Origin of the sequence: Ancylomarina subtilis (assembly GCF_004217115.1) — a bacterium.
Taxonomy (GTDB): Bacteria; Bacteroidota; Bacteroidia; order Bacteroidales; family Marinifilaceae; genus Ancylomarina; species Ancylomarina subtilis.
On record NZ_SHKN01000001.1, the window covers coordinates 1,941,567 to 1,999,237 of the forward strand.

At 36.4% G+C, this 57,671-nt stretch carries 52 protein-coding genes and 1 pseudogene (2 of these 53 cut by a window edge); 20 read left to right on the top strand and 33 right to left on the bottom strand.

Annotated features, from left to right (window positions below; genetic code table 11):
- A protein-coding gene (locus EV201_RS07800; protein ID WP_130307038.1) for a gamma carbonic anhydrase family protein crosses the window boundary here: on the top strand, positions 1–256 show its end. 257 nt of this gene lie to the left of the window's left edge; the window shows 256 of its 513 coding nt (coding positions 258–513); its start codon lies off the left edge, out of view; it ends in the stop codon at positions 254–256.
- A 45-nt stretch (positions 257–301) separates the two neighbouring features.
- On the opposite strand, the gene murI is transcribed toward EV201_RS07800, so the two are convergent.
- The 8 genes from murI to EV201_RS07840 all read right to left on the bottom strand — a co-directional run bounded on the left by murI (position 302) and on the right by EV201_RS07840 (position 8,327).
- Positions 302–1,153, bottom strand: coding sequence for a glutamate racemase (gene murI, locus EV201_RS07805; RefSeq protein ID WP_130307039.1), 852 nt, complete (start codon positions 1,151–1,153; stop codon positions 302–304).
- Between the two features lie 102 nt (positions 1,154–1,255).
- A complete protein-coding gene (locus EV201_RS07810; protein WP_130307040.1) occupies positions 1,256–1,771 on the bottom strand; it encodes an OmpH/Skp family outer membrane protein in 516 nt (171 codons plus the stop codon).
- A 64-nt stretch (positions 1,772–1,835) separates the two neighbouring features.
- The gene (locus EV201_RS07815; protein ID WP_130307041.1) at positions 1,836–2,369 is read right to left on the bottom strand and encodes an OmpH/Skp family outer membrane protein; all 534 of its coding nucleotides are present in this window, start codon (positions 2,367–2,369) and stop codon (positions 1,836–1,838) included.
- A 127-nt stretch (positions 2,370–2,496) separates the two neighbouring features.
- Positions 2,497–5,016 carry an outer membrane protein assembly factor BamA gene (gene bamA, locus EV201_RS07820; RefSeq protein ID WP_130307042.1) on the bottom strand — a complete coding sequence of 840 codons (2,520 nt, stop codon included), beginning with the start codon at positions 5,014–5,016 and terminating at the stop codon, positions 2,497–2,499.
- Between the two features lie 22 nt (positions 5,017–5,038).
- Positions 5,039–5,785: an isoprenyl transferase gene (locus EV201_RS07825; protein WP_130307043.1), complete on the bottom strand. Its 747-nt coding sequence runs from the start codon at positions 5,783–5,785 to the stop codon at positions 5,039–5,041.
- A gap of 3 nt (positions 5,786–5,788) precedes the next feature.
- On the bottom strand, positions 5,789–6,451 hold the full coding sequence (gene porG, locus EV201_RS07830) for a type IX secretion system protein PorG (RefSeq protein WP_130307044.1): 663 nt from the start codon (positions 6,449–6,451) through the stop codon (positions 5,789–5,791).
- A gap of 170 nt (positions 6,452–6,621) precedes the next feature.
- Complete coding sequence (locus tag EV201_RS07835) at positions 6,622–7,506, bottom strand: NAD kinase (protein WP_130307045.1); 885 nt, start codon at positions 7,504–7,506, stop codon at positions 6,622–6,624.
- 155 nt (positions 7,507–7,661) lie between these two features.
- Positions 7,662–8,327 (bottom strand): CBS domain-containing protein, encoded by a 666-nt coding sequence (locus EV201_RS07840; protein WP_130307046.1) that lies wholly within the window; start codon positions 8,325–8,327, stop codon positions 7,662–7,664.
- Positions 8,328–8,434: 107 nt separating this feature from the next.
- Here EV201_RS07840 and EV201_RS07845 point away from each other — a divergent pair, with 107 nt between their 5' ends.
- Positions 8,435–9,148, top strand: a complete 714-nt coding sequence (locus EV201_RS07845) for a pyridoxine 5'-phosphate synthase (RefSeq protein WP_130307047.1) — start codon at positions 8,435–8,437, stop codon at positions 9,146–9,148.
- 68 nt (positions 9,149–9,216) lie between these two features.
- A complete protein-coding gene (locus EV201_RS07850; protein ID WP_130307048.1) occupies positions 9,217–10,026 on the top strand; it encodes an alpha/beta fold hydrolase in 810 nt (269 codons plus the stop codon).
- 75 nt (positions 10,027–10,101) lie between these two features.
- Here the strand turns inward: EV201_RS07850 and EV201_RS07855 are convergent, their stop codons facing one another.
- From EV201_RS07855 to udk, 3 genes are all read right to left on the bottom strand, one after another.
- The gene (locus EV201_RS07855; protein WP_130307049.1) at positions 10,102–11,184 is read right to left on the bottom strand and encodes a hypothetical protein; all 1,083 of its coding nucleotides are present in this window, start codon (positions 11,182–11,184) and stop codon (positions 10,102–10,104) included.
- Between the two features lie 96 nt (positions 11,185–11,280).
- Entirely contained in the window at positions 11,281–12,003 is a 723-nt protein-coding gene (locus EV201_RS07860; RefSeq protein WP_130307050.1) for a 3'-5' exonuclease, read from the bottom strand.
- A gap of 92 nt (positions 12,004–12,095) precedes the next feature.
- Positions 12,096–12,713 (bottom strand): uridine kinase, encoded by a 618-nt coding sequence (gene udk / locus EV201_RS07865; RefSeq protein ID WP_130307051.1) that lies wholly within the window; start codon positions 12,711–12,713, stop codon positions 12,096–12,098.
- Between the two features lie 230 nt (positions 12,714–12,943).
- Here udk and EV201_RS07870 point away from each other — a divergent pair, with 230 nt between their 5' ends.
- The 8 genes from EV201_RS07870 (at position 12,944) to EV201_RS07905 (ending at position 19,278) form a co-directional block, all read left to right on the top strand.
- Positions 12,944–13,924 carry a type I phosphomannose isomerase catalytic subunit gene (locus EV201_RS07870; RefSeq protein WP_130307052.1) on the top strand — a complete coding sequence of 327 codons (981 nt, stop codon included), beginning with the start codon at positions 12,944–12,946 and terminating at the stop codon, positions 13,922–13,924.
- Between the two features lie 132 nt (positions 13,925–14,056).
- The gene (yihA, locus tag EV201_RS07875; protein ID WP_130307053.1) at positions 14,057–14,659 is read left to right on the top strand and encodes a ribosome biogenesis GTP-binding protein YihA/YsxC; all 603 of its coding nucleotides are present in this window, start codon (positions 14,057–14,059) and stop codon (positions 14,657–14,659) included.
- A 238-nt stretch (positions 14,660–14,897) separates the two neighbouring features.
- A complete protein-coding gene (locus EV201_RS07880) occupies positions 14,898–15,830 on the top strand; it encodes a ribose-phosphate pyrophosphokinase (protein WP_130307054.1) in 933 nt (310 codons plus the stop codon).
- Positions 15,831–15,949: 119 nt separating this feature from the next.
- Positions 15,950–16,528 (top strand): 50S ribosomal protein L25/general stress protein Ctc, encoded by a 579-nt coding sequence (locus EV201_RS07885; RefSeq protein ID WP_130307055.1) that lies wholly within the window; start codon positions 15,950–15,952, stop codon positions 16,526–16,528.
- A gap of 260 nt (positions 16,529–16,788) precedes the next feature.
- A complete protein-coding gene (gene pth, locus EV201_RS07890; protein ID WP_130307056.1) occupies positions 16,789–17,388 on the top strand; it encodes an aminoacyl-tRNA hydrolase in 600 nt (199 codons plus the stop codon).
- Positions 17,389–17,431: 43 nt separating this feature from the next.
- Positions 17,432–17,812, top strand: a complete 381-nt coding sequence (locus tag EV201_RS07895) for an RNA-binding S4 domain-containing protein (protein ID WP_130307057.1) — start codon at positions 17,432–17,434, stop codon at positions 17,810–17,812.
- A gap of 39 nt (positions 17,813–17,851) precedes the next feature.
- Positions 17,852–18,391, top strand: coding sequence for a DUF4924 family protein (locus EV201_RS07900; protein ID WP_130307058.1), 540 nt, complete (start codon positions 17,852–17,854; stop codon positions 18,389–18,391).
- Between the two features lie 23 nt (positions 18,392–18,414).
- The gene (locus EV201_RS07905) at positions 18,415–19,278 is read left to right on the top strand and encodes a DMT family transporter (RefSeq protein WP_130307059.1); all 864 of its coding nucleotides are present in this window, start codon (positions 18,415–18,417) and stop codon (positions 19,276–19,278) included.
- Between the two features lie 226 nt (positions 19,279–19,504).
- Here EV201_RS07905 and EV201_RS07910 read toward each other — a convergent pair whose 3' ends face one another.
- The 7 genes and pseudogenes from EV201_RS07910 to EV201_RS07940 form a co-directional block, all read right to left on the bottom strand.
- Complete coding sequence (locus tag EV201_RS07910; RefSeq protein WP_130307060.1) at positions 19,505–19,711, bottom strand: hypothetical protein; 207 nt, start codon at positions 19,709–19,711, stop codon at positions 19,505–19,507.
- Between the two features lie 280 nt (positions 19,712–19,991).
- Positions 19,992–21,416, bottom strand: coding sequence for a DUF4302 domain-containing protein (locus tag EV201_RS07915; RefSeq protein ID WP_130307061.1), 1,425 nt, complete (start codon positions 21,414–21,416; stop codon positions 19,992–19,994).
- An 11-nt stretch (positions 21,417–21,427) separates the two neighbouring features.
- Positions 21,428–21,790 carry a putative zinc-binding metallopeptidase gene (locus tag EV201_RS07920; RefSeq protein ID WP_130307062.1) on the bottom strand — a complete coding sequence of 121 codons (363 nt, stop codon included), beginning with the start codon at positions 21,788–21,790 and terminating at the stop codon, positions 21,428–21,430.
- Positions 21,784–22,878, bottom strand: a pseudogene (locus tag EV201_RS07925) (TonB-dependent receptor domain-containing protein); the annotation flags it as partial. The gene EV201_RS07920 and the pseudogene EV201_RS07925, both read right to left, overlap by 7 nt.
- A 42-nt stretch (positions 22,879–22,920) precedes the next feature.
- Complete coding sequence (locus EV201_RS07930; protein WP_165389617.1) at positions 22,921–25,248, bottom strand: SusC/RagA family TonB-linked outer membrane protein; 2,328 nt, start codon at positions 25,246–25,248, stop codon at positions 22,921–22,923.
- Between the two features lie 169 nt (positions 25,249–25,417).
- The gene (locus tag EV201_RS07935; RefSeq protein ID WP_130307065.1) at positions 25,418–26,593 is read right to left on the bottom strand and encodes a FecR family protein; all 1,176 of its coding nucleotides are present in this window, start codon (positions 26,591–26,593) and stop codon (positions 25,418–25,420) included.
- Between the two features lie 278 nt (positions 26,594–26,871).
- On the bottom strand, positions 26,872–27,453 hold the full coding sequence (locus tag EV201_RS07940; protein ID WP_165389618.1) for an RNA polymerase sigma factor: 582 nt from the start codon (positions 27,451–27,453) through the stop codon (positions 26,872–26,874).
- 463 nt (positions 27,454–27,916) lie between these two features.
- Here EV201_RS07940 and lnt point away from each other — a divergent pair, with 463 nt between their 5' ends.
- Positions 27,917–29,479 carry an apolipoprotein N-acyltransferase gene (lnt, locus tag EV201_RS07945; protein WP_130307067.1) on the top strand — a complete coding sequence of 521 codons (1,563 nt, stop codon included), beginning with the start codon at positions 27,917–27,919 and terminating at the stop codon, positions 29,477–29,479.
- A 107-nt stretch (positions 29,480–29,586) separates the two neighbouring features.
- Entirely contained in the window at positions 29,587–30,645 is a 1,059-nt protein-coding gene (locus EV201_RS07950; protein ID WP_130307068.1) for a hypothetical protein, read from the top strand.
- Between the two features lie 72 nt (positions 30,646–30,717).
- Here the strand turns inward: EV201_RS07950 and EV201_RS07955 are convergent, their stop codons facing one another.
- From EV201_RS07955 to EV201_RS07985, 7 genes are all read right to left on the bottom strand, one after another.
- Positions 30,718–32,118: an NAD(P)/FAD-dependent oxidoreductase gene (locus EV201_RS07955; protein ID WP_207224415.1), complete on the bottom strand. Its 1,401-nt coding sequence runs from the start codon at positions 32,116–32,118 to the stop codon at positions 30,718–30,720.
- A gap of 238 nt (positions 32,119–32,356) precedes the next feature.
- Positions 32,357–35,623, bottom strand: coding sequence for a S41 family peptidase (locus EV201_RS07960; RefSeq protein WP_130307070.1), 3,267 nt, complete (start codon positions 35,621–35,623; stop codon positions 32,357–32,359).
- A 268-nt stretch (positions 35,624–35,891) separates the two neighbouring features.
- On the bottom strand, positions 35,892–36,371 hold the full coding sequence (locus EV201_RS07965; protein WP_130307071.1) for a Spy/CpxP family protein refolding chaperone: 480 nt from the start codon (positions 36,369–36,371) through the stop codon (positions 35,892–35,894).
- A 22-nt stretch (positions 36,372–36,393) separates the two neighbouring features.
- The gene (locus EV201_RS07970; RefSeq protein ID WP_130307072.1) at positions 36,394–36,789 is read right to left on the bottom strand and encodes a hypothetical protein; all 396 of its coding nucleotides are present in this window, start codon (positions 36,787–36,789) and stop codon (positions 36,394–36,396) included.
- Between the two features lie 76 nt (positions 36,790–36,865).
- Positions 36,866–37,423 (bottom strand): RNA polymerase sigma factor, encoded by a 558-nt coding sequence (locus EV201_RS07975; protein ID WP_130307073.1) that lies wholly within the window; start codon positions 37,421–37,423, stop codon positions 36,866–36,868.
- Between the two features lie 194 nt (positions 37,424–37,617).
- On the bottom strand, positions 37,618–39,675 hold the full coding sequence (locus tag EV201_RS07980) for a transketolase family protein (protein ID WP_242610465.1): 2,058 nt from the start codon (positions 39,673–39,675) through the stop codon (positions 37,618–37,620).
- Between the two features lie 280 nt (positions 39,676–39,955).
- Positions 39,956–41,329, bottom strand: a complete 1,374-nt coding sequence (locus tag EV201_RS07985) for a vWA domain-containing protein (RefSeq protein WP_130307074.1) — start codon at positions 41,327–41,329, stop codon at positions 39,956–39,958.
- 221 nt (positions 41,330–41,550) lie between these two features.
- Here EV201_RS07985 and EV201_RS07990 point away from each other — a divergent pair, with 221 nt between their 5' ends.
- Positions 41,551–42,369: a hypothetical protein gene (locus tag EV201_RS07990; RefSeq protein WP_130307075.1), complete on the top strand. Its 819-nt coding sequence runs from the start codon at positions 41,551–41,553 to the stop codon at positions 42,367–42,369.
- Between the two features lie 33 nt (positions 42,370–42,402).
- Here EV201_RS07990 and EV201_RS07995 read toward each other — a convergent pair whose 3' ends face one another.
- Positions 42,403–43,440: a transglutaminase domain-containing protein gene (locus EV201_RS07995; RefSeq protein ID WP_165389619.1), complete on the bottom strand. Its 1,038-nt coding sequence runs from the start codon at positions 43,438–43,440 to the stop codon at positions 42,403–42,405.
- Positions 43,441–43,620: 180 nt separating this feature from the next.
- Between EV201_RS07995 and ychF the strand changes: the two genes are divergently transcribed.
- Together ychF and EV201_RS08005 are read left to right on the top strand one after the other, a co-directional pair.
- Entirely contained in the window at positions 43,621–44,721 is a 1,101-nt protein-coding gene (ychF, locus tag EV201_RS08000; protein WP_130307077.1) for a redox-regulated ATPase YchF, read from the top strand.
- Positions 44,722–44,983: 262 nt separating this feature from the next.
- Complete coding sequence (locus EV201_RS08005; protein WP_130307078.1) at positions 44,984–46,624, top strand: alkaline phosphatase family protein; 1,641 nt, start codon at positions 44,984–44,986, stop codon at positions 46,622–46,624.
- On the opposite strand, the gene EV201_RS08010 is transcribed toward EV201_RS08005, so the two are convergent.
- The 5 genes from EV201_RS08010 to mutY all read right to left on the bottom strand — a co-directional run bounded on the left by EV201_RS08010 (position 46,621) and on the right by mutY (position 50,869).
- Positions 46,621–47,259 carry a 4'-phosphopantetheinyl transferase family protein gene (locus tag EV201_RS08010; protein ID WP_130307079.1) on the bottom strand — a complete coding sequence of 213 codons (639 nt, stop codon included), beginning with the start codon at positions 47,257–47,259 and terminating at the stop codon, positions 46,621–46,623. The two genes, EV201_RS08005 and EV201_RS08010, sit on opposite strands and share 4 nt — an antisense overlap.
- Positions 47,260–47,294: 35 nt before the next feature.
- Positions 47,295–47,879, bottom strand: a complete 585-nt coding sequence (gene gldD / locus EV201_RS08015) for a gliding motility lipoprotein GldD (RefSeq protein WP_130307080.1) — start codon at positions 47,877–47,879, stop codon at positions 47,295–47,297.
- A 95-nt stretch (positions 47,880–47,974) separates the two neighbouring features.
- Complete coding sequence (gene gldE / locus EV201_RS08020; RefSeq protein WP_130307081.1) at positions 47,975–49,309, bottom strand: gliding motility-associated protein GldE; 1,335 nt, start codon at positions 49,307–49,309, stop codon at positions 47,975–47,977.
- Between the two features lie 24 nt (positions 49,310–49,333).
- Positions 49,334–49,747 carry a single-stranded DNA-binding protein gene (locus EV201_RS08025; RefSeq protein ID WP_130307082.1) on the bottom strand — a complete coding sequence of 138 codons (414 nt, stop codon included), beginning with the start codon at positions 49,745–49,747 and terminating at the stop codon, positions 49,334–49,336.
- 78 nt (positions 49,748–49,825) lie between these two features.
- The gene (gene mutY / locus EV201_RS08030) at positions 49,826–50,869 is read right to left on the bottom strand and encodes an A/G-specific adenine glycosylase (RefSeq protein WP_165389620.1); all 1,044 of its coding nucleotides are present in this window, start codon (positions 50,867–50,869) and stop codon (positions 49,826–49,828) included.
- 152 nt (positions 50,870–51,021) lie between these two features.
- Between mutY and EV201_RS08035 the strand changes: the two genes are divergently transcribed.
- From EV201_RS08035 to cydB, 4 genes are all read left to right on the top strand, one after another.
- The gene (locus EV201_RS08035; RefSeq protein WP_125030273.1) at positions 51,022–51,306 is read left to right on the top strand and encodes an HU family DNA-binding protein; all 285 of its coding nucleotides are present in this window, start codon (positions 51,022–51,024) and stop codon (positions 51,304–51,306) included.
- A gap of 245 nt (positions 51,307–51,551) precedes the next feature.
- Positions 51,552–53,102, top strand: coding sequence for an Rne/Rng family ribonuclease (locus tag EV201_RS08040; protein ID WP_130307084.1), 1,551 nt, complete (start codon positions 51,552–51,554; stop codon positions 53,100–53,102).
- A gap of 341 nt (positions 53,103–53,443) precedes the next feature.
- The gene (locus tag EV201_RS08045) at positions 53,444–54,823 is read left to right on the top strand and encodes a cytochrome ubiquinol oxidase subunit I (protein WP_130307085.1); all 1,380 of its coding nucleotides are present in this window, start codon (positions 53,444–53,446) and stop codon (positions 54,821–54,823) included.
- A 124-nt stretch (positions 54,824–54,947) separates the two neighbouring features.
- Positions 54,948–55,985, top strand: a complete 1,038-nt coding sequence (cydB, locus tag EV201_RS08050) for a cytochrome d ubiquinol oxidase subunit II (protein WP_130307086.1) — start codon at positions 54,948–54,950, stop codon at positions 55,983–55,985.
- A 134-nt stretch (positions 55,986–56,119) separates the two neighbouring features.
- Here cydB and EV201_RS08055 read toward each other — a convergent pair whose 3' ends face one another.
- Positions 56,120–57,067 carry a DUF4249 domain-containing protein gene (locus EV201_RS08055; RefSeq protein ID WP_165389621.1) on the bottom strand — a complete coding sequence of 316 codons (948 nt, stop codon included), beginning with the start codon at positions 57,065–57,067 and terminating at the stop codon, positions 56,120–56,122.
- A 24-nt stretch (positions 57,068–57,091) separates the two neighbouring features.
- Positions 57,092–57,671, bottom strand: partial view of a TonB-dependent receptor gene (locus EV201_RS08060; RefSeq protein ID WP_207224416.1) — the 3' portion only. Its footprint extends 1,835 nt past the window's final position; the window shows 580 of its 2,415 coding nt (coding positions 1,836–2,415); its start codon lies off the right edge, out of view; it ends in the stop codon at positions 57,092–57,094.

A 57,671-nucleotide genomic window follows, 5' to 3' on the forward strand; every position in this document is an offset into this window, starting at 1 on the left:
TGTTGTTCATGGCTGTACAATCAAGGATAATGTTCTAATTGGGATGGGCGCCGTTGTCTTAGATGATGCTGTCATTGAATCAAACTCAATCATTGCTGCCGGTTCAGTGGTAACCAAAGGAACACATGTGGAATCAGGGAGTGTCTATGCAGGTTCTCCTGCCAAGAAAATAAAAGAAATGAGCCCTGATTTACTTGAAGGGGAAATCAATCGTATTGCCAACTCATACGCAATGTATGCAAGTTGGTACGAATAAATAAATCAATTAGTAGTGGTGAATATTAATCTCTAATCACCACTGCTAATTCATAGCAATGTGTTGTGCTTTTAATTTACGATTAAGAAAAACACTGGCTTTCTCTTCGAAATCTGAAATAGACTCTGTCGTGTAGAATTTCAACTCTCCCTTCTTTGAGCAGACTTTATCAATTTCTGGGTGACGCTCCAAGTAATCAATCAAACGATTTGCAACGATTTGCCCTTGTGATATAAGCTGTATGTTATCTGGGAGAAAGTTTCTAATTTCAGTCTTAAGGATAGGATAATGTGTACAAGCCAAAATAAGCGTATCAATCTGTCTATCTTTAGCTAAAAGAGAATCGATATGTTTTTTTATAAAATATCGCCCCCCCTCATTCTCAAACTCCCTATTTTCAACCAAAGGGACCCAAGTCGGACAAGCTTCCTGCGTGACAATAAAATCAGGATACAATTTAGCCATCTCCATCAGATAAGATTCAGAGCGCACAGTTCCGACTGTTCCTAATACGCCTACATGCTTTGATTGGCTTAAAGCACCTAAGGCCTCAACACTGGGGCGAATAACGCCTAATACTCTTCTATTGGGTGCTAATCGGGGTAAGTCTCTCTGCTGAATGGTTCGCAAAGCTTTTGCAGAAGCAGTATTACAAGCCAAGATAACCAACTGACAGCCCATCGAAAATAACTTCTCAACTGCCTGAAGCGTATATTCGTAGATTACATCAAACGAACGCGTTCCATAGGGTGCTCTGGCATTATCTCCCAAATAAATAAAATCATATTCCGGCATATTATTTATCAACTCATCAAGAACTGTTAATCCCCCATAACCTGAATCAAAAACACCAATCGAACATTTAGAATTGGAAGCTGGACACGAACTATTTTTCATTGAAGCTCAAATAAATATTACCTAATAATACGCAAAAAGGTAGACCTTATCACTAAGCCTACCTTTTGAAATTTCATCATTTGCCTAAGCAAATTAATCGATCTACTGAATACCAAGCTTAGCTTTAACTAATGGCATAATGTCAATACTTGTTGCAGAATTGAATAATACAACACCTGTACTAAGATCCAACACATAAGTAAATCCGTTTTCTTCACCAACTTCCTTAATAGCTTGAGAAGCCTTGTCAAAAATTGGTTTCAACAACTCTTGTCTTGTAGTTTGAATTTTATTTTGTGCAAATTGATCAAAAGTTTGCATACGGTTCTGCAAATCCTGAATAGCTTTTTCTCTATCAGCACGAATTGCATCAGACAATGTTTCTCTTTCAGCAACATATGCCTCTACTAATTTTTGATATTCGGCCTGCATAGCCTTAATCTGTGTATCGAACTCCTTAGCCTTAGTTTCAATTTGCTTTTGCGCGGCATCCTTCTCTGGCATAATAGCTAAAAGCTTAGAAGAATCGATATGACCTAACTTAAGAGTCTGAGCAAAAGTATTAGCGCTAGTCAAAAGCACTACTGCTAACAAAGTAACTTTTAAAATTCTTTTCATTTGGTTTCTTTTTTAGATATGACGATGAATCAGATTTATAGATACTGAATTCAAACTCATAGTTTTATTGTTTATTTACTCTTATTCCTAATTTATAAAGAACCTTATCACTAAGATCAAATTTATTATTACTATAAATGATTGTTGGTCCATTAGCTTTATCAATAATCATTCCATAATTTCCAGCCTTGGCAATTTCTTTTATCGTATCGTAAATATCATCCTGAATAGGTCGAACTAAATCTTGTCTCTTTTTATAAAGCAAACCTTCTTGCCCAAAATACTTATTCTGCAATTTCTGCGCCAAAGCCTCCCGCTCAAGAATCTCTTTTTCCTTTTTTGTCTTCAGCTCTGGAGATAAAAACACCTGATCTTTACGTAATTTTGCATGCAAGCTCTTTATTTCAAGATAAACAGCCTCAATCTCAGATTGCCACTTTGCCGAACTTTCATTCAATTGATCTTGTGCCGACTTATAATCAGGCATGTGATCCAGAATATATGCTGTATCAACAAATCCATATCTCTGTTGTTGCGCTTTTAAACTTGAGCTCCCAAGTAAGAAAAAACTAAAAACACATATCAAATACTTCATCATAAACTTATTGAATTGAATGATCTTATGTATAGCTATTAAACTTCTGTTTTTTTGAAAGTACCGAATTTACTAATTATAAATTTAAAAGAAATACGAAAATCAAAATATTCTTATTATTTAAAATATGTTAAAACTGCTGACCAATTACGAAGTGAAACTGACTTCCATTCTCTCCAGGTCGAGCAGCCTCATCAAATCCATAAGCCCAATCGATTCCCAAAAGGCCAAACATTGGCAAGAAAATTCTCATACCTATACCTGCTGAACGCTTAACATTGAAAGGCTGAAAATCTTCAAATTCATACCAGGCGTTACCGGCCTCAGCAAAAGCTAAAGCGTAAATCGTAGCCGATTGACTTAAAGATAAAGGATAACGAACCTCTGCCGTAAATTTAGAATAAATATTACCTCCCAATCGTTGTCCGTTTGCTGCAATTGGAGTTAGTGTACCATTACCATACCCCCTAAGTCCAATATTATCACTCCCATACATCGAGTAACCTGACATACCATCACCACCAACTTCAAATCCTTCGAATGGTGAACGTTTATCTTTATTGAAATACCCTAAATAACCAAACTCAGCACCTGTGTATAAAACAAGTTTATCCGTTTTATTCAAAATAGGTGAGAACATTTTACCCTTAAAGACCCATTTATGATACTCAATCCATTTATGCTTCGTCTGCATATCCCTATCGCTATTCGTCAATCGAGAATAATTCACCCCATCAAATAAAGAATAAGGCGGAGTAATTTTCATACTTAGAGAAAATGTCGACCCACTTCGGGTATATAATGGATTATCAATAGAACTTCTCGATAGTGTAGTTGTAAAACTGAAGTTATTCGAAGTTCCATTAGAAATTAAATAATACTGCCAATTTTTCAATCGATAATTTTGATAACTCACTTCATTATACAAGGAGAAATAATCATCAGGCCATTTCAATCGTCTTGCCAAACCAACACTCATACCCAAAACCTCTTGTTGCTGATCGCTATTGGGTTGATTATAGTATTGTCCATATGAACGGCTATAGCCAGATTGCTTTGAATAGTAGAATGAAGTACTTAAAGATGTTGGTTTCTTACCTCCCAACCAAGGCTCAACAAATGAAATACTATAAGAACTATAATACGACCCATTAGTTTGAGCACGAATACTTAACGTTTGACCATCGCCCGTTGGCAGTGGGCTCCAGGCCTCCTTATTAAACATATTACGCATGGAGAAATTTGAAAACTTCAAACCAACAGTACCGATAATCATACCAGCTCCCCAACCTCCGGAAAGTTCAATTTGGTCGTTCGCTTTTTCTTCCAACTCATAAGTAATATCAACCTTACCACTTTCAGGTTTAGGCTTAATATCCGGATTTATTGCCTCAGGATCGAAATGCCCCAATTGAGCCAACTCTCGAACTGAACGAATAATATCTTTCTTACTGAATAACTCTCCTGGATAGGTATACAATTCGCGACGTGCAACGTGTTCGTGAGTTTTCGTATTCCCTTTGATGTTTACTCTATCAATATAGGCTTGTTTTCCCTCAACAATTCGCATTTCAATATTGATTGAATCCGTACCAACAACTGTTTCGACAGGATTAACATTGAAGAACAAATATCCATTATCCAAATAAAGATTACTTACAGCATCATCCTCAGTTGTCAAACGCTTATCAAGCAAGGTTTTATTATAAGTATCACCCTTTTTCAATTTCAAAACCTGATCAAGGATAAATGAATTATAAACGGTATTCCCTACCCAAGTTACATCATTGAAATAATAACGATTCCCTTCTTTATATTTTAAGTAAATATCAACACGATCATCAGCAACCTTTACGACACTATCCGAGATAATTAAAGCATCACGAAATCCTTTTTCATTAAATTTCTCAATCAAGGTGATTTTATCTTCATCCCACTTCTCCTCAATATATTTGGATGATTTCAAGAAATTTTTGAATCTCTTTTCCTTTGTGTTTTTAATGAACTTTTTGATTTTATTCGTCGTGAAGGCATTATTACCCTCAACAAAAATATTTCTAACTTTAATCTTATTACTTCTATCAACAATAATATCCAGAATTACACTATTTTCCTCATCAGTGGCATCACGCTGAACAATATTTACATTAGTATTGTAATAACCTTTTTCCTTAAAATAATCCTTAACAACAATCTCTGTATTATTAATCAAGAAATCAGTTACCTGAATTCCCTTCATCAACTTCAACTTTTCCTTAAGCTTTGTTGTTTCACTTTTTGATAGCCCACCATAATTTACACTATACAAGCGAGGACGCTCCTGAAGATGAATATTCAGAAATATCTTTTTTCCAATAAGTTTGGTCGCTGTAATATTGATATCAGAGAATAAACCTTGCTTGTATAGCTTTTGAATCCCTTTTGTGATTTGTTCACCCGGAACATCAATTTGTTCACCAGCTTTCAATCCTGCTATTCGAATCAAAACATCACTTTCGAGATGCTTAATACCGGAAACAGTGACACCACCAATTTCATATTTTTTAGGGGAAGCATAATCCACCGTTGGGTTATAAATAGTATCGGCTTCTTGTGCTAAAGTACTCAAACTTATAAGAAGAGAAAAGAGGAAAGTTAATCGCTTAATCATTATCTAATTGAATAGTTAATTCTTACTTATTATTTACTTGCTCACTAATTTTACCAAAACGTCTTTCTCTATTTTGATAGTCCAAAATGGCTTTACACAACTCCTCTTTATTGAAGTCGGGCCAAAACAATTCTGCAAAATAGAATTCAGAGTAGGCAATTTGCCACAACAAAAAATTACTAATTCGATACTCACCACTGGTACGAATTACCAATTCAGGATCAGGGATTCCTTTTGTTGTCAGATAATTTTCAAATAAAGATGCGTCGATCTCTTCAATTGAAAGTTCACCATTTTTCGTCTTAAGAGCTATTTGCTTTACTGCATCAACAATTTCCCATCGTGCACTATAGCTTAATGCCAAAACCAAAGTTAAGCCTGTATTAACTCCAGTCTTCTCAATTGTTCCTTCTAACTTTGACCTGACATCATCAGGTAAAGTTCCGAGATCGCCAATTGCTTTTAATCTTACATTGTTTTTCATGAGAGTTGGGGTCTCATGCTCAATGGCATCAACAAGCAACGACATTAAACTTAAAACCTCATCTTGGGGTCGATTCCAATTCTCGGTAGAAAAAGCATAAAGTGTGAGATAAGATATACCAAGTTCAGCGGCCCCCTCTACTGTTTGTCGAACAGCTTCAACGCCATTCTGATGACCAACAATTCGATGCTCGCCTCTCGCCTTTGCCCATCTTCCATTACCATCCATAATAATGGCGATATGCTTGGGTAATCTATCCTTTATAATCTTATCTGTAATCAACATATATTATTTTACTATTCTATCGTATGCATGACATTCCAAATCATTAAAGAGTTGCAATGTTAAGGTTACACCTAAAAATGATATCCAATCATCATTGTGAAACTTATTGGCAATATTCAATTTATTTGGATCACTCAATCCATCCAAATCATCGGTAAAACTTTTCTTGAACGCCCACTCAACAGCAGCAGTCCAGCGTTTCCCAATTAGATATTTACAACCTACTCCCATAGGAATAGCGAATGATGAAGTCGTACTACTAGATGATATATACGACAGGCCACTTGTAATATAGGGCGAAAAACGTTTAGCCCGACTTGACAATGGCACTAAGAACGGTTGAAAATTGAACTCCACTTGAAGAGAAAAATCAACCAACTCTGTTTCAAAAGAGGCTGCTCTCGATTGTTGATACTTATTATCAAAATCCAAATCATTGCCTTTTAAACTACCAAAACTTAAACTCGTTCTCAAAGCATACCTTGGTCCCATATTATAACGGTACATAAAACCAATCGATGGTGTACTTGAATAAAGCTGCTTATTGGGGTTAATATCTCCCAGATAATAGTTGGCCCCTACAATAATACCTGCATCAGATGAATTCTGAGCGTAGATTGAATGGCCAACAAAAAAGAATAATATCCCTAAAATAAATCTGTTCATGAAAACCTGTTTATATAACTTAATTCTTCTTATTCGAACATAAGATGCGCTAAGTATTGAATATTATTCAATCATAAGCTACAAAAGTAGCATATAATCTGAAAAAACCTCGGGTCTTAACAAAAATTAACCGCGACTTACAAATATTTTCATCACCCCCTAAATACTAGCTAATTGCGCTTATCAACTCCCCACATTAACTTGTTTCGAAGTGTACTATAAAAAGAATGTGTTTTTAATTTTAAGACCTTAATTTTAAAATCTGCTTTACTTATTTTTAATTCATTTAAGGCTTCAAAACTAACCGATCGTGAATCTAAAGAAGCCAGATAACTATCACTTCTCCCTTCAACTTTCAGCGTTATTTCCTGATGGTTTGGCACAACAATAGGGCGAACAGTTAGATTATGGGGAGAAATAGGAGAAATAACAAAATTTTGTGTATTGGGGATCACAATGGGACCTCCTACACTAAGCGAATAAGCTGTAGAACCTGTTGGTGTCGCAATTATCAATCCGTCTGCCCAATATGAATTCAAATATTCATCATCAATATAAGTATGAATCGTGATCATGGATGCTGAATCCTTCTTGTGAACTGTAAATTCATTCAAAGCATAATTAAAATCTTTGAATAAGCCATTATCCCCTACCTGAACCTTAAGCAGTGTTCTTTCCTCTATCGTATAATTACCTTCAAAAATGTCGGCGATTGCAGCCGGTATTTCATCACGGGCAATATCAGCCATAAACCCCAAACGTCCACTATTTACACCCACAATTGGAATCCCGGAATCTTGTACCAAACTTACGGCATTAAGAAATGTCCCGTCTCCTCCAATACTAAAGAAAAAATCAACTCTTTTGTCCAAATCGACATGCTGAGTAAAAAACTCATCCACATCAGGAGTAAAATTCAATTCCTCAACAATTGAATCGTAAAAAGGACGGTAGATACAAAGTTCGATCTTGTGAGAATTGAACTCGTCTAAAATTAATTTAAAGCTATCTAGAAAATCTTCACTAAACTGCTTCCCAAACAGGGCTACCTTCATGTTGTTTTATAATAAGTGAGTGTTTGATATAAGTGGATATAACTAAGGCTCAACATCCAATTTCAAATAAACAATAACGTATATTGCTATTTATTCACAAATATAAGGGAATAGAGCAGCCAAACAAGAGCAAGAGCCTTTTGAATGACACAAAATTACGTATTCAGAAATTTCATAAAGGCATTATAACGATCGAAAAGCAACTCTTGCATATCATCATCTCTTAAATAGGATGATTTGATGGTATAATCGTAACGATGGAAGGTCTGGATAATAGATGTCAGGTTTGTTTTATTAATCTTCAGCGTCAGCTCTATTTTTCGGGAAGTATCAGATGACTTCACATAGAGACTCAAAATTTTGGCATCATTCCCTTCTACAATCTGAGCGATCTCGCTCAAAGAATAATCAATCGAATTTAATTCCAAAACAATAACACCCCCGGGTTCGCTAACAGCAAAAATTTTATCGACATACTGCATCAAATCACCTAAAGTAATCAAACCCAAATAGGTGCCGTCATCCAAAAGAACAGGAATCACCGTCAGTTTTAAATGCGACACCTTATCGATGACATCATAAATATGCTGATTCTGAGTAACAAATGGACTGAATAAGGATAACTTTTGTTTTCCTATAGGAGCTTCAACCTGATTTAAATCGTAGATATCATTATCAGATAAAAGGCCGATAAATTCATCGCCTCTCACTATGGGCAGGTGAGAAACCTTAAATATTTCCATCCAATTAAGAGCCTGAAGACCCGTATCAGATTCGCGCAAAACCGGAACAACATCAGAAATTAAATCTTTTGCAATCATATTAGGTTTTTTTTCAAGGAAATACTTCTAATTTTGCTTTTCAACAAAACAAACAATAGTATAAATTTTGAGTTTCATTTCTGACAACTCAATCATTCTTACATAAAATGACTAGACTTAGTGTAAATATAAACAAAATTGCAACATTAAGAAACGCCAGAGGCGGCAATACGCCGAATGTTTGCAAAATGGCAACAGACTGTGAAAGATTTGGTGCTGAAGGCATCACGGTACACCCTCGACCAGATGAACGTCACATCCGCTATCAGGATGTATTGGATCTTAAAAAGATTGTTACGACTGAATTCAATATTGAAGGCTACCCAAACAAAGAATTTATTGATTTAGTGCTAAGTGTGGTTCCTGAACAAGTTACTCTTGTTCCTGATCCGCCGGAAGCATTGACTTCAAACGCTGGCTGGGATACGGTTACCCATAAAGATTTTTTAATTGAAGTAATTTCGAAATTCAAAGCTGCTGGCATCAGAACCTCTATTTTTGTTGATACAGATCTTAAAAATGTAGAAGGAGCCAAAGCTACCGGAACCGATCGTATTGAACTGTACACCGAACCTTTTGCAACAGATTATCCTAAAAATCCCGAGGAATCTGTTCGAGCTTTTGCAATTGCTGCAGAAAAAGCACACGAATTAGGATTAGGCATTAACGCAGGGCACGATTTAAGTCTTGAAAACTTAAAGTTTTTCAACGAAAACGTACCGAATTTAGCTGAAGTTTCAATCGGACATGCATTGGTTGCTGACGCTTTATATTTTGGAATGGAGAACACCATTCAAATGTACAAGCGCCAACTAAAATAAAACAGACTTGTTTGATGCGGCATTGTGATAATTCCGCATCAAACATTTTATCTCATCTATTAATTCCCATGAAACTCAATTATAAGAAACTTGGTGAAGGTCCTGCCCTAATAATCGTACATGGTTTGTATGGCAGCCTGGATAATTGGCTAAGCATCGCCAAAGAATTGTCTCAACATTTCGAAGTGTTTTTAATTGATCAACGAAATCATGGCAATTCGCCTCACTCCGACTCTCACAGCTATACCGATCTCAAAAACGATCTTCTGGAATTTATGGATGATCAGAATATTGAAAAGGCTGTGCTACTTGGTCATTCGATGGGGGGTAAAACTGTGATGTTTTTTGCCATCGACCATCCCGAAAGGGTTAGCAACCTGGTTGTCGTTGATATTGCGCCCAAAAACTACAGCAAAATATCGGATTACACGCCTCAAACTATTAACCACGAACACATTGTTTCTGTCATTCTCAATCTTGATTTAAGTTTATTTAAATCAAGAACTGAAATCAATCATGAACTTGCCAATCACATCAAGAGTGAAAAGGTTAGACAGTTTCTTTTGAAAAACCTCAAACGAAAGGACGATAAAAGTTTTGGTTGGAAATTGAATATCGAAACAATTAGCCAATACCTGCCGCAAATAATGGATGGGATTGATGAAAGTTCGTTTATGAAAGGAAAAGGAATTACCGGCTTTCCGGTTCTGTTCATTCGTGGAGAAGAATCGAATTATATATGCGATGATGATCACAAAAAGATTCGCACAATATTTCCCTACGCTGAAATCACCAGCATTCCTAAAGCTGGCCATTGGGTACATGCCGAGCAGCCCGATTTGTTAATTAAAACAGTGAACTATTTTATTTTGGAGTAGTTCATCGAAAAACATAAAAGAGCCGGATAGAATTAAATTCTACCCGGCTCTTTAGATTTTAGGTCCGGAACCTGATTAAGACCAGATTATAGGATAAGAATAAACAGTCTTAGCTTGAATATTATAATCTTCATGTTTCGATGTAGATGGGTTAATTCCATCTTCATATTTAACACCATTAATTCTTACCTTGTATTGCTTATCAGCTTCTAACTCATCAAGAGATTCAAATTCTGAATCAACATTCTTATCAATTTGAATTTCCATCACATCGTTAGCCTGAGCGGAAAGAGAACGACTTCTAAATAGGATTTTTCCGTTTAGGTCAAGTATTTCAACGTAGTAATAAATATTACTTTCATCAAGAGCGGTCCATTTTACAACATGAGTCCCTTGATTATAGTCTTGCTCATTTTTTAGTGAACCAATCGTTTTATCATCGTTCACATCAGTTAATTTAATCTCTAAACCATTATCCAACTTTAAATAAAACTTGGCATCATCGTTTTCAGGAAATGTTTCCGATGTTAAACTATTAATACCGACTTTGTCCAACACAAACACAGGCTCTGTACCTTCAACAACTTTTGTCAATTCAAGCTTCTGGCCTGATTTCAACAACAATTTAGCTTTCTCAATGCTTTTCCCTGCAACTCTACATTGCAGATATCTGCTCACATCACCACTCGTATTTATTGAGTTTACAACAAATGCATCAGCAGTAATATCATTGACAACCGGAATGTTAGTCGTGCAAGTTAATTTACGTCTGTTATCAGCACTCAAAACTAAATTTTGAGCATTGGTTCCTTTTTGTAAAAACCAATCAATAGCTTCCCCATTACCAAATGTGTTATCTTTTATAACAAGTTTTTTCTCGTCAAGACTCCAGGTTCCCACTTCCTCTTCCTCACGTCCACCATACTCTTGCTTAATCAGATCTCCATCTCTTTCGAACCAATAAACAATTAAATCATCATCCTGACTGTAATCATCTGAAACAAAATCATTAGCGAACCAATATTTATCTGTCAAATCATTTTTTTCGAAATTAATCTCAACATCTCCTCCTCCACTACTTCCCCCACAGGAAGTCATAACTATTGAAAGTGCAGAAACGGCAAGAATGCCAATACCTTTAAATCCTATTTTTTTCATCGTTCTATTCTAAAATTTTAGCTTTTAAACTAAGACTGATTTCAATTCTATTATTTTAAACACGAAACTAAGCAAAATATTGCACAGATTATGATTCTAAATTAAAACCCTTTCGAAATTTATTTGAGGTATTAAATCTTCACCTTTGTACCGAAGAATCAGCTGAGCCGTTGCCAAAATATCTTTCTCACAATAAATAGCAATCCGTTCCAAGTCGTTCTCTTCCCAATACACCTTACCTACCATCGATCCATCAATATCATCCTTTGGAGTGGGAATATTGAAAATTTCACACAATAGAGCCAATGAGGTATAATGCTTATAATCACCAAATTTCCACAACTCCATTGTGTCCAAAAATTTGATTTCCCAAGGTTTTTTCCCCGCTATATTTAAGGCTTTAGGTAGTTTCAATCCATTTATCAACATGCGACGTGCGATATAGGGAAAATCGAATTCTTTACCATTGTGCGCACACAAATTGCGAGAAGGTTTGGTACAAAATCGATCGAGCATTTGTCCAAATTCAGCTAGCAGCTCTTTTTCATCATGACCGTAATAGGATTTGACCTTAAAAAACTTCTCTGTCCCTTTTCTTACGATTACGCCAGTCGAAATACAAACGATTTTCCCAAACTCAGAATAAATCCCGGCTCTGTCATAAACATCAGAAGCGGATTCCTCTTCGTTTCTAAAATAATTCGATTTCTTCTCCCATAAGTCTTGCAACTTAGGGCTGATCTTATCAAAATTAGCCTCTCCTGACACCGTTTCGATATCAATAAAAAGTAAATCTTCTAATTTAACACCATCAAGCATAAGCAATAATTTATCATAAATGAAAATTAAATCTATAAAAAAAGGAGATCATTACAAAATCTCCTCCCTAAACGATATCTTTTGAGATCTTATTAAATACTCACTTTCAGATTCTTTTGGATAAACTGAGTCAAAATATCAATCGCCACATGATTATTACCACCCTGAGGAACAATGATATCTGCATAACGTTTGGTTGGCTCAATAAATTGCAAATGCATCGGCTTAAGCGTATCCTCATATCGGTTTAAAACCACATCAACTGAACGACCACGCTCAACAATATCACGCTTAATCACTCGATTCAATCTGTCATCAGCATCGCAGTCGACAAAAACTTTGATATCCATCAGGTCGCGCAGCTCGGGTTGAGTTAAAGCCAAAATACCCTCAATGATAACCACTTCGGTTGGCTCAACACGAACGGTTTCTTCAGAACGTGTGCAAGTTAGATAGGAATAAATAGGTTGATCGATTGCCTTACCATCTTTCAATTGCTTTAAGTGTGCTTGCAACAATTCAAATTCAATTGAGTTTGGATGGTCAAAATTAATTTTCTGACGCTCTTCCAATGGTAGGTGACTACTGTCACGGTAATAGGAATCTTGAGGTAACACAGCAACCTCGCCCTTAGGTAAACGATCAATTATCTTTCTCACAACGGTCGTTTTACCCGAACCTGTGCCTCCAGCTATTCCAATTATTAACATGCGAAATGGTATTTAAATCAAATATTATAAATTTGCACTAATTTTGCAGTGCAAAGATACAAATTTTATGCTGAGTTTTTAATTCAAGCCTGGTTGCTAATGGATACAATTCCATCAGATATCAAATTCATTTGACAGATTGAAGTAACTAAAATTACCAGCAAGTTAAATATATCATCGTATTAGATCAGACACGTTTAGTCTAAGCCAAATATTCCAAAATAGTCTTTATGAACTTATATCCTTTAAAATTCACACCTATTCCAAAAGAAAAAATTTGGGGTGGGAATCGCTTAAATTCAATTCTAAATAAAGAATTCAACCCTGATAATCAAACAGGTGAAAGTTGGGAAATTTCAGGTTTGGAAGATGATATTTCTGTTGTGAAAAATGGCTTCCTTGAGGGAAACGATTTGGAGGAACTGATAGAAGTTTATATGGGAGAATTGGTAGGCGATAAAGTTTATGACCAATTCGGTATCGAGTTTCCACTCTTGATTAAATTTATTGATGCCAGCGAGAATTTATCCGTACAAGTTCACCCTGACAATGACTTTGCAATTGAAAAGCATAAGGCTTATGGGAAAACTGAGATGTGGTATATTATTGAAGCTGAAAAAAATGCAGAGCTTTTCATTGGTTTCAATCAAACCATGAATAAAAACCTGTTCCTTGATGCCATTCAAAATGGAAATTTGCCTGAGTTGATCAATACTGAAAAAGTTGAATCAGATACCTGCTATTTAATTCCTGCCGGCAGAATTCATGCCATTGGCAAAGGCGTTCTTTTAGCAGAAATCCAACAAACATCGGATATTAACTATCGAATTTACGATTGGGACAGACGTGATGCAGACGGAAATACCAGAGAACTTCATCTCGATTTTGCCAAAGAAGCCCTGGACTACAATTATGAGAAAAAACACAAAACAGACTTTGAGCATAAGATGAATGCAACATCCGAGCTTGTGAAATGTCCTTTTTTCTCAACAAACATCCTGGAATTCAACAAAACGATTGAGAAAGATTACTTCCATCTTGATTCATTTGTTATTTATATTTGTTTAGATGGCGAGTGTGAGATTCAATATGATGATGAAGAAACGGTTTCATTGACAAAAGGAGAAACCGTTTTGATTCCAGCCAGTTTAAAAAATCTGACTTTAGCACCTAAACAAGACACCAAACTTATCGAAGTCTTTATTCAGTAATCTAAATTCAGTTTACACAGTAAAAAACAGGCTCTCTTCATCAAAATATAAAGGTCAATCAATATAATGACACTCAATATTTCGATTAAGCAAGTTTCTGATTAACTTTGCCCAGCAAAAAAAATATAAAACATGAAGGTCAATACAGCCGAATTTATAATCTCGAATAGCGAAGTAAAAAAATGCCCCAAAGCGAATATGCCGGAGTATGCTTTTATTGGACGTTCGAATGTTGGGAAATCATCCCTGATTAACATGCTAACGAATCACAAGAGTTTAGCTAAAATTTCAGGAAAACCAGGAAAAACCCAACTGATCAACCATTTCTTGATTAATAAAGAATGGTACTTGGTCGACCTTCCCGGATATGGTTATGCCAAAGTTTCAAAAAACTTACGCAGTGGTTTCAGTAAAATCATCTATAGCTATATCGAAAGCCGTGAAAATTTAGTTAACCTATTTGTTTTGGTTGATTCACGTCACGATGCACAACAAATCGACCTTAACTTTATGGAATGGTTGAATGTAAACGGTATTGCTTTTTCCATCATTTTCACGAAAGCCGATAAGCTTACAAAAAAGAAACTGGCTGATAACATTGAAGCATACAAAAAACAAATGCTGGTAAGATGGGAAGAAATGCCTCCTTATATTATCAGTTCCTCTTCATCCGGAATGGGACAAGAAGAGATTTTAAATTTTATCGAAGAAACCAATAAGATTGTCAGCTTCTAAAAAATACAAGCAAAGAAGATTTCCCTCCGAAATCTTCTTTTTTCATTATAAGCCCCAATCAATTAACTCGTTCAAATACAAGAGTACAAATACAACATTTGCACTCCATTTTTTATTAAAAACTAGTTTATATTCTTAAATTTGCACCATCATTATTTTAGTGCAGTTATAAAGAATTTAATCAATTCAATAAACAGTGTACTAGAGTCACTTACAACATCAGTAAAACAGCCAACTTATGAATGCCCCAATTAAAATTTTTGCAGGTTCAAAGAGTGAAAAATTAGCAGCCGAAATTGCTAAAGCAGCCGGATTAGAAGTCGGTAACTCAAGTATCATCAACTTTAGTGATGGTGAATTTGAAGTTGCTTTCGAAGAGACCGTTCGTGGATCACATGTATTTATCGTTCAGTCTACTGTTCCTCCTGCTGACAACTTAATGGAACTTTTAATGATGATTGATGCTGCCAAAAGAGCATCTGCTTATAAAGTTTGTGCCGTAATGCCATATTTCGGGTTTGCTCGTCAGGACAGAAAAGATCGTCCCAGAGTAGCTATCGGGGCAAAACTAGTAGCCAACCTATTAATGGCTGCAGGCGTAGACCGTGTTATGACAATGGACTTACATGCTGATCAAATTCAAGGATTCTTTGACATCCCGGTTGATCACCTTTATGGTTCATCGGTATTATTACCTCACATTAAGGAATTAAATCTTGAGAATCTTGTCATTGCTTCTCCGGATATGGGAGGTAGTAAACGAGCAAATGCCTATGCCAAGTATTTAAATGCTGGCCTTGCCATTTGTCACAAAAGAAGAGAAAAAGCGAATGTAGTTGGTGAAATGACTGCTATTGGTGATGTAGATGGCAAAAATGTTGTTATTGTGGACGACATGATTGATACTGCAGGAACCATTGCAAAAGCTGCCGACATGCTAAAAGAAAAAGGAGCGCTAAGCGTTAGAGCTATTGCTTCACACGCTGTTCTTTCTGGTCCGGCAAACGAAAGAATCGATGCATCTTCGCTTGTAGAGGTTATTTTCACCGATTCTATCCAATTGGATGGTGTTTCTTCTAAGATTAAAACACTAACAATTGCTGATATTTTCGCAAAAACAATCCTTAATGTTTATAATAACGAGTCAATTAGCTCGAACTTTATTATTTAATTGATATATTTGCGGCGAATTTTGGTAAAACTATTTATAATCGTGTGATGGGATATGACTTGAGCCTACTTACCAAAGGCGATGAAATTTGTATTGAGTAACACAGCAAAAAAAGTAAAATGAAAACTTTAGAATTAAAAGGTTCATTAAGAACAGATCTAGGAAAAAAAGCAACTAAAGCTTTGCGTAGAGCAGAATTAGTTCCTTGCGAACTTTACGGTGGTGAAGAAAACATTCACTTTTCTGTACAAGAAAAAGATCTTAAAAAATTGCTTTTCACTCCTGAGGTGTATATTGTAAAATTCGATGTTGAAGGAAAAGTATTTACTTCAGTAATGAGAGAAGTTCAGTACCACCCAGTAACTGATAAGCCACTTCACGTTGATTTCTTCCAGGTAACTGAAGATAAAGCATTCGAAGTTGAAGTACCTATCAAAGTTGAAGGTTTCGCAGTTGGTGTACAGTCAGGTGGTAAGCTTGCAGTAAACCTTAGAAAACTTAAGGTAAAAGCATTGATGAAAGATCTTCCTGAAGCTCTTCCAATTAATGTTACTGAGTTGGGATTAGGAAAAAGTATCCAGGTTGGTGCTTTAAACTATGAAAATTTAGAATTATTGAACGCTAAAAATGCTGTTGTTGTTCAGGTAAAACTTACCAGAGCTGCTCGTGCTGCTGCAATGGCTGCACAAGGCAAATAAGCATTGTCAAAAGCATACTGATAGAAATATCGGTGAAAATACAAGCTCCCAAGCCATTGCGCTTGGGAGTTTTATTTTTGGAACCAACTTATATTTACGTTCACAATAAAATGGAACGAACTTATAACTCTAGCATAATAGATAAAAACTATTGATTAAATTGGCCTTTATTCTCCTTACAAATTACGAGTAACATGTTTAAATGTATTAAAAATTTATTCTTGGGAAATAAAGCCAATGACTCTGAAAAAAACGCTAATATGAAGTACTTAATTGTCGGACTCGGAAATATTGGACCTGAATATTATCACACCCGTCACAATGTTGGTTTTAGAATTTTAGATGCTTTGGCTGAAATGGCCAAAATTGAGTTTAAAGATGGCCGATATGGAGCCATTGCAGAATATAAATTCAAGGGGCGTCAGTATATTCTGGTGAAACCAAGCACCTACATGAATTTAAGTGGTAAGGCTGTAAACTATTGGCTACAAAAAGAAAATATTCCTGTTGAGAACATGATGATTTTGGTTGACGATTTGGCGCTTCCATTCGGAACTCTTCGCTTACGTCCCAAGGGAAGTGATGCGGGACATAATGGATTGAAACACATCAACGAAACCTTAGGCCATCAAAACTATACCCGATTACGTTTTGGTATTGGATCTGATTTCAGCAAAGGCAAACAAATTGATTACGTCCTTGGCAAATGGTCAGAAGAAGAGCTTGAAAAACTACCCGAGCTTTATAAAATCTGTATCAACATGATTAAGGGAATAAGCACGATAGGTGTGCAACGCACCATGACGGCTTACAACACAAAAAAAGAGCCTAAAAAAGCGAACAACGAGTCTGCCCAATAAGGCTTAAAATTAGACCTAATTATCTCAGAATTGAAAGTACACTATGAACGATAAGGTAAGAATTGACAAATGGCTATGGGCTGTTCGTATTTTCAAAACGCGAAGCATGGCGGCCGAAGCTTGTAAAAAAGGGAAAGTTACTATTGAGGGGGTTACCATTAAACCATCCCGTGAGGTGAAACAAGGCGAAGTGATCAATTTAAGAGTTCCTCCTATTACCCGATCATATAAAGTTCTTGCAATTTCGGGCAAGCGAATGTCTGCAAAACTAGCCGTCGATTTTGTGAAAGATGTAACAGCTCAGGATCAACTCAATTTGCTGGATGCAACTAAAAACTTTGGCTTCGAAAAAAGGGACCGAAGTATTGGCAGACCCACCAAGCATGACAGACGAATGATTGACAAGCTTAAAGGAAATGAATAAACGAATATTCGAAACGATTTAATAAAAGAAATTCCAAAGATGATTATAGCACAAGAAAAAAGAAAGACCAATTTAGCTGAATATATTCTTTACATGTGGCAAATTGAGGACTTGATTAGAGCTTATAAATTTGACATTAACTTGATTTCAGAAGCCGTTCTTAAACATTTCAATCAACCTGAAGAAAAACAAACTGAGATTAGGGACTGGTATGAAAACCTAATCGAGATGATGAAAATTGAAAAGATCGAAGAAAAAGGTCACCTTCAAATCATCAAGAACAATATAAACGAGCTATTCGATTTCCACTTGCACTTACTTAATAACAAAAAGGATACGACCTATATTGCTTTGTTTCAAAAGTCGGCTGGTCATATTGCCGAATTCAGAAGCAAATCGCAAGCAACGGATGAGAATAATGATATCGAACTGTGCCTGACAGCCCTTTATGGTATTCTATTGCTGCGCCTTCAGAAAAAGGAAGTTTCAAAAGATACGCTTGCGGCGGTGAGTTCTTTTAGCGAAATGATAGCGACACTAACAGCTAAATACAAGGCTTTCGAAGAGGATAAAGACTAAATAACTGAGAATAGAGACAAAACATGCTACAAGACAAATACAAAAACTGGCTTTTACTCCTATTGGTTTCTTTTATTTGGGGCAGCCCCTATATTCTGAGAGAAATCGCACTTAAAAGTTTCACGCACAGTCAGGTTGCTGCATTTCAGGTTTTCTTATCCTTCGTTTTGTTTCTGCCACTCATATTTAAAAATTTCAATAAACTCAATAAAGAAAATATAGGGCCCTTATTGCTTTCCGGCATAGCCGGAAACATAGGCCCTTCATTCTTCTTTGCCAAGGCTCAAACCCTCATCAATTCATCAACAGCCGGCATGCTCAATGCCATGCTGCCAAGTATCACTCTTATTCTTGCAATTTTACTTTTCAAGAGCAAGTCGAATCGCAATATGCTTTTAGGAATCAGTCTGGGTTTAATAGGATCTTGCATCATAGCCCTTACGGGAGATTCCTTTGGCAGCACACAGATAATGGGCGTATTTTATGTGTTTATGGCGATTCTTTCGGTTGCAGTTAGTATCAATTTAATCAGTTTTGCTTTGCTTAAACTAAACGGTATTGAAATTGCATCACTGGCCTTTCTATTTGTAGGTCCAATGGCTGGTATTTTCCTTTTAACTACCGATTTGCAAACGGCTGTTCATTCTGATAATTTCACACAAAGTGCAGCGATGCTTGCTTTATTAGCTGTTTTAACCTTTTTTGGCGTCATCTTCTATAACCAATTGATAAAACGATCGTCACATGTTTTTGCTGCATCCATAGCCTATCTCATTCCTGTTGTCGCTTTATTTTGGGGCATTACTATTGGAGGTGATCAAATTACCATCAGTCAAATTCTAGCTATTTGCCTCATACTTGTGGGCGTTAATCTGACACATCGATAAACCCTTCAACTTTTTCTACAAAAAAACTTTATTGCCCTGTACACAAATAGAATACCCAGGATAATTAGAATAGGTGTTTTTAAGTATTCAAATCCGGAGTAAACCAAAGGAGAGCCAACATCGATAAATAAAAAGAAATCTCTGAATAAGTCTTGAGTTTCATGATTGCTGTGTATTAAATCAAAACATGGGCTTTCTAATACATTAGATAAGGCAACTCCTTGCTCTAACGCTTCCCCTTTCTTAATGATTTTCTATTTGCTATTACAAGTAAAAGAGCCGTGACACCACCAACAATTATGGATCTTATAATTTCTGATTTTAAAGCCCCTCTTGTATCATTAAAAATCATATCCGATAAGTATTCTACACCGAAATATGAAACACTTAGAAATACTCCAAAAAACAAAAATGCTATAATTATTTTTTTCATAGGATTAAATTTCAACAATTGAACCTGAGTGCATAACTAATAATACAAAGCCGGAAAAGAGAGCCCCTCATGATTGGGATAAATCCCATCAGAAAAGCTCTCCAACCGACCAACTAACTAAATTTATTTAAAATCATTATATCAGATAAAAACAATGATTATTAACTGTATACTCAATTATAAAAGTTATAAACAATAGTGATATATACTCTCCGAGTTAAATCGGAGAGCTCTTTTGAAATAATATGTGTACTGTATCCCCAATAGATAGAATAAAAGCCTACCAGAAGCTTCCCATATATTCGATTTGATTCTCTGGATGAGCCACATTGTAGAATATACAATCGTAGTGAACAGAACCCGTATCCAGAGTTATAACATCACAACCAATCATCCATCCCTGCTCGTCGAAAATTAAGTCGAACAGTTTTGCAAGATGAGCATCATTAGCAATCTTATCAGCAGCTCCATCAATTTCGGTCACAACATCACCATTGCGTTCAAATATGATATGGTTTTCCCCCTCTTTGATCATCTTAATAGGAAGAAAAGCGGATACTTTATTATAATTTTCATCATATTGTTCGAATACGACTCCTGCACCTAAATCCTGACCTTCGGGAGAAACATATTTATTCTTAATTTTAACACTATTCAATCGAGGTGCTTCGTAGCTATACATATGATCATTCATAATGTCAGCCAGTGGACCATGACACCCCCATGGGTCAAGCATCAAGCAGTAATCACGACTGAAGAAATCATCAATAAACAAATCGACAATGCCTGGTGTTGCAATGAGAGGCAGATCAGCAGGTAAAATTCGACCTGTAATTCCCTCATCAGCAATCATCCATTCATCATTACTCTCATTATACACAAGCTTGCTAATGCTATCCTGCCCAATAACTAAAGGATCAGAAAAAAGAATACCCTCGTTTGTGAAAATATAACCTGCAGCATTAGTTCTAGTTCTTACCCCATCTACAACATATCTAAATTCGTAGAACATTTCTTTTAAACTTTCTTCGAAATACTGTGCATATGGAGGGGTAGTTATCTGAACATAAAGAGGTGCTTCTGCTGAGGCATTTGCAACACCCTCTGTTATTTCTAAAAAGAAAAAGTTTTTAGAATTCGACTCCAAGAAATTTTCACTGGCTTCGGCAATAACAGACACATCAGCATCCTTTTCATTTGCTTTTTCCAATACCAATTGATTTTCAAAAGCCTTCCCTTGAAAATATAGTTTTCCATCATCTTCCTTCATGAAAATATATTCCATTTCGGCACCATAACCATTAGGGTTGTTAGGGAAGCTAGTAGGATTAACCAACCAAAAAAAGATAGGATTGGGTGTGACAAAACTTAAAGTTGTACCCATCTGCTGACCAATAGCATATTCAGAATCGGCACTGCCACTTCGCGATGAAATAGTCACAACACCATCGTCAGCAGCTTCATTTTTGGTAAATTTGAAAACGAAAAAATCCCCAAGAATAGGCTTTTCATTATCAAGATTGTCTTCGTTAAGAATCATAGTAGTTTTCCAACCAAATTCTGATTCGCATAAAAGGCGATTTAATTCGCTATTCGCCTCTGCTTTCCTTTCTGTGGGTGTTTTATCAAATGCATACTCAAAATCGTCATCGCATGATGAGAAGATGGCAAGCATTGCAAAAACATATATTAATAATCTTTTCATAGCTTTAAATTTTAAAAGGTTAAGTTATTAACAGCCGTCTCAATTCTTTTTTGCAGGCTGTATAAATCAATCCCCCATTTTTCTTTGTAATAGGTCGTCACAATATCCACTTTGGCAGTAAACTTATCGTAGCCTTCTTTCCCCTCAGGAGTTAGCACCATTATAGATTGCCAATTCTCATCATACTCTGTGGTAACGGCCCAGGAATACAAATAGGCTTCCCATTCCGACAAATAAACATCACCCTTTTCAGTAGTTAGATTGCCTTGTTCATCTTTCAACTGTGTATTATAAAGTTTTGGCTCATTGCTGTATTTCACCTTATCGAGCATGGCTGCCACAATCTCCACAAAATCCTCATTCTCATTCAACATCGAATATGGGGTAATGAAGCACTGGTAAGACCTACTTTGTCAAGGAAATTTCTAGGCAACTTATATTCCAATGAAATTTCCTTTAATCTGATAAAATCACCCTTTGCTACTCTCTGATCTGAGAAATTGAAGGCATTATAGGTCGATTCCAACTCATAACCATACTTATCGTAGGTACGTTTGTTTGCAATGACAGGAATGTTGGTATGAGCTTCATCACCTGGCATCAACCATCTGTTGTTCATATCTTTTGTTACAGCATCCATATCGCTATATGAAGCATGGAATGATGGATACAGACGAATCACATTTCCAAATTGGTAAGTACAAAATGCATTCAGCTTCCAATTCTTATAGGTAAATACATTCGATAAACCACCTGTTACTTTTGGATCAATAGAACCTTCGTACTTCAAATGAGCAACTGCATCATCCTGAAAATAGACTTGCTCTGTCACCTTACCATTCTCATCGTAGAATTGAGGCATTCCAAGCTCGCTTAAACCTGCAAATGGAATTGAGTATAAACCTCGAACCGGACCACCTTGAATCGCACCACCTTCAGCCTTCACCAAGTCGAAGATCATTGGGCGGTTTTTCAAAGTTGTAATTTCATTTTTATTATAGGCGAAAGTCAGGTTAGATGACCAAGAAAAATCGTTAGTCTCAATATTCTTGGTTCCTAAGCTAAACTCAATACCCTTTGAAGTCATATCAGCATAGTTGGCAAATTTCCAACCTTCTCCACCAATTCCTGATGTTCTCACATAGGCAATCAAATCAAATCCTTTTCTTTGATAAGCATCGACACTTATTGAAATACGGTTAAACAAAGCCATATCAAAACCAATATTGGTTTCGTATTGCTTCTCCCAGGTTAACTCAGAATTCTCAAGTGATTCAATATACATCGCATTATGCTTCTCAGAATCATGAGGTGTTGTTGTAATTTTGTTGCGATAAACAACAGAAGCATTGTTAGCTGGTCCCATAGATGCAGTCAAACCATAAGTTCCTCTAAAAGAAAGATTAGATAACCACTCAACATCTGTAAGATAAGATTCTTCTTTCGCATTCCATTTACCTGAAAGGTTCCATGTAGGTAGGTATCTTGAACTTTTTGCTTGTCCTTACTGGTTAGAACCATCGACACGAGCTGTCGCATTAAAGGTATATTTACCCATATACGAGTAGGCTACATTTGCAAAGGCAGCAACAAATCGATCTCTATATTCTTCCATACCATAATACGAAAATCCTGATTCGTTAGTGGCTTTAATAATGTTAGGATCAGTAAAAGCTACCCCCCCTTTATTATACTGAAAACCATATCCATTAAAGTAATCGTATTGACGATTCACATACTTCAACTCCTGACCCAACATCACATTCACCGAATGAATTTCATCAAAAGTTCTGTTGTAATTCAACATATTTCTGAAGTAGAAATTTTGCATGGAATTGTTTTCCTTATTGTAAAAACCACCATAAGGCAATACTGAAACAGGTCTTGCATTAGGAAGTGAAACATCTTTCCACAAGTATTTGTTACTTTCTGAAATAGATGGATCATCAACACCAGCGTTATAAGCACCAACAACATTTGATCCTTCTTTAATAATATGCTCATTCGAAGATTTCACATAACGAACAGATCCTGTAAAATTATAGTTCAAATACTTATTAAATGTATAATCTACATTCCCCTGAATTGATAAGTCCAAAACATCAAGGTTGATGTAATTGTTCTCATATTCTTCGAGAATATTAAAAGGGGCATAATTCATTCGAACATAGTCATAATTACCATCCTCGTCATAAGGCGTAATGGTACGACTCGTATTCATCGCATAAGAGAAAGGGTTGATATCAAACTCACGTGAATAATTCCCATTTACGGCATCGTTGGTTCTATTGAACGTACCAGGTGTTTTTTGCTGTCTGATAGACCCCTTAGTCTGTAAACCAACTTTAAGTTTATCAGTCACATCAAAATCTCCACGCATATTCACTGTGTAACGATCCACATTATCAGCAACAGTCCATCCATCGTCGTGCAACCAGGATGTAGACACATAAAATTTAGAGGTTTCAGATCCTCCTGAAAAAGAGACCGAATGATTCTGTTGCAATGAATTTCTAAACAAAATATCAAACCAATCGGTGTTTGTTCTTTCGTATTTTTTCAAGAAAGCTGCTCTCGCCTCTGGTGTATTTTCAAGACCATACTCGCCATTCTCATATGAATTGATCTGTTCGTACATCTTATAGAATATACCTCCATCTTTCGATCGCATCATATCGGCGTGATTCAACCATTCTTTATCCTGCATTTCCATGAACATTCCCATTTGTTCCTGAGAGTTCATGATATCGTAATCACCATAATTAGGCTTCATCTTCATGGTAAACTCCGAAGATACTCTGATGGAGTTCTTACCCGTATGACCTTTTTTAGTTGTGATCACAATCACACCATTCATTGCTCTGGCCCCATAAAGTGCTGTTGCTGAAGCATCCTTCAAAATTTGAAAATTTTCGATATCATCGGCATTCAAACCTGCAACTGATGAAGAGATTAAAGTCGCTGCATCACCTGAAGATAATTGGTCAGGTGTAATATCCACCACATCCTCAAGTACGACACCATCAACAACCCAAAGCGGCTTGGTATCTCCATAAATGGACGAAGCACCACGAACACGAATCTTAGGTGCAGCACCAAAGGTTCCTGACACATTCTGTACCGATACACCGGCTACTTTACCTTCAAGCATACGTCCTACATCAGCCACACCGGCAACTTTAGCCTCTTCTGCCTTAAGCACTGTAGCCGAACCTGTAAACAACTTTCTATCGATTTTCTGATAACCTGTTGTTACAACAACCTCAGCCAATTGCTCAGCAGATCCCTTTAACACCAAATCAATGGTAGTTTGATTGGTAACCGCAATCTCCTGAGGTTCCATACCAATAAAGGTAAAAACCAGAACAACATCCCCTGTTGCCGGAATTTCAAGGCTGTAATGCCCATCAAAATCAGTTGACACACCATTGGTTGTCCCTTTAACCACAACAGAAACACCTGGCAAAGGCAATTTAGTATCATCAACAACAGTTCCTTTGATTTCTCTTTTATCCTGTTGAGTCGCCTTTTTTTGCAATAAAGGCTTTATCAGGATAGTTTTGTATTCAACCTCAAAACCCAAACCCGTATCTTCTAATGCTTTAGTTAGTACAGCTTCAACAGTTTCGTTCTGAAAACTTACTGAAATTGGCTTGAGATCTTTAAGCTGAGAAGCATCATACAAAAAGCCCATATCAGTCTGATCCTCGATAACTTTGATCAACTCTTCAAGGCTTGAGTTATTCAACTCAACATTAATTCGACTTTGTGAAAAAATGCTTGCATTGGCCTGTAAGCTAAACACTAACATCAAGACAATTACATTTCTCATAGTTCGTAACATTCTCATCCACCGAATAAAAAAGGTGAATGTGTTTTGAAAAAAGATTTTTTTCATAGATTTGTAAATGGATAGTTAAAATTTGAATACCCTCCACGGTATTCATTATCTGTATTTAGATCGGGAAATGTTGGCGCATTTTCCGATTTTTGGATTAGATTTATTTCATTCTTATTACTACTGCATTATTATTCTCATCAACTTCTGCACCTGAAATTTTTTCAATCATATTTGCCAGAACACTAAAGTCTTCAAAACGATGAAGTTTTCCTGTTAAACGCTTATTCTTCAAATCCGGATTTTGATAAAAAACCTTTATATCATACCAGCGAGAAATTGTTCTCATGATATCTTCCAAACGTTGATCTTCGAATCGGAAATAGCCCTCTACCCAACTGGTATATAGCTCCGTTTCCACCTCTTTACAATCTAAATCCCCACTCAACTTATTCCAACTTGCCTGTTTCCCAGGCTCCAAATAGAGACTCGTCGGTTTATCTTCAGAATTGACAGCAACTTTTACTTTACCACTCACGAGTGTTGTTTGAATACTTTCTTCATCAGCATATGCCATCACATTAAATTTAGTTCCCAACACCTCAACAGAAACATCCTGAACATCAACGATAAAAGCCTGACCATTTTTGGTTACCTCAAAAAAGGCTTCCCCTTTTAATTCAACCCGACGTTCACCTTGTCCGAAATTGACCGGATATCTCAGTTCCGAATCGCAATTCAAATAAACCGTTGTTCCATCGGCCAACTCCAATTGATACTCACCTCCCTTTGCTGTTTTCAAAGTATTATAAACCAATTCCGTTTTCTGTGATGGTGTTTTATTTTCATACTTTAAACCCGCTTTCAGGTATTTTCGAATCTTCACGCCTTGTTCCTCATCGATGGCCTGATCGATCCCCGATTCCAAATCATATGTCTTCCCTGATGAAGTAATCAGTAAAGCTCGATTTTGGTCAGATTCAACAGCTGTGGACATATGGAGTTGTGCCATCTGCTCATTAAATCTTTTCTCACCCAAAAACAACATCACAGTAGCAAGTAGAATAGGCAATGCAATCACAGCTGAATAACTTAAAAATCTTCTGATCTGAATCACTTTAGATTTACTATCCAATTTTCGCATCAACTCGTTAGTGGTATTTGGAACCAGATCCAAATCCAAATCTTCCGCACCTTTCTTAAGAAATGCCTCTGCCTTCTTAAAATAAGTACGATGTTTCAAAGAAGCATTCAACCATTTTTCGAGTACCTCTTCTTCAGTCGAACTAATCTGACCTTTAATTTTTTTCTGGATAATGTTCCAATCAATATTTCCCATTCTCAATAATATCCTAAAGCTTTTAATATAAAATCTCGAGTTCTTAAAACTTGATTTTCCCTAAAGACGTGAAATGTGAAAAAAGGTTAACAAGTTTTAATGTTTTTTTTCAAAAAGAGGACATACAAAAGAAAGTAACACACATAAATCACCTATAACAAAGACACTTAAATGAAAACCAAGTAAGATTTTAAGGTAGCAGAAAGAATAGATGAATTCTTAAAATTTGTATAAAATACTGAAGAGATCAATTAGGAACTCATATTCCGGCAAATGATTTAATAAACTTTTTTTGGAAGATGTGTGAATGAGAAGAGGATAAGAAATTCACGCAGATTAGTCAATTTTTCACGAAGACTATTTTTAGCTCTAAAAACCTGAACCTTGACGGAGCTTACCGAAATATTCAGTTCCTCAGAAATCTCAGAATACTTTAGACCATCAAAAACTGACATCTGATAAACCTCACGACACTGTTCTGGAAGTTCTTCAATAGCCTCCTTAATTTTCTGACTGATATTATCATCAATATCTAAATCCGCAGAATCGGATAATATTTGGGCATCAAAAAGTTTTTGCTTTTTTTTATCCTCAACCTGAACCGAACGCAAATAATCAATACAAGCGTTACGAACCATTAGGAACAAATAGGATCGAAGAGATTTGGAAACCCGGCGAAGTGGATTTTCCCATAACTTGATAAAAACCTCCTGAACGATATCTTCAGCCAAACCAGGACAGCACACGTAAGTTTCTGCAAATCGAAACAAAGGAGCATGGTACTTCTCAAAAAGAATTGCATAAGCCCTCTTATCCCTATTTGCCAAACCAAGTATCAATATTTTTTCCTGATCATTCATGGTCATTAGCAGTCTTTCTCCCGGCATATTACCCTCTGAGAACGGCGAATGTAAAAAAAACTTTCAAGCAACAAAAAAAGCCCAAAAATTAGTAGACCAAACAAAATGTCATTTACAATCAGTTTTATTAAGAATAGAAACCTAACAACTTAAACTTATTATTTACAATAGGAAACCACAGATATAAAACTACACACTCCCTTTTAATAAAGGGATATACACGAAACAATGATAAAGAGAAGACGCATCAAAAACACGGTCCTCAAACTTCCCGTATAGATAACATATTATTAGGTAAATAATGAAAAATTCATACTTATATATATTCAATCTAAATAAATATATTCGGATTTAACTCACAAAACCGCATAACACGATTAAATATAATATTTGACAAGAAGGATAAAAACCATACTTTTAACACTTAATTCAAGTCAGGTATCTGATAAACATTTTGAAAAACATGAAATACAAAACAAGTCTACTGGCAATACTATCGGGACTCTTATTATCCATGCCCTGGTCTTATTCCCTCCTGTTTTTCACGATATTCTTTGCATACTTACCTCTACTAATATTAGAAGAGGAAAGCCACAAACATGACAATCCATACTGGCTGTTCAACTACACATTTTTAGCGTTCCTCATATGGAATTCACTATCGTATTGGTGGGTTGCAGAAGCTCAACTTTTAGGCTCAATTCTTATTATCCTCATCAATTCAGCTCTTCAGGCTACGGTATTTTGGTTAATTTCAATTACAAGAAAACAACTTAAAATATCTATTCTTTTCCCTTTTCTAATCATCAGTTTGGGTTTTGAGTATTTTCACACACAATGGGATTTAGCATGGCCATGGCTCAATTTAGGTAACGCTTTTGCAGCTCAGCCCAAACTCGTTCAATGGTATGAATATACAGGAGTTCGTGGTGGCAGCCTATGGCTCATCCTCTTCAATATTGCGCTCTTTTCCTTATACAAAAAAAGAAATATCAAAAACCTGCTTGGATCACTATTACTGATAGGGCTTCCAATTGGCCTCTCCCTGTATTTGTACAATCAAGATGAGAAACCTATTTCAAGTAAAAGTTTTTCCCTTATTCAGCCCAATCTCGATCCTTATACCGAGAAATTTAATCCTGAAAACGAAGAAAAACATCTTGATGTATTTTTAGAACAGGCAGATTATCTGCTTAATAAAACTGAAACAGATTTTTTATTTGGTCCCGAGACGATGATTCTTCAAGCTATAAACGAAGATGAGCCATTGGAATCCGATTCTTACAAAAAATTATTGAAGCTCAAGCAAAAATACAAGCAAACTGATTTTTTTCTGGGCGTACATAGCTATCAGAAGTTAGGCGATAAAATCCCAGCTGGCAGTCGTTTTAGTTCAGAGGGCAATTATTATTATGAGGCATTTAATTCTGCATTATTACTTGATCGAAATAACAAACCCGACTTTTATCACAAAACGAAACTGGTTCCTCTTTTCGAACGCATGCCCTTTGTGCAATATTTGAGTTTTCTAGGAAAATATTCATTGGAACTTGGCGGCTACAATGGGACTTATAGCAACAGAAATTCAACAAACAATTTCATATTATCGGATTCAATTTCAATTGTCCCCATCGTTTGCTTCGAATCTATCTTTGGAGATTATTGCGCACAAAGAATACCTGAAACCGCAAGTTTTATGTGCATGATCACCAATGATGGCTGGTGGAAAAATTCTATGGGCTATAAATTTCATTTCGATTTTTCACGTTTACGGGCTATCGAAAACAGGAGACAAATTGTTCGAGTTGCTAATAATGGTATTTCAGCACTAATCAATACAAAAGGAGAAATTGAACAAGAAAGTGCATGGTGGGAAAAAGCAATTTTAACTGGTGAAGTGAAACTCTACTTCCGAAAAACATTCTTTTCCGAACATGGTGATTATATGGGACGAATTGCAGCTTTTTTTAGCGTCCTTTTATTAATCTTTGTTAAAATCAGAAGGATAAGTCAACCGAAAGACTAGTTATTTCTCCAGCCTTTTTAATTTTGAAAGGATGAATCTTATTCAGAGATTCAGGATCAACTAAAGCCTTATTTCTAAACTCAATTCTAAAACTAATTTTTCCAGATATGAAGACACGTATTAAAATGACCCTATTAGCTATTCTCAGCATAGGATTAAGTCTACATGCCAAAGCAGATATAAAGACAAAAAATATAACAAAAACCTACACTGCCAGCTCGAATTTAAAAATTGACACACGTTATAGCCGTGTTGAATTCAAGGCTTGGGAGAAAGATGAGATTAAGTTCGATATTGAAATTTCTGCTGAAAGCAATAAGGCTGAAAAGGCTCAAACCATGCTTGATAATATCACTATTGACATGACTGAAGGTGATGACTTAATTATTGCTAAAACAGTATTCGGTGATTTTTTCAGTCTTAAAAAATTGAGCAATTCGATTTTCAACAAGGGTAAAATAAAAGTAGATTACACCATCTACCTTCCGGCTAGCACGCAACTCGATTTGGTTTTGAAAGACTCTCGCACCTACATTTCAAATCATTCCGGGAATATTAAACTTGATTTAGCTTACACTGAATTCACAGCTGAAAACCTATCGGGTAAAAACAACTTCGATTTAAAGTCGAATAGCTTCCTTAAAATTGGTAAAATCAACCAAGCTGAAGTTAATATTGCAGGTTCTGAAATTAATATTGAAGAAGCTAATAAAATCAGTGGTGAAAGCCGTGACTCTGAATACAAGCTGGGGCGTATTGATAATTTGAATATTAAATCGGCTCGCGATAAATTCGATATCAAAGACATTGAAGCCCTTTATGGTTCTTCCAGTCTTTCAAAATTTGACATCAGCCATTTAGGCAGCGAAGTTGATTATGATATTAGCTTTGGTCATCTGTATATTTTCAATGTTGATTATCTATTCTCTTTTGTGAAACTCGATTCAAAATTCGGAAACCTGGGCTTAAGCTTCAGTGATAAGGCCAACTTCGACTTTGAGATCAACCATCGTGCGGTAAAATTTGATAAGACCAATGCTTTCGATTTGGAATCCAACAAAACAATGGATGGCAAAAAAGCGATATCGAAGGGTAAATTTGGTTCAAAAAAGGCTATCTCAAAGGTTAATATCAGAGCAAACAACTGTAAGTTGAAATTGGAATAAAAATGCTTATTCGAAATATAAAAGAGCCTGTGTATTGATCTACACAGGCTCTTTGCTTTTAATTCGTTTATACTAGTCGTTAAATTTCTTCAGAAACTCACGGGCAATCACAACGCCATTGACAGATGCTTGCATCAGACCACGAGTAATCCCTGGTCCATCGCCTCCTAAATAAAGATTCTTAACAGACAGAGACTGAAAGTCATTACCAACTTTAGCCACATTACAGTAGAATTTCACCTCAACACCATAAAGTAGGGTTTCGTCAGAAGCCAAACCGGGTGTCACCTTATCCAGAGCCATTATCATCTCACGAATATCCTTGAGTATACGGTGAGGTAAAACCAAGCTTAAATCACCAGGAACAGCATCTTTAAGCGTTGGAATTATATTATTCCGATACAAGCGCTCCTTAGTGGTTCTTCTACCACGCATAAAGTCGCCAAAACGTTGCACCAAAATTTGATTCTTTGTTAGCATGTTTGCCAAACGGGCAATGTGTTTACCATATTCAATGGGCTCATTAAAAGGCTCTGTAAACTTTTGAGAAACCAATAAAGCAAAATTGGTATTATCACTTTTCAGATCTTTAAAGCTATGACCATTTACAACGGCTAAATTATTCTCGTAATATTCTGATGATACGAATCCTCCGGGATTGGAACAAAAGGTTCGAACTTTATCATCAAATGTCTTGGTGTAGTGAATCAGCTTAGCTTCGTAGAAATTATCATTTATTTCTTGCATAATTTCATTCCGACACTCAACTCGAACCCCTATATCAACAACCCCAACTTCAGTCGAAATTTTTTCTTGTTCACATTTCTGCATCAACCAATCAGCACCTTCTCGTCCAACAGAAACCATAACCTGATCGGCAAAATAGTCACCACTCCCATTACGAACACCTTTAATCACCCCATCTTCGATAATCAGGTCGTTTACCGCAGAATTAAATTGCACTTCAACGCCTTCACCTGTAAGATAATCGTAAAGCTTACTGTACAAGGCCTGGGCTTTTTCTGTTCCCAAATGTCGAACCGGACAATGAACCAACTTTAAATTGGCCTCAATTGCTTTTCGTCTAATAGCTTGCATTTCAGGGCTAAACTCCTCGCCATGAATATCACTATCAGCTCCAAATTCCAAATAGACCTCATCGGTATATTTAATAAGTTCTATCGATTTTTCTACGCCCAGATATTTGGGCAAAGTCCCTCCAACTTCGTGCGACAAGGAAAGTTTCCCATCCGAAAAGGCACCGGCTCCAGCCCAACCTGTTGTGATACTACAAGGCTTGCAGTGCGTACAGGTTCCCCCATTAAAATGCTTAGGACATTTCCGATTGGTAATTCCTCTACCCTTCTCAAGCATTAGAATATTCAGTTTCTTACCTGATTTTACCAGTTCGTAGGCACAGAAAATACCAGCTGGCCCAGCTCCAACAATAATTACATCGTACTTTTTTGTCATCATTATTAATTAAAAAATTAAACATAGATGAGATTTGGGATGAATGCATCGCTTGACTCTTCTTTTAAGCGGTTCGCTAATAAGCAAACCCCTAAAGATAGAAAATTATTAACCTCAAAATCGGAATATCACCTTTTGAAAGTTTAATTGAACCGACTCTAAATAAAGATTAATATCGTGTTAAAAAAAAGGCTGCCCTCAATGAGGACAGCCTTATATATCGAAGAATAGAATTAAACTACTCTACTGTTTTCAATAAATCTTCAATAGCACCTTCAAGTTGCTGATCAATGCCTTTATCAATCTTACCAGGCATATTTTTGATGATGATTTCAGGAATAGTCTGATTGTTCTCCATCCATTCGCCTTTCTTATTTTTAGCACTTACTGGAACAGATCCCCACAGTACATTTCCATTTTGCAACATTTCCCAGCCTGCAAAACTACAAGTACCAGGAACTGGCATACCAATCATCTTTCCAATTCCCAAATCCTGATAACCACAGGCAAAACAAGAACCATCGCTATACTGTGCTTCACCAACCAATGCAACACTTGGCTTAGTCCAACGGTAACTAGGTTCGAAACCTAATACTCTATCTTCAACGGCGTAATCGATAAAACGCACTCCGGTTAAGAACATCGAAAGATCCCCAACAAGGTCACCTCCGCCATTAAAACGCGTATCAACAATCAATCCTTTTTTATCGAAATATTTCCCCATAGCCTTATCGTATGTATCACGATATTTGCCATCGTTCATACCAGGAAGGTGGACATAGCCTAATTGACCATTACTCAATTTTTCAACATCAGCTTCGTTTTGTTTCACCCAACGCTCATACAACAAATTACCTTCGGCTCTCAGAGAAATAGGTTTCATTGTTATGTCCTGATATTTTTTAGTTGCAGGATCGTAAACATGTAGGAGGGTTAATTGTCCGGCTTTTCTATTCAAATATTTCGCAAAATCAACATTGCCATCTATACTCACACCATCGATATGCTGGATAATCATACCGGGTTTAATATTGATATGCTCCTTATCAAGAGGTCCGTTCTTAATAATCTCTGTGATTTTTAGTCCTTGCCCCTTATAGCCGTAATCAATAAAAATTCCCAGAGAAGCTGTTTTATCTCCACCGCTCATACTTCCATAATAACGAGCACCACAGTGAGAAACATTCAGTTCACCAAGCATTTCAGATAACAACTCGGTAAATTCAAAATCATTTCCAACAGATCCCAATTTAGCTTGATAATTGACTCTAAGAGCATCCCAATCGATACCATGGTAATCTGATATATAAAACATTGATTTCACCCTCTTCCAAACATGATTAAACATGTTCTGACGCTCGGCAGCTAAATCCAAAAGCATTTCGCTACTAGTGGGAATTGATTTTTTCTCTTTTGATTTAACATCAATTGTTGAAATATGACCATCTGACAATAAGAAAAGTTTTTTCATCTCCTTATCCCACTGCAAACTACCCGAACGTGCACCCAGAGACATTAACATCTTAGTCTCTTTTGTACGCAATTTTGTTGTCCAAAGGTTATAGCCCTTTTCAAATTTAGCAAGGTAATACAAATCTTCTCCATCTTTAGACAGAACCGCATCACCCAATTTAGACGAATGAATTGTCAATCTCTCTTTTCTGTCCTGAAGACCTTCCCAATCGAATTTTAGATCTTTGACTTTAGGCTCTTCTTTCTTATCCTCTTTTTTGCCCTTTTTCTTCTTGTCTTTTTTATCCGAGTTTTTCTTCTCCTTCTCTTCTTTGTCCTTCTTCTCTTTATCGTTAATTTCCTTCCAAAGCTTGTACTCATCTTTGCTCATATGGAATTTATCCCAAGCATCATTCGTTAAGAAAAGCGTATAAACATCCATTTGCTTCGCTCCGGAATTAGCCTGAGAACGAAGTCCATTTCTGTTACTAAACCATAGAATTTGTTTCCCTTCATTTACCCAGATTGGAGCGTAATCACCATAACCACTTTGTGTCAGATTAATCATCTCCTTTGAACCATCAACAGCTAATAATACGGCCTCATCATTCGCCATAGTTGGCGAGTAAGAAACCAATAACCATTTACTATCCGGACTCCATTGGAAATACTGATCACCATCGTCCATATAATATAATTCATTAGGGGTCATCAAAGTTCGGCTCTTTTTCTTTTCCAAATTATAGATTCGAAGCGTTTTCTTATCCTGAATAAATGCAATCTCTTTTCCATCAGGAGAATATTTTCCCTGATAGTTTTCATGATCATTAACAACAACTTTTTCCTCTTTCAATAGGGTTGAAGCAAAGAAATAAGGCTCTTTTTCGTTCACTCGTTTGGTTTGATAAATACCCCACTTCGCATCGCGCTCACTTGAGTACATAATAGCTTTCCCGTCAGGTGAAAAACTCACAAATCGCTCTTGAGCAGGCGTATTGGTAATTCGTTTTGTCATTTTTGACTCAACAGAAGAAACAAAAACCTCACCTCTCACAATATAAGCGACTTCTTTTCCATTAGGCGAAATTACCATCTCCTTAATATTACCTGAAATGGGTAATACTTTCATATTGTTGTGACGAGACTCTGAACGAACCTCAACCTTAACCAATTTAGCCTCTTGATTTTCAGCCTTTGTATACAAATCCCCATTGTGCGTATAACAAAGCGTTCCATTATTCGCCATGCTTAAATAACGCACAGGGTGCATCTTGAAAGCCGTAATTTGTTCTTTGATTGATGGATCCTCAATATTCAATTTATGAACGTTGAAACAGCCACTTTCTTCACTAAGATAATAAAGGCTTTTCTCGTCTGTTGAATAGATGGGATTACGATCTTCTCCTTCGAATGTTGTAATTTGTGAGTGCGTATCGGTTACCACATCATATTTCCAAATATCTCGGGTAATTGCTGATTTATGGTGCTTACGAAAATAATCCTCACCACCTTTTTTATCGATATATACCATTTCTCTACCATCCTTACGAACCTGAACCTCTTCAGCTGGAATCGTAAAGACTTGCTCCACACGACCACCTTCAGCAGCCACTTGGTAAAGCTCAGGCTGTGAACCCGTATTATACTGGCGATGCTCTTTTGTATCCAGACGTTGTCCACCAAAAATCACTTTTTTATCATCAGCAGTAAACGTAAACGGAGATTCATCTCTTGAATGATAAGTTAATCGAGTTGGTTCTCCACCTTTTACATCGATAACAAAAACATCCATATTGCCGTAGCGTTCCGAAGCAAAAGCTATTTTGGTTCCCGCATGGTTCCAGACAGGCATATAATCATGAGCTTCATGAAAAGTCAAATTTCTAGCTTGTCCCCCTTCTGATGAAATCAGATAAATGTCACCTTTATAAGTAAAGGCTATTTGATCTCCATTAGGAGAAATTGCAGCATGACGTATCCACTGCTCACTTGGTTCGGCAAACAATATTGTAGCCGACAGAAGGCACAACATTAAACCCCAAATTTTCTTCATTTCAAACTATTTTTTTGTTAGTAGGTCTGAGTAATAAGAGTATCGTTAAACTCTAATACACATTTTGTCATTTATATTTAAGAATCCAAAATTAAAGAAAGTTATGCTGAAAAAGCATTTATAAAAGATAAATTAGTTTATCCACACCATAGAAAGGATAAACACAATTTTGCCAAAGATATTATATCAAAAAACACGGATTACTTGATATAAAAACGCCTCTTAAGTTTAAAACTTAAGAGGCGTAGTTATAATATTTCTTTGCCACCTATCTTCGGTTTCCATTCCCATGTCCCTGACCATGACCTTTTAATTTACGAATCAACATCCCTTGAAATTGTCTCTCGGCCAAATGCAGATCAAGAATTTGCTTTGCAGTGATCACTTTTTTGAACTTATAATGGTACTCCCGTTCCATTTTAGCTTCTTCTACTTTAAGATCTGCTATCCTGTCACTTATCCGACTAAGCTCACTTTCGGAAAGGTTAAGCGAATCTTTTTTTAAACTTTTAAAAAGCTGTCTGAACTCATCATGAATTGCCTGATTCTTTTTTTGCATCTCATTATATAAGGGCCAAAACTGCTGAGCATCTTTAGGACTGAGATCAAGCTTTTGCGTGATATAGGAAATCTTTTGAGCCTCGAACTTGGCTCTCATTTCGGGTGAAATATTTCTTTTGTGACCTTGTGCCACAACTAAAGAAGTATATAAAAGTAGTATGGATAGAAAACTTATGAATTTGCTCATGATTAATCGTATTACTTTAAACCTATAAATTTGCTAACAAAACATCCGTATCAATATCATTTTCTGACAAATAATCTATGATATCTTCAGAACTAACCTCGGTTAAATCATCAAAGAAAATGACATCTTTTTCAGGACTTGTAGAATCAATAGATTCAGTTGTTTGTGATATACCACCATTAGTTGATGAAATTTTATATTCTGGTGAGATTGATACCGATAAAATAAGACGAGCAGCAATCACTAATGTCAGAATGCTGGCAGCCATCCACATATAGGGCTTAAGCTGAATCATTAAAGATCTCTTCTCTGGTTCATCCTTAAATAAGCCTTCCTCCTTTTTAATTTTGTCCTTGATCTGTTCTCCTAAATTATCGAAATAATTCTCAGGAACTTTATATGGATTCTCTTTTTTCATAATTGCTCAATTTATTTTCAATTCTGTAAATCGAAATACAACACCTATTGGACTGGTTTTTAACACAATGGTTTAATCAAACTTCTCTGGAAATCAAAAAAACCTCAATTTTCTTAACCGCATGATGGTATGAGGCTTTAAGCGCGCCCACTGAAGTTTGAAGAATAGCTGAAATTTCATCGTATTTCATCTCATCAAAATATTTCATATTAAAAACCAATCGTTGCTTTTCAGGCAACTGAATAATGGCTTTTTGTAATTCTATCTGAGCGTTATCCCCATCAAAATAGGGGTCACTCTCCAAATTAGCCAATAGCAATTCCTCAACATCACCATTTGCCGATCCGAAATTCTTACGCTGTTTTTCTTTAAGAAAACTTAAAGATTCATTGGTTGCAATACGATACATCCATGTGAAAAGCTGAGAATGAGAATGAAAATTCCCCAACCCTTTCCATATCTTCACAAAGGTATTCTGCAAAACATCGTCGGTGTCATCGTGGGAAATTACAATTTTTCGAATTTGCCAATACAAACGTTCCTGATATTTCTTAAGCAAAAGTCCAAAAGCCTCCTCTTTACTTGTTTCATCACGAAACAACTCTAATATTTCATCGTCTGACTTGGATACCATTAATTTTAACTTTAAAATATGCCACAAATCTTGGCTCTCTCCTCATATGAGGAATAATCCTTTGACATCACAATTCCCAATTGGTTTAATGTCAATTTTATTTTTGTAAAATTAATCAATTAAATAAAGTAGAGCACAAAAAAATCCGAAGCCTTTCGACTTCGGATCTTTAATTTATTATGCTATTGAGAACCCTATGCTAAAAGAGCTTCAACTTCTTTCACAACATTTTCAGCAGTAAAACCAAATTTCTCATCCAACACGCTTGCTGGTGCTGAATAACCAAAATGATCTAAACCTACTGATTTACCATTTGCACCAACTAATCCTTGAAGGGTTACTGGTAAACCTGCGGTCAAACCTAAAGTTGGAATTCCTGCAGGAAGAACCTCAGCTTGATATTCTGCAGATTGCTGACGGAATAAACCTTCAGAAATAACAGAAACAATCTGAATATTTAAGTTTCCTTTAGCACGTAACAGTTCAGCTCCGGCTACAAGTGTTGAAACCTCAGAACCACTAGCCAAAAGAACCACATCAGGAGTTGAAGTTGGTTGCTCAACAATGTATGCTCCTTTTTCAGCTTGTAAAGCTTCCTGGTAACGGTTTCCTTTTGAAGGAAGATCCTTAATATTCTGACGAGATAGGATAAGAGCTGTTGGAGTCTTTGTATTTTCCATAGCCATTTTCCACGCTACAGAAGCTTCCAAAGCATCAGCAGGACGAAGAGCCAAAAGACTCATCTCTCCAGAGTGATTCTTGATTTGTTCCATCAAACGAATTTGAGCTTCTTGCTCAATTGGCTGATGAGTTGGTCCATCCTCTCCTACACGGAAAGCATCGTGTGACCAGATATATTTTACAGGAACTTGCATTAAAGCAGACAGACGAACTGCTGGCTTCATATAATCAGAGAATACAAAGAAGGTTGCACATGCAGCCCAAACCCCACCATGTAAGGCAATACCATTACAGATAGCAGCCATAGTCAATTCAGCAACACCTGCCTGAAGGAATGCTCCGGAGAAATCGCCTTTAACTAATGCTTTTGTATTTTTTAGGAAACCATCTGTTTTATCTGAGTTACTTAAGTCAGCAGATGAAACGATCATATTGTCAACTTTCTTAGCCAATTCAGCTAATACAGTTGCAGAAGCAGCACGAGTTGCAACACCCGACTTTTGAGCAATTGCTTCATAATCGATCTCAGGAGCTTCCATATTTAAGAAACCTTCAAGTTTAGCTGCTAATTCAGGATTTGCTTTAGCCCATTCAGCCTGCTCCGCTTTTTTAGCAGCAGCAGCAGCTTGTTTTTTAGCCAAAACTTCCTTGTAATAAGCTTGAACTTCCGGGAAAATTTGGAAAGGATTCTCGGCGTCACCACCAAGATTCTCAATAGTTTTCGCTAAAGATGCACCAGCAGCCCCTAATGGTTGACCGTGAGTCGATACCATATTTTCAAAGCTACATCCATCAATATCAACAGCACCTTTACCCATTAAAGTCTGACCAATAATCAATGTTGGACGCTCAGTTTCTTCGTTTGCAGCTTTAAGAGCCGCACGAATTTCATTCGAATCGTTACCATTGATTGTAATCACATACCATCCCCAGGCTTCGTATTTCTTAGCCGTATCTTCGCAAGTAACTTCCTCAACCTTTGTTGATAATTGAATATTATTTGAATCATAGAACATGATCAAATTACTCAATCCAAGAGTTCCTGCAATACGACCTGCCCCTTGAGCAATCTCTTCCTGAATACCACCATCAGAGATAAATGTATAAGTCTTGTGAGCCATCCACTCGCCGAAACGAGAAACTAGAAAACGCTCAGCAATAGCAGCACCAACTGCCATTGTATGTCCTTGTCCTAATGGACCTGATGTATTCTCAACACCTCTTTCCTGATCAACTTCAGGATGACCTGGTGTAACACTGCCCCATTGTCTGAAATTTTTCAAATCATCCATGCTGTAATTGCCTGTCAGACTTAAAATAGAATACAACATTGGTGACATATGACCTGGATCAAGGAAGAAACGATCACGATTCGCCCACTTCATATCACTTGGGTCGAAATTTAAGAATTCCGAGAAGAGTACATTTACAAAATCAGCTCCACCCATCGCACCACCAGGGTGTCCGGATTTTGCTTGTTCAACCATAGCAGCTGAAAGTATTCGAATATTATCCGATGCCATATCAGTTACCGATAATTCCACTTGTTTGTCCATTTCTTTTGGCTCCATTCTAGTCAAGAGTTTTTTAGATGATTAAAAAATCTGCTTCAGATTTTATTTAATGCCCGCAAATATACGAAAATTATCAAGGGCCGTGAAAATTATTGCAGACTCATTGAAATTAAGAATGAACATTCTTAAAATGTATAACCTAATAGACAGCTAGATTGTTAGCCCGAGAGAACGAGGACTTTATATGAGGTAAACAATAGATCGTTAGATTACTGATCGATTAAATTGGGGAATTAACGAAAATGAATCCTTTTATATCATCCAATTCCTTCAGATTTTAAAGTCGAACCGTTACAGAACTACCTGAGCGAATTACAAAGGATCGTTTCTTGGTGTAATGCGATAAATGCACCGTTTTACTCCTGAATACCAAATGATAATTCCCAGGTTGAAGCGTCAGGGTTTTACGCAATATCCGACTATCAAGAGCACAGACCCATATCATTTTACCATCTATTTTTGTAAATAAATCACAAGGCCCATATGTGGGTTTAAAAACTGTTACCGAACCTGGGAGAGGCACTTCTATTGAAGTTGTTTCTGAAGCCTTTATCTTCACATTATCTATTTTAATACGCGGAAGGGTTAATAGCTCCAAATCATAGGTCCCTATCAAATACTTTTGAGGATAATCAACAGCCTGAACATTGATAATATCCCCATCTTTTTTAACCAAACATCTCAGATTTTTCAGCAGACCAGATCTTAAAGAGTTGATTTTTAATTTTCCCTGAACAGCTCGAAAACTAATAACGGAATGCTTACCCGGTTCAATTCTAACACTATCCATCTCTAATTTAGGAAGCGTATGAACAGTGATATCATACGAAATAAGCGGATCAATAAATAGCGTATCAGGCAACCCCATTGAGTTCATTGTATGCATATATTGATAACGCAATTTTCCTGTGGTGTGATTATAAAAACTCATCGGAACATCACTCTCTTGGGGTTCATCCTTTTCATTTAATAAATTCACTTGCATTGAGGTTTTATCCAAAACCTGAGAAATTACATAATGCAAAGTTCCTCCAAAATTCTTTTCCCTACTAACTTCAAGAAATTCTCCAACACATTCAAAACTTTTTTGGAATCTTCTATCCAGACCAATTCCAATAATGAAGGGTTTTAGAATAATGCCATTTTTCTGCAACTCGTCCGAAACAGCACAAGGATCCCCATCACAAGCATCCACACCATCAGTAATTAAAACGATAATATTACGCACCAACTCTTTCGATTTCGGGAAATCATAAGCTGCCTGAGCAAGTGAATATGCAATTGGAGTTGTTCCTTTGGGAGATATATAACGAAGTGTTTGACGAATAATTACGGCATTATCAGGAGAAAAAGGGACTTCCAATTTTGTGTCTTCACAATCTTGAGGAGGGAATGAACTCTGATGCCCATACACACGAAGAGCCATCTCAACATTGTGCTCAAACTCAAGACTATCAATCATCTCAATCAAAAAATCTCTGGCGACATTAATCTTCTTTGATTTCTCCCATCGTCCGTTCATACTTTGAGAAGCATCAAATATAAAAAGTATGCGAGTTTTCTCTTTAACGGTCTTTATCTTCTGAGAAAAGGCCTGAAGTGTCATCAGGCTTATAAATAAAAAGAGGCTATATTTTAATAATCTGTTCAAAATGTTAGGGGATTGGCAAAGTTTCTATAAATAAGCTTTCTGAAAAATTAAATATTAGACTTAATTCCTCAAACGCAAGAGTGGTTAACCCGATCAATATAGCAAAAATTAAATAAATACCTCAAAACATCTCATTTCAAGAAAAATATCCCATCATAAGCGCTCATATGTAAAATCAAATCGTAAATTTGATCTAGCTTTTAGATTTATGTTTCTGACGAATGACAAAAAAAATCATATACATATCTGCTGCCTTAATCTTGTTGTTTTTAGCAATTAGATCTTTTACGAATACGCCATCCTGGGTGGTTAAATTCTATGTTGATAGTGGAGAAAAACAAAGTCGAACTTTAATCTATATAATGGGTCACAATATGAAAATCGTGACCAAGGATAGGACTTACCTCTATAATTCAGAAACAAAAAAAATCTATTGTGTCAACCCCAGCGAAAACATATACTGGTCAGGAGAAATAAAGGATTTTTCACACGCGACAATAAAAATCAAGATGCAAACTGAAAATGATTTTATTATCAACGATGTCTCATTTTTAAGAAATATGAATTCTTTAGACAGAAAACATATTGAGGAAATGATTAATCGTCGGACGGGTAAAAATCCATTGATTCCAGACTATAGTATTTTCAATCATTTTAATATTCGAAGCACTCCAAATTTCACTTCAGTTGGCGATTACGCCGTTCGGAAATACGAGGTTCTGAACTCCGGAAAGGTCGTGGAAGAAATCTGGATCGCAGAAAACATACTCCTCCATATGGGATGGAATATGAACGACTTCAAAGATTTTCTGGAAGCCTTCTTTTTTCACTCAGGCATTGCGCCCTATTTTAATTTGGATAGCTACATGAAAGTTCGAAAAAATGGACTCCCAATGAAAGTTATCATCTTTCACGACAACGAAAAATGGACTATAACAATGGATCACGCTTCCAAAAAGAAGCTCAGCGAAGAATCGTTTTCAATCCCTGAAAATTTCAAATCAAAACCAATCGATTCGCTTTTGAAAATCAATTTCTAAAAAAGAGCCTAAGATAAGCCTCCTGGTTTACCACTATATTTTGTTTTTAGACCGTGTAACCTGAATCCAGTTTTCAAGGAGAAGAAGCACATCCTGTGCCTGTAAAAACATAAGTTGAGACGAGACATCCTGTGTTTCACGAAATAAAATCATCGCAATTTTAATCCGATATCTTGCTTTAATCAGTTCTTTGATATCTTTCATCTCAAGTGAACTTTGAGAATTCAAAACAATTCGTGCGTATCGAAAATATTCGAGAGCCCGGTTGAATTTATTAGAAGGATTTGTCAGATAAATCTCGTGTGCGTTTTTTAGACTACGCTCAGCAGGATAAAGTTGATTGTAGTTTTTCAGACTATCCTGATAATTGTAGTAAGGCTTTTTCTGAGTTAAATACTCCTTTATTCTCTCATCCCCCATATTAAAAACACTCATAGGTACTGGAGATTCAAGAAATTGCCACATAGGTATCAATGGCAAATGACTCAAAATAAATTCATCAGGCGAAACCATATAAAACTCATTGGTTGTGCGCTTAATGCCGGTATGTTCCAATATTGCATAAGCCCAGGTCAAATCAAAAAAGCGCCATTCATCATTCATTTTAACCACATTCCACGAATGTGTTGCCCTGTCCTGAAAAGCACCTCTTTTCGAAATATATCCCCCAATGGAATAGGCTTCAATTCCCGATTGCTGACAGAAGAATTGAAACAGTTTAGAAAAGCCTTCACAAACAGCTTTCTTCTTTTTTAAAACACAAACGGGTGAAGAACAATTATTAGAGCCCATATAAAATAGTATATTTTTGTCAAACAAGAGCTCTACCTGATCTTCATACTCGATATTTGTTATGATCCACATATAAAAAGCTCTTATTTTCTCTTGATCATTACTACCAATAGAATCTAGATAATGATGCAGATATAAAATATTATTAGTTAAGCTATCAGGTGTTTGCTTAACCTGCCGATCAATCGCTACATATTTACTAAAGTTAGGCTCTTGAGCAATAACCATATTAAAAGATGCAAGAATAAAAATGAAGGAAAGACTAAACTTTATATACATATTGAAACCCATACTGTAAAACTAATGAAATTATAAATACCAACTGAATCACATTACTATTCTTAGCAAGCATTTAACAAATATTAATGAGATAAATCCTGAAAATTGGCACATCGAAATTTTAAATGTACTTTTGCACAGATTTTTTGAAACACAGCTAATTAATAAATAAAATATAACATGGCATTACAGTGTGGAATCGTAGGATTACCTAATGTTGGTAAATCCACTTTGTTTAATTGTTTGTCGAACGCTAAAGCACAATCGGCTAATTTCCCTTTTTGTACCATCGAGCCAAATGTTGGTGTAATTACTATACCTGATGACCGTTTGATTAGATTGACTGAATTGGTTAAGCCAGAAAGGGTACAACCTTCAGTAATGGAAATTGTGGATATTGCGGGTCTGGTTAAAGGTGCAAGTAAAGGTGAAGGTTTAGGAAATAAATTCTTATCAAATATTCGTGAAACAAATGCGATTATTCACGTATTGCGTTGTTTCGAAGATGGCAATATTGTACATGTTGATGGTTGTATCGATCCAATTCGCGACAAAGAAACCATCGATATGGAATTGCAGTTGAAAGATTTGGAAACTGTAGAAGCCAGACTTCAAAAAGCGGCTAAACTTGCAAAAGTTGGTAAAAACCCTGAGGCAAAACGTTTGGCTGATGTTTTAGAACGTTACAAAGACGTTTTGATGCAAGGAAAATCTGCTCGTGTAGTAGAATTAAGTGAGGCTGAAGAACTCGTAACAAAAGATTTACATCTCTTAACGACTAAACCCGTTTTGTACGTTTGTAATGTTGATGAAGCTTCTGTAACAACAGGAAACGCTCACGTTGAAGCTGTAAAAGAAGCTGTAAAAGATGAGAACGCTGAAGTTCTTGTTGTTGGTGCAGGTATCGAAGCTGACATTGCTGAACTGGAAACTTACGAAGAAAAACAGATGTTCCTCGAAGATCTAGGTCTTAAAGAACCAGGCGTAAACAAACTAATCAAAGCAGCATTTAACCTTCTTAATCTTGAAACCTATTTTACAGCAGGGGTAAAGGAAGTGAGATCATGGACTTATCCTAAAGGTGCTAAGGCGCCACAAGCTGCCGGAGTTATTCATACTGATTTTGAAAAGGGATTTATCCGTGCCGAGGTTATCAAATTCGAAGATTTCTCGCGACTAGGATCCGAAGCGGCTTGTAAAGAAGCAGGAAAGATGAATGTAGAAGGTAAAGAATATGTGGTTCAGGATGGTGATATCATGCACTTCCGTTTCAACGTATAAAACCTTTCTTTGAAAATATATTTTAAAGGCTGTCTCTTGAGACAGCTTTTTTTTTGACATCAGAAACGCCCCTGAAATTCTAATTTATTTCAATATAGCTTCTTAATATTTTTATCTTTGTCCAAACATCTAAACAATTACAAATTATACTTCAAACACGACTAATTATTAAATTCGCGTTTCAATAGAGTATACAACCGTTTATCTCGGTCATCATATTCTAAACTGTTTATAATTTTATTCGATACAGCTTCCGACAACTATGACTATTAAAAAGACCTGTTTAAGTTTTCTCATTATTACTTTTAGCTTTCTGAAAGTAAGTGCTCAAGTCAGTCAATCTGAATCAAAATATCAACCAACACCTAAGCAGCCCAAGCTTATAGTTGGAATTGTTATTGACCACTTGCGTAGCGATTACTTCGATAAATATTCACATCTCTTCTCCGATGGAGGCTTCAATAAATTGATTAAAAACGGCGCATTTAGTGCTAATACAAAATACAATTACGCCTATTCACAATCAGGTGTCGATCACGCAACAATATATACGGGAACCCCGCCAGCATATCACGGGATCATCTCTCATGCCTGGTTCAATAGAATTTCAGAAACTGCTGAGGCTTCAACCTATGACAAAAGATATCGAAAGTTGGGGATAGCAGATACAATTGTCTCAAAATCGCCTCACAAACTCATGGCCCCTACCCTTGGTGACATCATGAAATTAAACAACCCAAAATCCAGAGTTATTGGGGTTTCATTGAATAATGAATCTGCAATTTTTTCTGCTGGACATGCTGCCGATGCCGCATATTGGCTCGATGGTATTCAAGGGAAATTTATCAGTTCATCCTATTACCAGAACACCTTATTCAATTGGGTAAACGATTTTAACGCAACAGATTTACCCAATATATACCTTGAAAAAGCCTGGGTTCCTAAAGATTTAGAAGATAATGGAAGTTCCACAGACATTATAAAAGCAAAACTAAAACTGATTGATCAGTTTTACTATGACCTAAAAAAAGAAAAAAAGAAACTTGGGTATTATGCCCTACAGAATTATCCAGCGGGAAATCTTTTGGTCAAAGATTTTGCTGCCGCAACCATTATTAACGAAAACCTAGGTAAGGATGACGATTGCGATTTAATCACAATCAATTTTTCATGTTTGGGGAATAACCACCGTGTATTTTCACCATACTCACCTGAAATGCTTGACTGCGTAACCAGATTGGATAAAAACATTGAGGACTTAATTACATTTCTTGATGAACAAGTTGGTATGGATAACGTTTTACTCTTTGTAACTGCAGATCAACCAGCCAGTTTCCTTCAATCTGATCTTGAAAAGCTTCACATTCCCCATGGATATTTCAGTTCATATAACGCAATCGCTTTGTTAAAATCATATTTCAATATAAGCTATGGCGCCGGACAATGGATCTTAGGATACGATTCACAACAAATCTTTCTAAACCATAAACTCATCGAAGATTCGAATCTTTCTATTGAAGATGTTCAGATAAAAGCAGCAAAATTTTTAGTCCAATTCTCAGGTGTAGCCAAGGCTATTCCAGCGCATCACTTTGTACAATCGAATTACAGCCATGGTATTATGAATAAAATTCAGCGTTCTTTCAACCACAAGAGATCGGGAGATGTAATCATCACCCTACAACCAGGCTGGATCAATCAAATAAAAGATGAAAGAGACCTCGTGGCTCAATACAGTCAATCAAACAGAGTTCCTTTGTTTTGGTATGGATGGAAAATAAAAAATCAGGCGCTTAACCAACAGTTGGATATTGAAGATATTGTACCAACCCTATCTTCATTCTTAAGAATTACGCCACCATCGGGCTGTCAGGGCAAACCCATAGAAGGATTAATCGATTAGTCTCTTTTTTGGCAACACCAAACCATTAAATAGGAGTCGAAAGTTTCGTATTGAAAGTTAAATTTCTTTGAAAAATCAGGACGAATCACCTCCCCTGAGAATTTGACTTGATCAGGTAAGAAAGGATGTATTTTTAGTTCATCAATTAAAAGAACATCCTTTTTTCCATATAATTTTATCAAGCATTCTTTAGCACACCAATGTTGATAAATATGAACTTGCTTGTTGATTTCTGACAAATGAGACATTTCATCCTCACTCATAAATCTTTTGGTAATCTTAAAGACACGTTCGGATAGATATTCGATATCAAGAGCCAAATCGTGACCTTTTCCCACCATTATCCCAACATAATCTTTACTGTGAGAAATACTAATATCCAAATCAGAATTGATCAAATAGGGTTTTCCATCAGCATTGTTCTTTATAACAATCCCTTCGCCAAGAAGCGTCCTCACTAAAATACGCGTAGCAAGATATTCCTTTTTCCGAGCTATGCTGCCAAAACTATCGCATCTATCTTTATCCGATTCATTTAAACAAACGGCATTCTGCAGTACAGACAAGTCTTCGGTAATTTTCCAAATCGCCAACTGACATGTTTCATTAATATGTATGTGCTTAACTAATGGCATCTGAATTTATCTCAAGAAATATGAATCACAAAAAATTACTCCCACTTTAGACTTTCCATTAAGTGAACGATATCCTTATCGATATATTGAATAACCGGAGCTAGTGAATCGGGATTGGGATGCGTATTAAAATAAAGTGCCCCCCTAAGAAAGTGCTTCACACTATCCGTTGCAATAAACTGAACTGAAGAGGCAGCATTCCCTTGTATGCGGTAGACCAAACCAAAAACATTATTCTGCTTATCGATGTAATTCTTTTCATCAATTGCATCAGCCTTTATCGCATGTTTGTAAACCAACAGGTGCGAATCCTCGAGATATTTCTCAAGATTCTCATTAACCTCTTTATAACTCAAATGCAAAATCGCATTATACTCGGGGTACTGTACATTCAACCAATATTTCTCGGCAAGTCTGCTCTTGTCTTCCACAACCCGAGCCCCTTTTAAATATTCAAAACTGAAGGGGTAATTCTGATTCCATATTTCATATTTCTTTTCAGGAAAATCAATACGGAAATAACCTCGAGGTTTCGGCATAGCCTTCTCTCTACAAGACATAGGCAAACAAGCAAAAACAACCAAAAGGGATAAAATTATAATTCGGGAATGCCTAAGCATATAAAATACGATTTAAATAAATAGTGCTGCAATTTGCATAAATTTCAGTAAAACTCACACGTCTATTGCTTCGAATTAAAAAAGAGATGTCAGAATCAAGGCTTTTTTTTCTTCTTTTCAGGAAGTTTGAAACGTATCTTCTTGATTCTACGATTATCTACAGCTTCGATTATAAACTCATAACCATGATAGGTAAAAACCTCTTTCTTTTGCGGAATTTCCCCCTTTATCTCAAGGATCAGCCCCGCCAAAGTATCGGCATCACCTTTTATCTTATCAAAAAAATCATCTTCAATATCAATCAACTTAAAGAAGTCATTCAACAAAGTTTTGCCTTCAAAAAGATAGGATCCATCCTCTTCAATGGTATAGAAATCCTGCTGATCATCCAGTTCATCTGTAATATCACCAACAATTTCCTCAAGTATATCCTCCAAACTAATTATGCCTGAGGTTCCACCATACTCATCCACCACTATAGCCATATGATTCTTCTTGGTCTGAAACTCTTCCAAAAGATCACTAATCTTTTTTGTCTCAGGAACAAAATAGGGAGGTCGAATTAAAGATTGCCATCTAAAAGTATTGGGTTTATGATGGTGTGGCAACAAATCTTTCACATAGAGTATACCCCGAACATTATCAAAAGCCCCATCGTATACAGGAATTCGAGAATATCCCGACTCAATAATTATAGACTTAAGTTTGCTAAAACTGGTCCGAATATCAACAGCAACCACATCCACACGGGCCCTCATGATTTCATCTACATTGATATTCCCAAATTTCACTATCCCCTCAAGGATCTCAATCTCCTCGCTCATTTCATCAGCAGTAAGCTCCAATGCTTGTGAAAGATCATCCATTGAGATATTCTGTTTCTTCGAAATTCGCTTATTGACAAATGAAGTTGAATTTACCAAAACACTTCCTAAAGGACTTAAAGCTCTTTCTAAAAAAATCAAAGGCAGAGCCATATATTTAGAAAAACGGAGAGCATACTGGGCAGCATACACTTTGGGTATAATTTCACCAAATAAAAGAAGCATGAAGGTGACCACAACAACCTGAACAACAAAACCAACTGTTGGGGCCTGACTAAAATCCAACAACGAAGAGGTAATATAAGTTGACAGAATGACAATTGCAATATTCACAAAATTGTTTGCAATAAGTATTGTTGCCAACAATTTCTCAGGCATTCTCAAAAGCTTGAGTAGCTTTTTACTTTTGTTTGTTTGTGCATCTTCAATCTCTCTAATATTTTTAGGCGAAAGAGAAAACACTGCAACTTCGGAACCCGAAATCATTGCAGAAAAAAACAACAAAAGTACCATTGCGCAGAGTTCAGCAATGATACTTAAGCTAAGAGGTTTAAAAACAATATCAAAATTGTTCAATATCAGTAACAAATCGTTGGTTTCCAACATTCAATAATCTAGTTCAACAATATTTTAGAATGGTAAATCATCCGTTTCCTCTTCAGCAGTATTGGTAACTGCAGCTTGAGGTTTGGCCTCAGATTCAACAGTGTCATTTTCGGAACGACGGCCCAACATCTGGAAGTTATCGGCAAAAATCTCAGTCGTATAACGTTTTTTACCATCCTGATCTTCCCATGTGCGGGTTCTTAAACGACCTTCAACATACAATTGAGATCCTTTTTTGACATATTTCTCAGCTATTTCAGCCAATTTACGCCACATTACAATACTATGCCATTCGGTTTGTGTTACTTTCTCATCATTACGAGTATAAGATTCACTTGTAGCTAAACGAATATTACAAACAGCCACACCGTTATCAAGGTATTTAACTTCTGGGTCTGCACCTACATTCCCAACCAAAATTACTTTATTTACTGACATATCATCTATTTTTTAGTTAACAACACTAAAGTTATAAACTTTTTTATCGAGATAAAAATATTTTTATTCACATAACATTTACAAACTAGCCAAATGCATTTCAATTGGCCTAGGCATCGGATAACCAGCAACAGACTCTTTATCAACCAAAAGAATAGACTCAAACTTATTCAAATCACTAGTCTCAACTTTAATGTGAACGAACTCAATATGCAAATTCTGATGGCTCAGTTTATGTACTTTCCTGCTTATATGATTTGTTATCTCAAGTTTTGAATCCTTAAAAACTGAAAGCCATTCTTTAGTTTTTATCAAATCTACTAATTCTAGTTTATTATTAGCCTCGATTAAGGGAAATTCAAACAATTTTCTCCAGATATCTCGATCACCTCGTTGTTGCAACAAAAATTGATCGTCACTATATATAAAGAGGTAATAAAAATATCGATCCGTTATTTTCACTTTTTTCTTTTTCACAGGAAACGCATCCTGTTGCTTATTTATATAAGCAAAACATTGAACTTGCAAAGGACAGGAATCACAGGATGGATTTTTAGGAGTACACTGCAAAGCACCAAACTCAATAATAGCCTGATTATAGATATGCGGAGGCGCATCTGACATCAGCTCTTCAGCCAAAGATTGAAACACTCTTTTTCCGTTCGGAGAATTTGTCGACTCAGAAACACCATATATACGAGACAAAACCCGGTTGACATTCCCATCAACAGCCGCATGAGGTAAATGAAATGCAAAAGCAGCTATAGCCGATGCCGTATAAACACCAATGCCTTTCAACTTCAATATCTCTTCGAAAGAATCAGGAAAAACACCATTATAATCCGCAACAACCGACTTTGCTGCCTGATGCAAATTACGTGCCCGAGAGTAATACCCCAACCCCTGCCACAGATTGAGCACCTCATTTTCATCGGCAAAAGCCAAATCCTTAATCGTCGGAAATCGATTAATAAAACGGTAATAGTAGTCAACAACTGTAACAACTTGAGTTTGTTGTAACATGATTTCTGAAATCCAAATTTTGTATGGATCTGTGGTATTTCGCCAAGGCAAATCACGCTTATTGAACTCGTACCAGTTTATAATTTCTCTATTGAGCATAGACATAGATTGTTACGCTTTTTTTTTTTTTTGATATTTCACACAAAAATAGTGCTTTCGATTTCTTTAATAAAGAGAAATCATATATATTTGCAGTCTGATTTTGAGAAAAAACTGTTGTATATAATTGATAATTAAAGAATTTTTAAGAGATGACTAAAGCAGATATTGTTAACGAAATTTCTAAGAACACGGGAATTGAGAAGATTACAGTACAGAAAACTGTTGAGGCCTTCATGGACACTATCAAAGGTTCACTTGTTAAAGGTAAAAACGTGTATTTAAGAGGTTTTGGAAGTTTTATCGTTAAGAAAAGAGCAGAGAAAACTGCAAGAAACATTTCTAAAAACACAACTATTATTATTCCTGAGCACTTTATTCCGTCATTTAAACCGGCGAAGACTTTCGTAAGTAAAGTAAAAACAAACGTAAAGTAGTCTCAGACTTTAAAAACAAATTTTAATATATTAAGTTATGCCAAGCGGAAAAAAGAGAAAAAGACATAAGATGGCTACGCACAAGCGTAAAAAGAGATTAAGAAAAAATCGTCATAAGAAGAAATAATTCTTATCACGCTTATTAGTAAGAGTATAATGTATAAACCTAAAGAACTTTTTAGTACTTTAGGTTTATCTATTTGTAAGAATTAACTATTTTTTGAATTTAATATAGGAGTTTTCAAGTGAGTAACGAACTTGTAATTGATGTACAACCAAACGAAATTGTAATTGCTTTGCTTGACAACAAGCAATTGGTAGAAGTTTCCAAAGAAAAAAGTAATATACAATTTGCAGTAGGCGATATTTATCTGGGAAAAGTGAAAAAAATCATGCCTGGTTTAAATGCCGCTTTTGTGGATGTTGGATATGAAAAGGATGCATTCCTTCATTATCTGGACTTGGGACATCAGTTTCTCACTTTAAACAAATTTTTACAACAGGCTATAGCCCGAAAAGGCCGAGGCATTTCCATTTCTAAAATGAAATTGGAAGAAGATATCGATAAAAATGGGAAAATTACCGATGTTTTAAAATCCGGACAATACATTCTTGTTCAGGTAGCCAAAGAACCTATTTCGACTAAAGGTCCACGTTTGTGTTCAGAAATCTCACTGGCAGGACGTAATATTGTATTGATGCCCTTTGCCAATAAGGTCTCAATTTCCCAAAAATTAAAATCTACCGAAGAAAAAAGCCGCCTGAAGCAATTGTTACAAAGCATTAAGCCTAAAAACTATGGTGTGATTGTACGTACTGTTGCAGAAGGTAAACGAGTTGCTGAACTCGACAAAGAACTACGTGGCTTAATTGAACGTTGGGAAAATTCATTCTTGAATATTCGCGATATCAATCCTCCAAGTCTGGTATTGGGTGAAATGAATCGTACCACAGCTATTCTTCGAGATATTCTAAACTCCTCTTTCGAGAATATTTATGTGAATGATGCTGCAGCTGCAGCCGATATCAAACAATATATCTCCAGCATTGCGCCTGAGAAGGAGAAAATTGTGAAGCACGTTAAAGGTGAACTTCCAATTTTCGACCAGTTGGGTATCGATAAACAAATCAAATCTTCTTTTGGGAAAACAGTTTCATTTAAAAGTGGAGCTTACCTGATTATCGAGCACACCGAAGCATTTCACGTTATTGATGTAAACTCGGGGAATCGTTCTAAAGCCGGAAACGATCAGGAAACCAATGCACTTGAAGTCAATTTGGCCGCTGCCGAGGAGGTTGCTCGTCAATTGAGACTTCGTGATATGGGAGGTATTATTGTTGTCGACTTTATCGATATGCATTCTGCCGAAAACCGTCATAAGCTTTTCGAGAAGATGAAAGAAATGATGAGTAAGGATCGTACCAAACACAATATCTTACCATTAAGTAAGTTTGGTCTGATGCAAATTACCCGTCAGCGTGTCCGTCCGGAAATGAATGTGGCCGTTCTGGAGAAATGCCCAACCTGCCAGGGTACAGGTGAAATTTCACCAGCAGTATTACTTACCGATCAAATTGAAGATCAGTTGGCAAGCCTGGTAGAGACTTCTCAGGAAAAACAATTAATTCTTAAAGTACATCCTTTTGTTGCTTCTTATATCAATCAAGGTTTCTTTAAAACATTGCGTCGTCAATGGCAATCAACCTACAAGGTTAAATTGAAAGTAAAAGCAATTCCATCCTACGATTTAATGATGTATCGTTTTAGCGATAAAGATAATCGCCGTATCAAATAATAATCCAACATTCTTTTGGATAAAAAAATTCTAAAGCACTTTTATTAAGTGCTTTTTTTTTTGCACCTGTTTCGACACCTGAATTCTCCTACAAATACACTGGTGAAGCAATATGGATAAAATGATATCAATCAGTGAATTTCATCCATAGACTCATTTTCCCATTTAAATCATCAGTAAAATCAATAGTGCAATCAATTTTCTCTTACATAAAATATAGAAGTTTAATGATTACAACAAAATCAAAAGATTAACTTTGTCTCAATAATCATTATTTTTTAAAGCTTGTTTTAATCAATATTCAAAACTAGCCCACGACATAGGGCATTAAAACATAAATCATGGACGTAGAAATATTAGCTCGTATCCAGTTCGCTTTCACCATTGCCTTTCATTATATCTACCCGCCACTTAGTATTGGTTTGGGAATGATGATGGTGATTTTCGAAAGCATGTATGTTCGATCTGGAAAAAAAGTGTACGAAACACTGGCCCGCTTTTGGACCAAAATATTTGCGCTAACTTTTGGAATTGGCGTTGCTACAGGCATCGTCATGGAATTTGAGTTTGGAACCAATTGGGCCATCTACTCAAAATATGTAGGTGATATTTTCGGATCAGCTCTGGCAGCCGAAGGGATTTTTGCCTTTGCTCTGGAGAGTGGTTTTCTGGGAATTCTTCTTTTCGGATGGAATCGCGTCAGTTCAAAAGTGCATCTAATTTCAACTATTGGAGTTTTCTTTGGCTCAATGTTTTCAGCTGTTTGGATCGTAGTAGCCAACTCGTGGCAACAAACGCCTGCTGGTTATCACATCGTAGGTGAAGGTATGAATGCCCGTGCTGAAGTCACAGACTTCTGGGCAATGGTGTTCAACCCATCCAGCGTCGATCGAATTTCCCATGTTTGGTTGGGGGCTCTGCTTGCAGGAGCATTTCTGGTTCTAAGTGTACACGCCTACTATTTGGTAAAAGGCAGACATATCGAGATCTCGAAAAAAGCATTTAAAATTGCTTTAGTGGCAGCTACTATCCTCTCATTAAGCCAATTGGCAACAGGACATAAATCAGCTGAAGGGGTTGCAAAAAACCAGCCTGCCAAGCTTGCTGCAATGGAAGGTCATTACGAAAAAAGTGCACCTGCCGATATGTATATTATGGGTTGGGTCGACCAGGACAAACAAGAAGTCAGCGGTATAAAAATTCCGGGAGGTCTATCCTTTCTACTGGATTACGATTTTGAGGCTCCTGTAACCGGACTAAATGCATTTCCAAAAGAAGATCAACCATCACAAGTCAACGCCGTTTTCCAATTCTATCACATTATGGTGGCTATTGGCATGGCGCTCATAGGTCTTACTCTCATAGCCTGTTTTTACTGGTGGCGAGGCAGATTATTCGAACAAAAATGGCTACTTGTCACATTTGTTTTCGCAGTCTTTTTACCTCAAATTGCCAATCAAACAGGGTGGTTTGCTGCCGAAATGGGAAGACAACCCTGGGTGGTTTATGGCTTGCTCCGAACTTCAGATGCCTTTTCACAAGCGGTCTCAGCTAATCAAATATGGTTCTCACTGATCATGTTTTTCTTTATCTATGCACTCCTTTTTGTTTTATTTATCTATATCCTAAACAAAAAGATACAGCACGGACCTTACGATGAACATGATTCTGAAAATCGCCCTTTAACAAAAGGCATTGAAGAAGTAATTATTAAAAACTAAAGTGAAAAGGAGAACGGTTAAGCTAAGATCAAAGAATATCTGATAGCAAACAACCGACTCCAAACACAAATTATAATTCACGTCCTAATCCTTTTGAAAGGAACAGGACATATAATATAAACATATGGAAACTCTATTCGGATTGGATTATCAAACCTGGTGGTTTTTAGTTGTAGGTGGTGTTTTTTCGGGCTATGCCATATTGGATGGTTTTGATTTTGGAGCGGGTGCCTGGCACTTGTTCCTAAGAAAAGAAAAAAGCCGTCGTATCGCTATGAATGCAGTGGGTCCCGTTTGGGATGGTAACGAGGTTTGGTTGGTTATTGGAGGGGGTGCCTTATTTGCAGGATTCCCTATTGCATATGCCAGTTTACTCTCAGCCATGTACACCCCATTTATGCTCTTTTTATTTTTCATCATCTTTCGTGCAGTATCCATCGAATTCCGAGGGAAGGAAGAAATGAAATGGTGGCGAAAACTTTGGGATGTGGTCTACAGCTTTTCAAGTATCATGCTGGGTTTTCTTTTAGGCGTGGTATTGGGCAATGTCTTGATGGGGATTTCTATAGATGCCAACCACAACTACAATGGCGACGCTTTGCTTAGCTTTCTAAACCCATATTCCATACTCATGGGATTGACAAGTTTAAGTCTGTTTATGTCACACGGTGCCATTTATTTGCTATTGAAAACAGAAGGTAAATTGTACGAACGCCTGGCGGTTTTGCAAAAGTATGCCATGGCTGCTTTCATCACCGTTTTTGCACTCACTTCGGTATATACCTTGCTTTACGCACCTCACTTGAGTGATAAACTCATGACAATGCCAGCGAGTTTAATTTTACCAGTACTGGTTGTATTAAGCATTGCTAATATTCCACGATTGACACATAAGAAAAAATACCTTCAGGCATTTCTTTTCTCATCACTTTGTATCAGTTTTATGCTCTTGCTTTGTGCTCTGGAAGTCTATCCAAACCTACTGATTTCATCAATAAGCCCTGAAAATAATATTGATATTTACAATGCGGCCTCATCCTTAAAATCATTAAAAATTATGATGATTATTGTCGCAATTGGTACACCTTTGGTTTTAGGTTATACCTTTTTTGTATACAAAACCTTTAGCGGCAAGGTTAAAATTGATGAAACAAGTTATTAAAGAGTCAAAAAAGGCGAAAGGTCGAAAAACTTAAAGATTAATTAATGATTGACTTTATTCTTTAGATCTCTAGATACTGAAATACAAAAAGAGCTGCAATCGACAATGATTACAGCTCTTTTTGTATTTAATGACTATTGGTTGATAGTGATGGTTTGAGTTCTTTGTACGGAAGAAATAATAAAATAGCCCAAAGCATCATCATCGAGTGTTTGCCCCCCTATCCGCTTAACATTGCTTCGCAAAGGTGCAGGTGGTGGTGAAAACTGAGTCCCTTCATTATCCCTTTGTTCCTCTGCCAGGCGTAAAAAGTCATAAGATCCTCTGGATATTACATGCTGTTTTATAAAGTAACGCTCTCCGGGGATAACATTCTGATCGAATTGTGTTTCTGATTCCCCAACAGAGGTATACACATTACTTCCAAAAAGAAGACCTGAATAGGAATACGAATAAGTCACATCTCTAGGATTTTCAGAATCACTCCAATCTGTATAAGATTCCACTTTGAACAACTCCCAACAGAAATAAAAGTATCCATCTTCAACATACTTGGGTTCAAAATTGATGTAATACCCCTCATCCTCATCTATCGAACTATTGGCATCCTTATACTCAACAAAAATTTTTGGTGCATACGCATAGTCTGTGACTTCTTGAGCTGTTGATTCATATTCCTCACCATCGGCTGTTTTAATAGACAAGATATAAGACGTATTCTGTTCCAGGTTTTTCCGGATTTCATAGCGTCCATTCTTTTCATCAGCGACTTCTTTTCCAGTATTGGGATCGTAAACCAATGGTACTGTATAAGCCAATGGAAACGCATTCCCTTTATTGTCCTTCAAAATCACCTGAGCATCTTTAACGACAGGATAATTCTGTGTTTCAAAATAAGGGACAGATTTTGTCAGGCGAACCGTTTGAAGACGCTCCTCGCCCGCTTCTCCTGGTTCACCGATCAACCAACCGTCAACAACCAATTTAGTTCCTACAGATGGCAAATCCAACTCAATTTGTTTCTCACATCCCGTTAGAATGATAACAGTAAGCAAGACCAGATATGTAAATTTATTTTGCATTTTTTCAATCTCCATTATTTGTGACTAGAAGCTAAAATTATAAGTGATGGTAGGTACAGGTTTTCCAATAATAGAAAACTGCCAGGCTTCGGTACTGTTTCCTTTTTGATTTCCTACCCAATTGTCTTCACTCTCTTTAAAATAAACCGAATAGGCATTCTGCCTGCTGTAAAGGTTGGTTATTCCAAAATTCCAACTTCCTTGCCAGCTCTGATTCGGTCTTTTCTTTTTACACATATAGGTAAAAGATACATCCAGTCGGTGATAGGCTGATAGACGCGCGCCATTACGATTGATGTAATGCGCATAGGTATTTCCCTGAAATTCGTATTTTCCGTAAGGATAAGTCGCAGGTCGACCACTCATCAGAATAAAATTAGTTGCAACCGACCATCTATCGTTCAAATCGTAATTCGCAACCACTTTTAAATCGTGTGTTTTGTCGTAATCAGCAGGAAAATAGTCACCGTTATTTATCTGGGTACTTGGGAAAATCTCACCAGTCTCATTATTCATTAAACCCGCTACTTTTTTCTCAGTTCTCGACAAAGTATAAGCAATCCATCCCGTTAAACGGCCCTCTTTTTTACGGACACTAAATTCC

Coding starts and splice junctions, on each gene's coding strand:
- murI (WP_130307039.1), bottom strand. CDS start 1,153: ATGAAAAATAGTTCGTGTCCAGCTTCCAATTCTAAATGTTCGATTGGT.
- EV201_RS07810 (WP_130307040.1), bottom strand. CDS start 1,771: ATGAAAAGAATTTTAAAAGTTACTTTGTTAGCAGTAGTGCTTTTGACT.
- EV201_RS07815 (WP_130307041.1), bottom strand. CDS start 2,369: ATGATGAAGTATTTGATATGTGTTTTTAGTTTTTTCTTACTTGGGAGC.
- bamA (WP_130307042.1), bottom strand. CDS start 5,016: ATGATTAAGCGATTAACTTTCCTCTTTTCTCTTCTTATAAGTTTGAGT.
- EV201_RS07825 (WP_130307043.1), bottom strand. CDS start 5,785: ATGTTGATTACAGATAAGATTATAAAGGATAGATTACCCAAGCATATC.
- porG (WP_130307044.1), bottom strand. CDS start 6,451: ATGAACAGATTTATTTTAGGGATATTATTCTTTTTTGTTGGCCATTCA.
- EV201_RS07835 (WP_130307045.1), bottom strand. CDS start 7,506: ATGAAGGTAGCCCTGTTTGGGAAGCAGTTTAGTGAAGATTTTCTAGAT.
- EV201_RS07840 (WP_130307046.1), bottom strand. CDS start 8,327: ATGATTGCAAAAGATTTAATTTCTGATGTTGTTCCGGTTTTGCGCGAA.
- EV201_RS07845 (WP_130307047.1), top strand. CDS start 8,435: ATGACTAGACTTAGTGTAAATATAAACAAAATTGCAACATTAAGAAAC.
- EV201_RS07850 (WP_130307048.1), top strand. CDS start 9,217: ATGAAACTCAATTATAAGAAACTTGGTGAAGGTCCTGCCCTAATAATC.
- EV201_RS07855 (WP_130307049.1), bottom strand. CDS start 11,184: ATGAAAAAAATAGGATTTAAAGGTATTGGCATTCTTGCCGTTTCTGCA.
- EV201_RS07860 (WP_130307050.1), bottom strand. CDS start 12,003: ATGCTTGATGGTGTTAAATTAGAAGATTTACTTTTTATTGATATCGAA.
- udk (WP_130307051.1), bottom strand. CDS start 12,713: ATGTTAATAATTGGAATAGCTGGAGGCACAGGTTCGGGTAAAACGACC.
- EV201_RS07870 (WP_130307052.1), top strand. CDS start 12,944: ATGAACTTATATCCTTTAAAATTCACACCTATTCCAAAAGAAAAAATT.
- yihA (WP_130307053.1), top strand. CDS start 14,057: ATGAAGGTCAATACAGCCGAATTTATAATCTCGAATAGCGAAGTAAAA.
- EV201_RS07880 (WP_130307054.1), top strand. CDS start 14,898: ATGAATGCCCCAATTAAAATTTTTGCAGGTTCAAAGAGTGAAAAATTA.
- EV201_RS07885 (WP_130307055.1), top strand. CDS start 15,950: ATGAAAACTTTAGAATTAAAAGGTTCATTAAGAACAGATCTAGGAAAA.
- pth (WP_130307056.1), top strand. CDS start 16,789: ATGAAGTACTTAATTGTCGGACTCGGAAATATTGGACCTGAATATTAT.
- EV201_RS07895 (WP_130307057.1), top strand. CDS start 17,432: ATGAACGATAAGGTAAGAATTGACAAATGGCTATGGGCTGTTCGTATT.
- EV201_RS07900 (WP_130307058.1), top strand. CDS start 17,852: ATGATTATAGCACAAGAAAAAAGAAAGACCAATTTAGCTGAATATATT.
- EV201_RS07905 (WP_130307059.1), top strand. CDS start 18,415: ATGCTACAAGACAAATACAAAAACTGGCTTTTACTCCTATTGGTTTCT.
- EV201_RS07910 (WP_130307060.1), bottom strand. CDS start 19,711: ATGAAAAAAATAATTATAGCATTTTTGTTTTTTGGAGTATTTCTAAGT.
- EV201_RS07915 (WP_130307061.1), bottom strand. CDS start 21,416: ATGAAAAGATTATTAATATATGTTTTTGCAATGCTTGCCATCTTCTCA.
- EV201_RS07920 (WP_130307062.1), bottom strand. CDS start 21,790: ATGTTGAATGAGAATGAGGATTTTGTGGAGATTGTGGCAGCCATGCTC.
- EV201_RS07930 (WP_165389617.1), bottom strand. CDS start 25,248: ATGAGAAATGTAATTGTCTTGATGTTAGTGTTTAGCTTACAGGCCAAT.
- EV201_RS07935 (WP_130307065.1), bottom strand. CDS start 26,593: ATGGGAAATATTGATTGGAACATTATCCAGAAAAAAATTAAAGGTCAG.
- EV201_RS07940 (WP_165389618.1), bottom strand. CDS start 27,453: ATGAATGATCAGGAAAAAATATTGATACTTGGTTTGGCAAATAGGGAT.
- lnt (WP_130307067.1), top strand. CDS start 27,917: ATGAAATACAAAACAAGTCTACTGGCAATACTATCGGGACTCTTATTA.
- EV201_RS07950 (WP_130307068.1), top strand. CDS start 29,587: ATGAAGACACGTATTAAAATGACCCTATTAGCTATTCTCAGCATAGGA.
- EV201_RS07955 (WP_207224415.1), bottom strand. CDS start 32,118: ATGACAAAAAAGTACGATGTAATTATTGTTGGAGCTGGGCCAGCTGGT.
- EV201_RS07960 (WP_130307070.1), bottom strand. CDS start 35,623: ATGAAGAAAATTTGGGGTTTAATGTTGTGCCTTCTGTCGGCTACAATA.
- EV201_RS07965 (WP_130307071.1), bottom strand. CDS start 36,371: ATGAGCAAATTCATAAGTTTTCTATCCATACTACTTTTATATACTTCT.
- EV201_RS07970 (WP_130307072.1), bottom strand. CDS start 36,789: ATGAAAAAAGAGAATCCATATAAAGTTCCTGAGAATTATTTCGATAAT.
- EV201_RS07975 (WP_130307073.1), bottom strand. CDS start 37,423: ATGGTATCCAAGTCAGACGATGAAATATTAGAGTTGTTTCGTGATGAA.
- EV201_RS07980 (WP_242610465.1), bottom strand. CDS start 39,675: ATGGAGCCAAAAGAAATGGACAAACAAGTGGAATTATCGGTAACTGAT.
- EV201_RS07990 (WP_130307075.1), top strand. CDS start 41,551: ATGACAAAAAAAATCATATACATATCTGCTGCCTTAATCTTGTTGTTT.
- EV201_RS07995 (WP_165389619.1), bottom strand. CDS start 43,440: ATGTATATAAAGTTTAGTCTTTCCTTCATTTTTATTCTTGCATCTTTT.
- ychF (WP_130307077.1), top strand. CDS start 43,621: ATGGCATTACAGTGTGGAATCGTAGGATTACCTAATGTTGGTAAATCC.
- EV201_RS08005 (WP_130307078.1), top strand. CDS start 44,984: ATGACTATTAAAAAGACCTGTTTAAGTTTTCTCATTATTACTTTTAGC.
- EV201_RS08010 (WP_130307079.1), bottom strand. CDS start 47,259: ATGCCATTAGTTAAGCACATACATATTAATGAAACATGTCAGTTGGCG.
- gldD (WP_130307080.1), bottom strand. CDS start 47,879: ATGCTTAGGCATTCCCGAATTATAATTTTATCCCTTTTGGTTGTTTTT.
- gldE (WP_130307081.1), bottom strand. CDS start 49,309: ATGTTGGAAACCAACGATTTGTTACTGATATTGAACAATTTTGATATT.
- EV201_RS08025 (WP_130307082.1), bottom strand. CDS start 49,747: ATGTCAGTAAATAAAGTAATTTTGGTTGGGAATGTAGGTGCAGACCCA.
- mutY (WP_165389620.1), bottom strand. CDS start 50,869: ATGCTCAATAGAGAAATTATAAACTGGTACGAGTTCAATAAGCGTGAT.
- EV201_RS08035 (WP_125030273.1), top strand. CDS start 51,022: ATGACTAAAGCAGATATTGTTAACGAAATTTCTAAGAACACGGGAATT.
- EV201_RS08045 (WP_130307085.1), top strand. CDS start 53,444: ATGGACGTAGAAATATTAGCTCGTATCCAGTTCGCTTTCACCATTGCC.
- cydB (WP_130307086.1), top strand. CDS start 54,948: ATGGAAACTCTATTCGGATTGGATTATCAAACCTGGTGGTTTTTAGTT.
- EV201_RS08055 (WP_165389621.1), bottom strand. CDS start 57,067: ATGCAAAATAAATTTACATATCTGGTCTTGCTTACTGTTATCATTCTA.